The following is a 57,671-nucleotide window of genomic DNA, read 5'->3' on the forward strand; positions in this document are numbered from 1 at the left end:
TGGCGCGACTGGCGCACGCCGCGCATCGCCCTGCCCGTGCTGTTCACGGGCATCGGCCTCGCGGTGCTGCAAGTGTCCGCGACCTCGCGCCAGCTCTACATCCTGCCGTTCTTCGCGCCGCTCGCGCTGGTCGCCGCACAGGCGATCGAGCGGCTGCCGCGCGGTCTGCATCTCGCGTGGGATTACCTGAGCCGCCTGCTGTTCGGCATCGTCGTCGCACTCGCGTGGGTGATCTGGGCGGTGATGGCCGATCCGGGCGCATCGCACGCAAACCTCGCACTGCTCGGCCGCTGGCTGCCGCTCGACTGGACGATGCCGATCGTGCCCGGGTTCGTGATCGGCGCGCTCGTGCTGACGGTCGGCTGGCTGTGGCTGCTGCCGAAGCTGCGCACGACGGGCCGGTGGCGCGGCGCGCTGTCGTGGGGCGCGGGCGCGCTGGTCGCGTGGGGGCTGGTGTACACGCTGCTGCTGCCGTGGCTCGACGTCGCGAAGAGCTACCGGTCGGTATTCGAAGACCTGAACGCGCATCTCGCGCTCGAATGGAACGACGGCGACTGCATGGCAAGCCTGCACGGGCTCGGCGAGTCGGAAGCGCCGATGCTGTACTACTTCTCGGGCATCCAGCACACGCCGATCAACGACGCGAAGGCGACGCGCTGCACGTGGATGATCGTCCAGGGCGTGCGGGCAGTCGATCCCGCACCCGGCAGCGAATGGAAACTGTTCTGGACCGGCGCGCGGCCGGGCGACGACGAGGAACTGCTGCGCGTGTACTTGCGCACGCCTGAAGAACCCGCGACACCGTAACGCGAGACGGCGCCCCACGGGCGCCGTCGTCATTTTCGGCAGAAGCCCCGCATTCGCCGAGCGAACGCGGTTTCATGCCTGCCCCGCCGCTGCCCCGCTCGTCAGAACGACGAACCGGGCTCGCGCAGAAATGCCGTTTCCTCATCGGTCGACGCACGGCCGAGAATCGCGTTGCGGTGCGGAAATCGCCCGAAGCGCTCGACCACGGCCGCGTGCCGCAACGCGAAGTCGTGATAGCTCTCGCACCCCGCTTCGTCACGAATGCCCGCACACAGACGCACGGCCTCGCGCTGGCTCTCGTGCGACTCGTCATGTTCGAACGGCAGATACGCGAACGCGCGGTGATGGCCGCTCGGCAATTGCGCATCCCATCCTGCCGCGACGACGCGGCGCGCGAGCGCCAGCGCCTTCGGGTCGGCAGCGAACGCACGTGGCGTACCGCGATGAACGTTGCGGGAAAACTGGTCGAGAACCACGATCAGCGCGAGTGCGCCCGATGGCGAGCCGGCCCAGCGGTCGCAGGCACCGTTGCATGCGGCGTCGAGCAGTGCGCCGTAGCGCACGCGCAGCACGTCGTCGAACGCCGCGCCGCCGTTGAACCATATCTTGCGTGCGTGCCCGAACTCGGCCGAATCCGGTACACCGAACCAGAAATCGAGAATCTCGCGCGCGTGCGGATCGAGCGCCGCGGCGCCATCCGTCAGGGTGTCGCTCGTCATGCAAACTCCAGTACGAGGCGTCGTGTCCGCGCGCTCTTCTTTTCAAGTTTGGCGACCCGCAGGTCGCCGATCTCCGACGTATTGCGCACGTGCGTGCCGCCGCACGGCTGCAAGTCGACGCCGGCGATGCGCAGCAGCCGCACGCGGCCCAGCCCCATCGGCGGCTTCACGCTCATCGTGCGCACCAGTTCGGGCCGCTCGGCCATCTCCGCGTCGGTGATCCATTCGGTCGTGACCGGATGCGCGCCGTGGACCAGCGCCGCGAGGCGGCGTTCGACGTCCTGCCGGTCGATCGCTTCGGACGTCGCGAAATCGAGCCGCACGTAGTCGGCCGTCACGCTGCAGCCGTCGACCGGATACGGCAGCACCGCACACATCAGGTGTGCGGCCGTATGCAGCCGCATGTGCCGGTAACGGCGCAGCCAGTCGATGTCCGCGACCACGCGCGCGCCGGGCGCAAACGCCGCCAGATGCGCCTCCTGTCCTGCTGCGGGCACGTGTACGGCGTCGTCGGGCGTCGCGCCGTCGAACTTCGCCTTGCGCGTGTCGGCGATCGCGATCGTGCTGCCGTCGGACAGCGTCAGCGTGCCGCTGTCGCCGGCCTGCCCGCCGCCGAGCGGATAGAACACGGTGCGGTCGAGCCGGATGCCGTCATCACCGACGGCCGCGACGACGGCGTCGCATTGCGTAAGGTAGGCGTCTTCGCGAAACAGTGCCTGGGTCGTCATCGGGCGAGCCTCGTATCGATGGGGAAACGGTCAGTGTCGCGCCGCACCGGACGGACGCCAAGACCAAATCGTCCGGCGCCCGGACAGCAGCGTACCGGTCGATCAACCGGGCCGGTTGCGCATCCAGTCGGCCGTGTCGTAAAACGAATGCATGAGGCGCTCGCGCAGCGGCTCGGGCAACCCGACGTCCTCCATCGCCCACGCCATGCAGCGCAGCCACTGGTCGCGCTCGACCGACGCGATCGGGAACGGCAGGTGCCGTGCGCGCAACCGCGGATGGCCGAACCGGCTGATGTAGTGGTCGGGGCCGCCGAGCCAGCCGCACAGGAACCAGAACAGCTTGTCGCGCGAGCCATCGAGCGACGCCGGATGCAGCGCGCGAATCTCCGCGAACTCGGGCTCGAGGTCCATCAGGTCGTAGAAACGGTCCACCATTTCGCGCACACGGGCTTCGCCACCCACGAGCTCGAACGCCGTCGGCTGCGACGGCGCATCATCATTCACATCGGTCATACGGATAATCGGAAACGGGATATTCGGGGCCGCCGGCGACGCTCAGGCGTCGCGCAGCGACTGCAGCGCGGGGCGCCGCAACACATTATGCAGGCTCAGCCAGCCGGCCGCAGCGGCGCACGCGACGCCGGCAGCAATGCCGGCCGGCACGAGCCACGGATCGACCGCGAGCCGGAAATCGAACACGCGCGACGCAAGCACCCAGCCGACCGCGATGGCGCCCGCCGATGCCAGCACACCTGCCAGCGCGCCGACGACGATGAATTCCGCGCGCTGCACCGCATTGACCTGCGCGCGCGACGCACCGAGCGCACGCAGCAGCGCGGCCTCGCGCACGCGCTCGTCGCGCGAGCCGGCAAGCGCCGTGTACAGCACGAGCACGCCGGCTGCGAGCGTGAACGCGAACAGGAACTGCACTGCGCCCACCACCTGCAGCATCATCCGCTGCAGTTGCGCGAGGATCGGCGCGACGTCGATCGCGGTCAGGTTCGGGTAGCGCGCAATCAGCGGGTCGAGCAGCGCCGCCCGATCGGCCGTCAGATGGAAGCTCGTCAGGTAGACGGCCGGGAAATCCTTCAACACCGGCGGCGGCATCAGCACGAAGAAGTTGACGCGGAACGTGCCCCAGTCGAGCTTGCGCACGCTGGTGATCGGCGCATCGACCGTCAGCCCGGTCACGTCGAAGCGCAGCACGTCGCCCGGCTTTACCTTCAGTGTCTTCGCGAGCCCGGCCTCGATCGAGATCTGCGGCGTGGCCGACGTGCCGAACCAGTCGCCGGCGACGATCCGGTTGTCGGACGGCAACTCGGTCGTGTACGACAGGTTGAATTCGCGATCGACGAGCCGGCGCGCTTCGTCGGACGGATACGCGTCCGGGTTCACGGGCTTGCCATTGATCGCGACGAGCCGGCCGCGCACCATCGGCGCGGGCACCGCATCGCGCACGCCGTGTGCGAGCAGCCACGCCGCGACGTCGTCGCGCTGGTCGGGCTGAATGTCGATCAGGAACTGATTCGGCGCGTCGGGCGGCGTCGACTCCCGCCATCCGGCGACGAGGTCGTTGCGCGTGATCGCGATCAGCAGCAGGCACATCAGGCCCAGCGCGAGCGCCGTGATCTGCAGCGCGCTGGCCGTGCCGCGCCGGTGCAGCGACGCGAGCGCATAACGCCAGCCAATGCCCGCGGCCACGCGCGCGTTGCGCACCGCACGCGCCGCCGCGTACAGCACGAGCCGGGCGATCAGCGCGAAACCGACCAGCGCGCCGGCGAAGCCGCCCGCGACGATCAGCCCGAGCTTCAGGTTGCCCGCGGCGACGATCAGCAGCCCGGCGAACAGCACGACGCCGATCGCATAAGCGGCCCACGCGGTGCGCGACGCGTCGCCCCAGTCGCGCCGCAGCACGCGCACCGGCGGCACGCGCGTAAGCGGCGCGAGCGGCGGCAGCGCGAAGCCGAGCAGCAGCACGAGCGCGGCGCCGATGCCGACGAGCGCCGGCCACAGCGTCGGCGGCGGCAGCACGACGTCGATCAGGCCGCCGAGCGCCGTCAGCAGCGCCCAGTGACCGCCATAACCGAGCAGCGCGCCGGCGACACCCGAGACGACACCGATGCCGACGAATTCGAGCGCGAAAAGCGCGCCGAGCGTACGGCGGCTCACGCCGAGGCAGCGCATCGTCGCGCAGCCGTCGAGATGGCGCCGCATGTAGCGCTGCGCGGCCATCGCGATAGCGACCGCCGCGAGCAGCGCGGTCAAAAGCGCAACGAGCGTCAGGAAATGGCGCGCGCGATCGAGCGTCTGCCGCACCTGCGGCTGCCCTTCCTGCAGCGATTCGAGTCCGACGCCGCGCAGCTTGCCGCCGTCGACGCGACCGTGCGCATACGCCTCGAAGCGTGCGACGGCCTGCGAATCGCCGGCAACCAGCAGCCGGTACGTGACGCGGCTGCCATAGCCGACGAGCCCGGTCGCGGCGAGTTCGTCCGCGCGCATCATCAGCCGCGGCGAGAAATTGACGAACGAGAAGCCGCGATCGAGCTCGCGGGAAATCGACGCGGCGACCGTGAACGTGCGCAGCCCGACGCGCACGGTGTCGCCTGCTCGCAGATGCAGCGCATCGAGCAGCGCGGGATCGGCCCACACGGTGCCGGGGGCCGGAATCGCGGTCGCCTTGTGCGCGGCGGCGGCACCGGCCGGCACGATCTCGACCGCACCGCGCAGCGGATACCCGGGCGATACGGCCTTCACGGCCGCGAGGCGCGTGGGCGCGGCACCGCTCGCCTGCCCGCCCGCGGCCGCTGCGATCATGCTCGGGAAAATCGCGGTTGTCGCGGTACGCAGGCCGAGTGCGCGCGCGTCGCGGTCGAACGACGGATCGACGGGATGATCGGCGCGCACGACGAAATCGGCACCGAGCATCTGGCGCGCATCGCGCTCGAGCCCCTGACGCAGCCGGTCGGCGAGAAAACCGACGCTCGTCAGCGCCGCGACCGCGAGCACCAGCGCCAGCACGAGCAGCGTCAACTCGCCGGCGCGCCAGTCGCGCGCGGTCATCCGCGCGGCCTGGCGGATCAGGTCGTGCCAGCCGAAGCGGCCGGCGTGGCCGCGCGGCCCGGGTGCGGACGAATCAGCGTGCTGCCGCTCGACGGACGACTGCGCCTTCAATCGCGCTTGCCCCCGATCGAGTTGAGCCGCGACACCATATGGTTCGCCATCCCGCGGAATCCGCCCGACACGCCACGCCACAGACGCGGCAGCGCCCACGCCGACGCGACGATGAACGCGGCGAGCAGCACGAGGAAAGCCAGCGGGACGAAAAACGCGAGCGCAAGGCCGCCGAACACGAGACCGTCCTCGGTCGACGATGCGATCCAGTTCGAGATCGGTTCGGGAGACAGGTTGATCAGTGCGCGCGTGCCGGCCTTCGTGATGTGCGCGGCACCGGCGAGCGAACCGCCGGCCAGCCCGGCGACCGCGAGCACGGTCGGGTCGGCATGGCCGAGTGCACCGGCGGCCAGCACCGCGCCGGCCGGAATGCGGATGAACGTATGCACGGCGTCCCACAGCGAATCGAACGCGGGAATCTTGTCGGCAAGGAATTCGGTAACGGCGAGCACGGCTGCGGCGCCGATGACCCACGGCGACGTGAGGACGGCGAGCGTATCGGGCAGATGAAGCCAGCCGGCCCGCGCGAGCACGCCGGCGATCAGCACCGTCAGGTACAGGCGCAGCCCGCTCGCCCACGCGAGCCCCGCGCCGAGCGAAATGGCTTCGATCATGGCCCTCTCCTTGCACTTTGCGTGCGCTTTTGCCGATTGATCGGATCGGGTCGCATGACCGGCCGCGCGGCGCGTGGCGACCGGCGCCGCCCGCCGGGGACGGCGAAACGGCATTCAGGTCCGAATGCGTTCCATTATAGACAGGCTATCAGGATGGCCGGCGCAATTCCGCAGTGCGTCACGGCCGGGCGACCGGGCGCAAGCGCACCCGGCATGCCGGCCTCAGGCGGCCGACGACAGTTTCAGGCCGATCAGCCCGAGCACGATCAGAGATGCGCTCGCGACACGGGCGACGGTCAGCGCCTCGCCCATCATCACGATGCCGAACACGAACGCGCCGACCGCGCCGATGCCCGTCCACACCGCATACGCCGTGCCGAGCGGCAACTGGCGCATCGCGACCGCGAGCAGCCCGAAGCTGGCCAGCGCCGTCACGATCGTAAACACCGACGGTCCGAGCCGCGTGAAACCCTCGGACGATTTCATGCCGGCCGCCCAGGCCACTTCCAGCAAACCGGCGATAAACAACAATACCCACGCCATCTCGACGTACTCCGTATCGGATGGGGCCGTCCCCGTTGAAGCGAATGACCCGGGGTCGTCCCCGGGCGGCGCCGAGTATAACAAGATGCTTACGGACGCGCCGGATGTTGCCCGCCACGCTCGAACGGGGAATCCGGCCGCGGCATGGCCCGGCGGGCACCGGTCCGCCTGCCGCGAGCGGCGGTTCGGCAGTTCAACCGCTCAGTTCGACACGCGCTTGGCTGCGCCGCCGCCGACGCAGCGGTCGTCGCGATACAGCGCCCATTCGTCGCATACGCGGCCGTCCTTGAACACGCACATCCCGACCTGCCCGCGGGGCAGGTTGCGGATCACGTGGCGGCCGCCGAGTTTCTCGCAGTTGACCGACGCCGGACTGGCGAGCGCGGACTGCGGCGACGAAGGCTGCTGACCGGGAGGAAGCGGCTGCGCGAACGCGCCGGGCGCAGCGAGCGCCAGCGCACAGATGACGACCAGACGGACGGACATTGCACGCTCCTCGATTTCGTTCTCGGAACGGTCAGCATAGCGGGGAATCCGCAACCAGTGTGCGCGGCCGGCTCGCGCGCCGGCAATGTCGCGCCGATGCAACTTTCACATTGAGCGCGCTTGCTTTCCGGCCGCGAACGTCACGCGGCGCCGACGAGCCGATAGCCGACGCCCGTCTCGGTCACGATGTGCTCGGGCTGCGCGGGATCGCGTTCGAGCTTCTGGCGCAGATGCGCCATGTAGATGCGCAGATAGTGATGGCTTTCGACGTGCGACGGTCCCCATACGTCGCGCAGCAACTGGCGGTGCGTGAGCACGCGCCCCGCGTGCCGCACGAGCGTCGCGAGCAGCCGGTATTCGAGCGGCGTCAGGTGCACGATCTCGCCGTCGCGCCAGACCTGGCGCAGCGCGAGATCGACGGTCACGCTGCCGAAGTTCACCTTCGGCGACTCGCTCGCACCGCCCTGGTTGCGCCGGCGCAGTTGCGCGCGCATCCGTGCACGCAACTCGGACACGCCGAACGGTTTGGTCAGGTAGTCGTCGGCGCCGGCGTCGAGCGCGGCAACCTTCTCCTCTTCCTGCGTTCGCGCGGACAGCACGATCACCGGCACCTCGGACCAGCCGCGCAACTCGCGGATCACGTCGAGGCCGTCGGTGTCGGGCAGGCCGAGGTCGACGATCACCAGATCGGGCTTGCGCGTCGCCGCGTCGATCAGCCCCTGCTTGCCCGTCTCCGCCTCGAATACGGCGATGTCCTCCTCTTCGAGCGCGGCGCGCACGAAGCGGCGGATCTGTTTTTCGTCCTCGATCAGGACGACGGTCAGGCTCGGTTCACTCATGGTCTGGCAATGGCTCGGATGGGGACGATGCGCCGGGCGCGTCGATATCGTCATCGGGTACGGCAGGCACGGCCGGCGGCGTATCGACCGGCAGCGTGAACCAGAAGCGCGCCCCCGTCACGCGGCCGTCGGGCCCGGTACGGTTGAGCGCGCCGATTCTACCGCCGTGGGCCTCGACGATCGCGCGGCAGATCGCGAGGCCGAGCCCGATGCCCGGCGTCGCCGATTCCTTCTCGCCGCGCGTGAACTTGTCGAAGATCCGCGTCTCCATCCCGGCCGGCAGGCCCGGGCCGTGATCGTCGACGTGCACGCGCACGAACGGTTGCCCGTCGTCGGTCACGCACTCCGCGCCGATGTCGAGCGGCGCGCCGGACGGCGTGTACTTCGCCGCGTTCTCGAACAGGTTCGTGAACAGCCGCTCCATCAGCACCGCGTCCATCCGCAACAGCGGCAGGTCGGCCGGCAACGATACACGTGCGGGATGGTGCGCAAGCACGCGCTTGCATGCGGCCAGCGCCGCGCCGACGGTTTCCTCGAGCAGCGACCACTGGCGCTTGAGCTGCAGGCTGCCGGCCTGCAGCCGCGCCATGTCTAGCAGGTTCGTGACGATGCCGGTCATTCGCAGCGCTTCGTCGTGGATCGCATCGACGAGCTCGCCTTCGCGCTGCGCGCTGCGCTCGGCCGTCGCGTCGTCGGTCTGCGTGCGCGGCGCGGCCGCGCGTGCGTTCGCGAGCATCGACGAGAAGCCGACGATCGTCGTGAGCGGCGTGCGCAGGTCGTGCGAGATCGCCGACAGCAGCGAGTTGCGCAGCCGCTCGGACTCCATGCTGACGAGCGCATCGCGCGCGATCTCGACGTAGTGCACGCGCTCCAGCGCGAGCGCGATCTGCGCGGCGAACGCGTCGAGCATCCGCTGCTGCTCGGGCACCTCGAGTTCGCGCGGCTCGCGCGACGCCACCGCGAGCACGCCGCGCGTGCGCATCGGCGCCTTCAGCGGCAGGTACAGCGCGGCGGCCGCGGGCAGCGTGTCGGTGCCGCGGCCGGCCGGCTTCTGCTGGTCGTACACCCACTGGCCGACGTCGCAGTCGAGTTCCGTGCCCGTCAGCGTGACGGCCGCGTCGGGATCCTCGAGCTTCTGCCGTACCTGGTCCGCGCTGTCGGGCAGCAGGAACGCGACGCGCGCGCGAAACACCTCGCCGACGTGGCGGCTGCCGATCTCGACGATCTGCTCGATCGTCAGCGCGGCGCCCAGTTCGCGCGCCATCGCATAGATCGCGCCGGTGCGGCGTTCGCGGCGCTGCGCGATGCTCGCCTGGCGCGTGAGCGTCGACGTCAGGTGGCTGATCACGAGCGACGTCAGCAGCATTCCGAAGAAGGTCAGCAGGTATTGCGTATCGCTGACCGAGAACGACATGCGCGGCGGCACGAAGAAGAAGTCGAACGCGGCGACCGACAGGAACGATTGCAGCACGCCCGGGCCGCGCCCGAGCCGCACGGCCGAGAACACGACGCCGAGCAGGTACAGCATCACGAGGTTCGTGAGGTCGAGCCGCTCCGCCACGACACTCGCTATGACCGTGATCGCCGCGCAGATCGCGGCCGCGTACGCGTAGTGCCGGGGCGGCGAACGGTGCGTGCCGAACTGCGCGAACGCATTGCGCCAGTCGCGCACGCGCGGGTCGATCGGCGCTGAGCGCGCGTCGTCGCCCGCCGACGCGCGGATCAGCATCAGGTCGACGTCGCCCGCGCGTTCGGCCAGCTTCTCGCCGAACGGCCGCGCGAAACGGCGCGCGAGCCCGACCTTCGGCGAGCCGCCCGCGACGACCTTCGACACGTTGCGCACCTTCGCATAGCCGATCAGCGCGGCGACCGCATCGTCGCCGGCAAGCGTGGCCGTCTCCGCACCGAGCTCGGCCGCGAGCTTCAGCGCGTCGAGCGTGCGTTGCCGCTGCGCGTCGGGCAGCCGCTGCAGCCGCGGCGTCTCGACATACACGGCGATCCAGTCAGCCTTCACGCTCGCGGCGAGCCGTGCGGCCGCGCGCACGAGCGTCGGCGCCTCGGGCCCTGGCCCGACGCACACCAGCAGCCGCTCGCGCGCCTGCCAGATGCGCTGGATCGAGCGATCCGCGCGGTACTCGCGCATCTGCGCGTCGACACGATCGGCCGTGCGCCGCAACGCCAGTTCGCGCAGTGCGATTAGGTTGCCCTTGCGGAAAAAGTTGCGCACCGCGCGTTCGGCCTGCTGCGCGAGATAGACCTTGCCGTCGCGCATCCGCTCGAGCAGTTCCTCGGCCGGCAGGTCGACCAGCGTAACCTCGTCGGCCGCGTCGAACACGCGGTCGGGCACGGTCTCCCACACGCGAATGCCGGTGATCGCGCCGACCACGTCGTTCAGGCTTTCGAGATGCTGGACGTTGACGGTCGTATACACGTCGATGCCCGCGTCGAGCAGTTCGTAAACGTCCTGCCAGCGCTTCAGGTGCCGCGCGCCCTGCACGTTCGAATGCGCGAGTTCGTCGACGAGGATCAATTGCGGCGCACGCGCGAGCGCGCCATCGAGATCGAACTCGGCGAGCGTGCGGCCGCGATAGTCGATGCGCGCGAGCGGCAGCACGTCCAGCCCGTCGAGCAGCGCGGCGGTTTCGCTGCGGCCGTGGGTTTCGACGATACCGACGACGACGTCGACGCCGTCCTGCAGGCGCTGGCGCGCGGCCTGCAGCATCGCGTAGGTCTTGCCGACGCCTGCGGACGCACCGAAGAAGATCTTGAGCTGGCCGCGCCGCTGCTTTTCTTCGTCTCGCTGCAGCTTGTCGAGGAGTTGGTCTGGATCGGGGCGGTTCATGCGTCGGGAGGGCGGAGCGCCGGGTTACGCGCGAGTACTGGCATTGTTGTTCCAAATCGCCGCAAAGGCAAAGACGGCGCATGCGCCGTCGGTCACGAATCGGACCCGGCGCGCAGCAAGCCGCGCCGGGCTGCCCCTGCATTCAGTGCGCGGCCGGCGCCGCGTCGAGTGCGAGATTCAGCTTCAGCACGTTCACGCGCGGCTCGCCGAGCATGCCGAACTGGCGGCCCGTCGTGTTCGCGGCGACGAGCTGCGCGACCGCGTCCGGCGTCAGGTTGCGCGCCTTCGCGACGCGCTCGACCTGATACGCGGCGGCGGCCGGCGTGATCTCCGGATCGAGACCGCTGGCGGACGCCGTCACGAGATCGACCGGCACCGGCTTCGACAGGTCGGTGCCCGCGTCGCGCAGCGCGGCGATGCGCCCCTTCACCTGGTCGGCGAGCGACGGGTTCAGCGGGCCGAGGTTCGAGCCGCCCGAGCCGGCCGCGTTGTACGGCATCGGCGACGTGGCCGACAGCCGGCCCCAGAAATACTTCGGCGCATCGAACGACTGGCCGATCAGCGCGGAGCCGACCACCTTGCCGTCCTTCTCGATCAGGCTGCCGTTGGCCTGCGACGGAAACACGGCCTGGCCGAACACGGTCATCACGGCGGGGTAAGCGAGCCCCGTCACGGCGGTCAGCACGACAAAGATCACGACGAGCGGGCGAATCAACGTTTTCATGATGGGTCTTCCTTCAAATGCGGCGCATCAGGCCCAGCCGAGCGCCGCGAGCGTCATGTCGATCAGCTTGATGAACGGGAACGGCAACAGCACGCCACCCAGGCCGTACACCAGCAGGTTGCGGCGCAACAGCGAAGCGGCGCCGAGCGGCCGGTACGTGACGCCCTTCAGCGCGAGCGGGATCAGTGCGACGATGATCAGCGCGTTGAAGATCACCGCCGACAGGATCGCCGACGCCGGCGACGTGAGGTGCATGATGTCGAGCACGCGCAACTGCGGGTATGTCGTCACGAACGCGGCCGGGATGATCGCGAAGTACTTCGCGATGTCGTTCGCGATCGAGAAGGTCGTCAGCGAGCCGCGCGTCATCAGCATCTGCTTGCCGATCTCGACGATCTCGATCAGCTTGGTCGGATTCGAGTCGAGGTCGACCATGTTGCCGGCTTCCTTCGCCGCCTGCGTGCCGGTATTCATCGCGACCGCCACGTCGGCCTGCGCGAGCGCCGGCGCGTCGTTGGTGCCGTCGCCCGTCATCGCGACGAGCCGGCCGGCCGCCTGGTGCTCGCGGATCGTCGCGAGCTTGGTTTCCGGCGTCGCTTCCGCGAGGAAATCGTCGACGCCCGCTTCCGCCGCGATCGCCGCGGCCGTCAGCCGGTTGTCGCCCGTCACCATCACGGTCTTGATGCCCATCTTGCGCAGCTCCGCGAAGCGCTCTTTGATGCCGCCCTTCACGATGTCCTTCAGCTCGATCACGCCGAGCACGCGTGCCGCGCCGTCATGCAGGTCGGCCACGACGAGCGGCGTGCTGCCGCGCCGCGCGACCTCGTCGACCGCGCGACGCACCTCTTCCGGGAAGCGGCTGCCGTGCGTCTCGACATAGCGGCGGATCGCATCGGCCGCGCCCTTGCGGATCTCGCGCTCCGGCGCCCCGGAGGAAGTCCCCTTGGGGGACAGATCGACGCCGCTCATCCGCGTCTGCGCGGAAAAGCCGAGGAACGTCGCGTGCAGTTGCGCCATGTCGCGCTGGCGAATATTGAAACGTTCCTTGGCCAGCACCACGATGCTGCGGCCTTCCGGTGTTTCGTCGGCGAGCGACGACAGTTGCGCGGCATCGGCCAGCGCTTCCTCGGTCACGCCCGGCGCGGGCACGAACGCCGACGCCTGGCGGTTGCCGAGCGTGATCGTGCCGGTCTTGTCGAGCAGCAGCACGTCGACGTCGCCCGCCGCTTCCACCGCGCGGCCCGACGTCGCGATCACGTTCGCCTGCATCATCCGGCTCATCCCCGCCACGCCGATCGCCGACAGCAGACCGCCGATCGTCGTCGGGATCAGGCATACGAGCAGCGCGACGAGCGCCGTGATCGTCACCACGTGGCCGGCCTTCATCGCCTCGACCGAGAACATCGAGAACGGCAGCAGCGTGGCGGTCGCGAGCAGCATCACGATCGTCAGCGCGACCAGCAGGATCGTCAGCGCGATTTCGTTCGGCGTCTTCTTGCGCTTCGCGCCTTCGACCATCGCGATCATCCGGTCGAGGAACGCCTCGCCGGGGTTGGCGGTGACTTTCACGACGATCCAGTCGGACAGCACGCGCGTGCCGCCCGTCACCGACGAGAAGTCGCCGCCCGATTCGCGGATCACCGGCGCGGATTCGCCCGTGATTGCCGACTCGTCGACCGATGCGACACCGTCGACGACTTCGCCGTCGGCCGGGATCACGTCGCCGGCCTCGACCAGCACGACATCCCCCTTGCGCAGGTCGGACGCGGTCATGATGCGGATCGGCGACTTCGGATGCGGCTCGTTGAGCTTCTTCGCCATCACGTCCTTCTTCGCGCTGCGCAGCGATGCGGCCTGCGCCTTCGAGCGTCCTTCCGCGAGCGCTTCGGCGAAGTTCGCGAACAGCACCGTGAACCACAGCCACAGCGCGATGGCGAGGATGAAACCCGCGGGCGCCTCGGCCTGGCCAACGAGTGCCGCAATCCACAGGATCGTGGTGAGGATGCTGCCCACGTACACGCAGAACATCACGGGGTTGCGGAACTGCGTGCGCGGCGTGAGTTTCTTGAACGAATCCACGATCGCCGGACGCAGCAGCGCCGGATCGAACATGGACCGTGTTGCGGAATGTTGAGTCATTGCGATCTCTTCAATCTCTTCAGTCTTTTTCAAGGTGTCGCCATGCGGGCGCGCGTTCACGCGCCCAGCCACATCATCAGATGCTCGACGCCGGGGCCGAGCGCCAGCGCCGGCACGTAGGTCAGCGCGCCCACCAGCATCACGGTGCCGAGCAGCAGCACGACGAACAGCGGACCGTGCGTCGGCAGCGTGCCGCTCGTCGCGGCGATGCGCTTTTTCGCGGCGAGCGAGCCGGCGATCGCCAGCACCGGCACGATCGTGCCGAAACGACCGAACCACATCGCGATCGCGGTCATCGAGTTGTAGAACGGCGTGCCGACCGTCAGGCCCGCGAACGCGCTGCCGTTGTTGTTCGCGGCCGAGCTGAACGCGTACAGGATTTCCGAGAAGCCGTGCGGGCCCGGGTTCGCGATGCCGGCACGGCCCGCATCGGCGAGCACCGCGATCGACGTGCCGACCAGCACGAGCAACGGCGTGAGCAGGACGACGATGGACACCATCTTCATCTCGTACGACTCGATCTTCTTGCCGACGTATTCGGGCGTGCGGCCGATCATCAGGCCCGCGACGAACACCGCGAGCAGTGCGAACACGAGCATCCCGTAAAGGCCGGAGCCGACGCCGCCGAAGATCACCTCGCCAAGCTGCATCAGCAGCATCGGCACGAGGCCGCCGAGCGGGGTCAGCGAATCGTGCATCGTGTCGACCGCGCCGCACGACGCGGCCGTGGTCGCGACCGTGAAGATGCCGGTCTGCGCGATCCCGAAGCGCGTTTCCTTGCCTTCCATGTTGCCGCCCGGCTGCAGCGCGCTCGCCGACTGGTCGACGTGCAGCGCGGCGAACGTCGGGTTGCCGGCCTGCTCGGCGCTCACCTCGACGCCGATCGCGACCGCGAACGCGACCGTCATCGCCGCGAGCACCGCGACGCCCTGCCGGCGGTCGCCGATCATTCGGCCGAACACCAGGCACAGCGAGGCCGGGATGATCAGGATCGCGAAGATCTGGATGAAGTTCGAGAACGGCGTCGGGTTCTCGTACGGATGCGCGGAGTTCGCGTTGAAAAAGCCGCCGCCGTTGGTGCCGAGCATCTTGATCGCTTCCTGGGATGCCACCGGCCCCATCGCGAGCGTCTGCTTCGTGAGCGGAGTCGGCACCGTCACCGGGTTGCCCTTGTCGTCCTTTACCGGGTTGCCCTGCGCGTCGAGCTTCGGCGCCGCGTAGGTGCTCGACTGCAGCACCGGCACGTCCTGGTACGCCTTCATGTTCTGGATCACGCCCTGGCTCATCAGCAGCGCGGCGATCACCACCGCCATCGGCACGAGCACGTACATTGTCACGCGTGTGAGGTCGACCCAGAAGTTGCCGATCGTCTGCGCGGTGTGGCGCGCGAAGCCACGAATCAGCGCGATCACGACGACGACGCCGGTGGCCGCCGACAGGAAGTTCTGCACGGTCAGGCCGAGCATCTGCGTCAGATAGCTGACCGTCTGTTCGGGCGTGTAGTCCTGCCAGTTCGTGTTGGTGACGAAGCTCACCGCCGTGTTGAACGCGCCGTCGGCCGTCATCGCACCGAATTGCTGCGGATTCCCCGGCAGCAAGCCCTGCAGGCGCAGCAGGCCGTACAGGAACAGCGCGCCGAGCGCGTTGAATGCGATCGTCGCGATCGCGTACTGCTTCCAGTTCATTTCGGTGCCGGCATCGACGCCGGCGATGCGGTACAGCGCGCGCTCGAGCGGCCCGAACACGCGCACCACGCGCGAGCTGCCGTCCATCACGTTCGTCAGGTAGCGCGCGCACGGCACGGCGGCCGCAAGCAGCACGACGATGAACAGCAGCGTCTGCAACAGATTGTTCGCGTTCATTCGATGTCCTCCGCGCGCAACAGCGCAAAGACGAGATACGCGAACAGCAGGGCCGTCGAGGCGCCCGCCAGCCAAAGCATCCAGGTCATGCGCGTCCCCCGCGGCCGTATTGCGCAAGCTTCTCGCAACCGGCAAGCAAACCGAGGATCAGCGCGGTGAAGAGCACCAGTGCGCCGATGAAAACCCCATCCATTTTTGTGTTCTCCGTCGTCGAAATCAGACAACTAGAACCTTATGGGAACGCGTGTAAAGGGCGGGTCAAAGCTGTCGGGGCGGGTGTAAAAAACGCGTAAACGCGTGCGGCGGAAAACGACGCGCCGAACGTGCGGCGGGACTTCGGGCGGGTCGGGAGACAAGACGGGCGGCACGCCGGCGCCGCCCGCAACGGGACGTGCCGGCGTGGCGCCGGCACGAATGGGATGCGTCAGGGAACGAGGATCGTCGAGCCGGTGGTCTTGCGCGCTTCGAGATCGGTATGCGCGCGGCCGACTTCCGCGAGCGGATAGCGCTGGTTGATGCTCGTCTTCACCTTGCCCGACAGGATCACGTCGAACAGCTCGGCGGCCGCGGCTTCGAGATCGGCGCGCTTCGCGATGTACGAGAACAGCGTCGGACGCGTGAAGAACAGCGAGCCGCGCGACGAGAATTCCTTCGAGTCGATCGGCGGCAGCGGACCCGACGCGTTGCCGAAGCTGACGAAGTAGCCGAGCGGCGCGAGGCTGTCGAGCGAACCGATGTAGGTGTCCTTGCCGATCGAATCATAGACGACCGGCACGCCCGCACCGTTCGTGATTTCCTTCACGCGCTGCGTGAAGTTCTCGCGCGTGTAGACGATCGGGTGGTCGCAGCCGTGCGTCTTCGCGAGTTCGGCCTTTTCGTCGGAGCCGACGGTACCGATCACGGTCGCGCCGAGCGCCTTCGCCCACTGGCACACGAGCAGCCCGACACCGCCGGCCGCCGCGTGGATCAGGATCGTGTCGCCGACCTTCACCGGGTACGTGCGGCGCAGGAGGTAATGCGCGGTGAGGCCTTGCAGCATCACCGACGCCGCGTCGTCGTAGCCGATGCCGTCCGGCAGCTTCACGACGCGCTCGGCCGGCATCACGCGCTCCTGCGCGTATGCGCCGGGCGGCTGGCCGACATAGGCGACGCGGTCGCCGGTCTTGAACGCGGTCACGCCGTCGCCGACGGCCGTCACCTCGCCCGCCGCCTCCATCCCGAGGCCGCCCGGCAGCGGCTGCGGATACAGGCCCGTGCGGAAATACACGTCGATGTAGTTGAGCCCGACCGCGTGTTGCCGGATGCGGACTTCGCCCGCCTTCGGCGCGCCGACCTCGACATCGACCCACTTCATCACGTCCGGGCCGCCCGGCTGGTCGTATCGGATTGCTTTCGGCATCGTTTGCTCCTCTTCTGTCTGGAATCTGGAAATCCGGTTCGGCGAATGCATCGACATTACCGCTGCGGCGATGCGTGTGGACGCGGGCCGCAGCGGACGATTCTCGCGCGTCGTGCGCGGTCGTGCAGTGCGTCGATGCAATCCCTTTACATCGGTAGGGTTTTCGCTGAAAACGGATTGCATGAACCCAGCGTGCGAGGGACGGCGTGGTATGAGACCGATCGCTGCCGTTCGTTCCCCAGCCGGCTGGCGTCAATGATGTTCGGCACACTTTGTCCCGTTTTACGTCATGCCGCGCTCTCCGCGATGGCCGAACCAGCCGATCCGTCATTTCTCGCCGCGCACCCGGCGCAATCCGCCGATCGGATACGGAATCCTTTCCGACAGAATACGGCCGTTAAAGCGAAGCGCTCCAGAACACCGCGCCTAGCAGACGTCCTGCATGTTCCGCGCCAGATCGTCGAGCAGCATCCGCGCGGTCGCCACGTTGGTTGCCACCGGCACGTCGTGCACGTCGCATGCGCGCACCAGTGCGGTGATGTCCGGATCGTGCGGCTGCGCCGTCATCGGGTCGCGCAGGAACACGACGATGTCGACGCGGCCGTCGGCCAGTTCCGCACCGATCTGCAAGTCGCCGCCGAGCGGCCCCGACAGCTTACGCTCGACCTCGAGCCCGTGCGCGGCGGCGATGCGCCCGCCGGTCGTGCCCGTCGCGACCAGCCGGCATTGCGCGAGCGTCGAGCGATACTGGCCTGCGAGTGCGACGATCTCGTCCTTCTTCGCGTCGTGCGCAATCAATGCGATGCGGGGTTTGCTCATCTCCGGTTCCTTCGTGTTTCGATTGATGTCGTGGGGTAAATGGCGGGCGCGCGCGTCAGAACGTGCCCGGATACGCGCCGCCGTCGAGCAGCCAGTTCTGCCCGGTGATGTAGCCGGCATGCACGCTGCAGAGGAACGCGCACGCCGCGCCGAATTCGGCGCGCGTGCCGAGGCGCCCGACCGGGATCTCCTTCGCGCGCCGCGCGCGCATTTCATCCACCGTCACGCCCTGTGCTTTCGCCGACGACGCGAGCGTCGTCGCGATCCGGTCGGTGTCGAACAGCCCCGGCAGCAGGTTGTTGATCGTCACGCCCTGCCCGGCCACCTTGCGCGACAGCCCGGCGACGAAGCCGGTCAGCCCCGAGCGCGCGCCGTTCGACAGCGCGAGCACGTCGATCGGCGCCTTCACGGCCGAACTCGTGATGTTGACGATCCGCCCGAAGCCGCGCGCGGTCATCCCGTCGACGGTCGCGCGGATCAGCTCGATCGGCGTGAGCATGTTCGCCTCGAGCGCGCGGATCCAGTCGTCGTGCGAGAAATCGCGGAAGTCGCCGGGCGGCGGGCCGCCGGCATTCGTCACGAGAATGTCGGGCTGCGGGCACGCGGCGAGCGCGGCCGCCCGCCCTTCCGGCGTCGTGATGTCGCATGCGACCGCGGCAACCGACACGTTCGACTCGGCGCGGATCTCCTCGGCGGTTTCCTCGAGCGTATCGCGCGTGCGCGCGACGATCACGATATTCACGCCCTCGGCGGCCAGCGCCTCCGCACAGCCGCGCCCGAGTCCCTTACTCGCCGCGCACACGAGCGCGGTCTTTCCTTCGATGCCGAGATCCATCGTCGATTCCTTTATGGCGACGCGCGCCGGCGCGGCCCGACCGTGCCGCCGGACGGGCGGCAACGGGCATGCGCGGCGCGCGGATTGTCGTGAGACGTCGATAATATCCGGATCGCGCGGCGCGCCTTGGTAAAATTGCGGCCATAAGCGGCAGGCGGCCCCGCGCCCGTCGCCGCTCCCCGATCCCCTTTTGCCGCCAAGGCACCCCGTCATGAAACAGGACAGCCGTTTCCCGAATCTCTTCATCACCGATCACCCGCTGATCCAGCACAAGCTCACGCACATGCGCGACAAGGACACGTCGACGCGCACGTTCCGCGAGTTGCTGCGCGAGATCACGCTGCTGATGGGCTACGAGATCACCCGCAACCTGCCGATCACGACCAAACGGGTCGAAACCCCGCTAGTGGCGGTCGACGCGCCGGTGATCGCGGGCAAGAAGCTCGCGATCGTGCCCGTGCTGCGCGCCGGCATCGGGATGTCGGACGGCCTGCTCGACCTGGTGCCGTCCGCACGCGTCGGCCACATCGGCGTATACCGCGCCGACGACCACCGCCCGGTCGAATACCTGGTGCGCCTGCCCGATCTCGAGGATCGCATCTTCATCCTGTGCGATCCGATGGTCGCGACCGGCTATTCGGCCGTGCACGCGGTCGACGTGCTCAAGCGCCGCAACGTGCCGGCCGCGAACATCATGTTCGTCGCGCTGGTCGCCGCGCCCGAAGGCGTGCAGGTGTTCCAGGACGCGCACCCGGACGTGAAGCTGTTCGTCGCGTCGCTCGACTCGCACCTGAACGAGCACGCGTACATCGTGCCGGGCCTGGGCGACGCGGGCGACCGCCTGTTCGGCACCAAGAACTGACGCACCGGCACGGCCGGGCCGTACGGGCCCGGCAAGCCGCGACGGCCGCCCGGCCGTTCGGCCATGCGCGGCGGCCCCGAAGCGACGGTCGCCGCGTGATAAAATCCTGTTCCACTCGACACGCGCGGCCCCGCGGCATCACGCCCGCCAACCCGGCCGCCGATTCAACGACACATTGGCACAATCGCCCGCGCAGCGCGCCCGGGCACGGAGAAAGGTATGGCTGGTCATTCGAAATGGGCCAACATCAAGCACAAGAAGGCAGCGGCTGACGCGAAGCGCGGCAAGATCTGGACCCGTCTGATCAAGGAAATCCAGGTCGCGGCCCGCCTCGGCGGCGGCGACGCGAGCTCGAACCCGCGCCTGCGCCTGGCAGTCGACAAGGCAGCCGACGCCAACATGCCGAAGGACAACGTCAAGCGCGCAATCGATCGCGGCGTCGGCGGCGCGGACGGCGCGAACTACGAAGAAATCCGTTACGAAGGCTACGGCATCAGCGGCGCGGCGATCATCGTCGACACGCTGACCGACAACCGCACGCGCACGGTCGCCGAAGTCCGTCACGCGTTCTCGAAGTTCGGCGGCAACATGGGCACCGACGGTTCGGTCGCGTTCATGTTCGATCACGTCGGCCAGTTCCTGTTCGCGCCCGGCACGTCGGAAGACGCGCTGATGGAAGCCGCGCTCGAAGCCGGCGCGGACGACGTCAGCACGAACGACGACGGCTCGATCGAAGTGCTGTGCGACTGGCAGGCCTTCTCGGCAGTGAAGGACGCGCTCGAAGCCGCGGGCTTCAAGGCCGAACTCGCCGAAGTGACGATGAAGCCGCAGAACGAAGTCGAATTCACCGGCGACGATGCGGCGAAGATGCAGAAGCTCCTGGACGCGCTCGAGAACCTCGACGACGTGCAGGAGGTGTATACGAACGCCGTCATCGTCGAGGAATGACATGCGGGCCGCCGTGCGCAGCGTTGCGACGGCGGCCCGACCGAATTCGCGGCCGGCGCGCCTGAGCGTGCCGGCCGCCCTGTTTTCTAGTCTGCGGGGAATCCCATGAAACTACTCGTCGTCGGTTCCGGCGGCCGCGAACATGCGCTGGCGTGGAAGCTCGCGCAGTCGCCGCGCGTCCAGATGGTCTACGTCGCGCCGGGCAATGGCGGCACGGCGCAGGACGAGCGTCTGAAGAACGTCGACATCACGTCGCTCGACGCGCTCGCCGATTTCGCGGAAAGCGAAGGCGTCGCATTCACGCTCGTCGGGCCGGAAGCGCCGCTCGCGGCCGGCATCGTCAACCTGTTCCGCGCGCGCGGCCTGAAGGTGTTCGGCCCGACCCGCGAAGCCGCGCAGCTTGAAAGCTCGAAGGATTTCGCGAAGGCGTTCATGAAGCGCCACGGCATTCCGACCGCCGACTACGAAACCTTCTCCGATGCGGCCGCGGCACACGCGTACATCGACGCGAAGGGCGCGCCGATCGTCGTGAAAGCCGACGGCCTCGCGGCCGGCAAGGGCGTCGTCGTCGCGATGACGCTGGAAGAGGCGCATGCCGCGGTCGACATGATGCTGTCGGGCAACAAGCTCGGCGACGCCGGCGCGCGTGTCGTGATCGAGGAATTCCTCGACGGCGAGGAAGCGAGCTTCATCGTGATGGTCGACGGCAAGCACGCGCTGGCGCTGGCTTCGAGCCAGGACCACAAGCGCCTGCTCGACGAGGACCGCGGCCCGAACACGGGCGGCATGGGCGCCTACTCGCCCGCGCCGATCGTCACGCCGCAGATGCACGCACGCGTGATGCGCGAAATCATCATGCCGACGGTACGCGGGATGGAGAAGGATGGCATCCGCTTCACCGGCTTCCTGTACGCCGGCCTGATGATCGACAAGGAAGGCAATCCGCGCACGCTGGAGTTCAACTGCCGGATGGGCGACCCCGAGACGCAACCGATCATGGCGCGCCTGAAGAGCGATTTCTCGAAGGTCGTCGAACAGGCGATCGCGGGCACGCTCGACACGGTCGAGCTCGACTGGGACCGCCGCACCGCGCTCGGCGTCGTGCTGGCCGCGCACGGCTATCCGGACGCGCCGCGCAAGGGCGACCGCATCAACGGGATCCCGGCCGAGACCGAGCAGGCGGTGACGTTCCATGCGGGCACGACGCTCGCCGACGGCGACAAGCTGGTCACCTCGGGCGGCCGTGTGCTGTGCGTGGTCGGCCTCGCCGATTCGGTGCGCGAAGCGCAGCAGCATGCGTACGACACGATCAACCAGATCAACTTCGAAGGCATGCAGTACCGCCGCGACATCGGCTTCCGCGCACTGAACCGCAAGAGCGCCTGAGGCCCCGGTCGCTGCCCTGACCGCCGCCCTGCCTGCGCAGGCGGCGGCCTGCTCTGCCGGGTTCGATAGAATGCCCGGCGGATGCCTTTTTTACGGCCCCCGCTTCGCGCGGGGGCACCCAGTCCAGACATGACCGATTCGACCTACGACGTGGCACGCGTGCGCACGTACCTCCAGGACCTGCAGACACGCATCGCCGACGCGCTCGGCGCGCTCGACGGCACGCCGCTGGCGACCGATGCATGGCAGCGCGGGCCCGAAGAGCGCCTGCGCGGCGGCGGCTGCACACGGATTCTCGAAGGCGGACGCGTGTTCGAGCGGGCGGGGATCGGCTTTTCCGACGTCGCGGGCGATGCGCTGCCGCCGTCGGCGAGCGCGGCACGCCCGCAGCTCGCGGGCCGCGGCTTCGAGGCGCTCGGCGTGTCGCTCGTGCTGCACCCGCGCAATCCGTACTGCCCGACCGTGCACATGAACGTGCGGATGCTGATCGCGACGAAGCCGGGCGAAGCGCCGATCTTCTGGTTCGGCGGAGGAATGGATCTGACACCGGTTTATCCGTTCGAGGACGACGCGCGGCATTTCCACCAGACCTGCAAGGACGCGCTCGAGCCGTTCGGCGCCGAGCTCTACCCACGTTTCAAGACGTGGTGCGACGAGTATTTCTTCCTGAAGCACCGCAACGAGACGCGCGGCATCGGCGGGATCTTCTTCGACGATTTCTCCGAGCCCGGTTTCGAACGCTCGTTTGAGATGATGCAAAGCGTCGGCGACGCGTTCCTGAACGCGTACCTGCCGATCGTCGAGCGCCGTGTCGCGCTGCCGTACGGCGAGCGCGAACGCGACTTCCAGACTTACCGGCGCGGCCGCTACGTCGAATTCAACCTGGTATTCGACCGCGGCACGCTGTTCGGCCTGCAAAGCGGCGGCCGGACCGAGTCGATCCTGATGTCGATGCCGCCGGTCGCAAACTGGCGCTACAACTGGCAGCCCGAGCCGGGCTCGCCGGAAGCGCGCCTGACCGACTTCCTCGTGCCGCGCGACTGGGTCTGAGCCCGCCGCGCACCGCCGTCTCAAGAACAGGACACGTTTTTCTGGACACCACCGCCCGCCCCGCCCCGCTGCCGCGCCCGCTGTTACGTCGTATCGGCCTGCTGGGCGGCACGTTCGACCCGATCCACGACGGCCACCTCGCACTCGCGCGCCGTTTCGCCGACGTGCTCGGCCTGACCGAACTCGCGCTGCTGCCCGCCGGGCAGCCGTACCAGAAGCGCGACGTGTCGGCTGCCGAGCATCGGCTCGCGATGACGCGCGCCGCCGCCGGCGCTCTGGCCCTGCCGGGCGTGACGGTCACCGTCGCGACCGACGAGATCGAGCACGAGGGCCCGACCTATACGGTCGAGACGCTCGCGCGCTGGCGCGAGCGCATCGGCCCCGACGCATCGCTGTCGCTGCTGATCGGCGCGGACCAGCTGGTACGCCTCGACACGTGGCGCGACTGGCGCAAGCTGTTCGACTACGCGCACATCTGCGCGTCGACGCGCCCGGGCTTCGAGCTCGACGCGGCGCCGCCCGACGTCACGCAGGAAATCGCGCGGCGGCAGGCCGGTGCCGACGTGCTGCAAGCCACGCCGAGCGGCCATCTGCTGATCGACAGGACGCTGGCGTTCGATATCGCCGCAACCGACATCCGTGCGCACCTGCGCGAATGCATCGCGCGTCATGCGCAAATGCCCGATGCGTCGGCCGAGCATGTGCCGGCCGCCGTCTGGGCCTATATTCTTCAACATCGTCTCTACCATTCCTGATTCCATGGATATCCGCAAACTGCAGCGCGTGATCGTCGACGCTCTCGAAGACATCAAGGCGCAAGACATCAAGGTGTTCAACACCAGCCACCTGACCGAACTGTTCGACCGCGTGATCGTCGCGTCGGGCACGTCGAACCGCCAGACCAAGGCGCTCGCATCGAGCGTGCGCGACAAGGTCAAGGAAGCCGGCGGCGACATCGTCAGCTCCGAGGGCGAAGACACCGGCGAATGGGTGCTGGTCGACTGCGGCGACGCGGTCGTGCACATCCTGCAGCCGGCCCTGCGCCAGTATTACAACCTCGAGGAAATCTGGGGCGACAAGCCGGTGCGGATGAAACTCGGCGGCGGCAAGGGCCCGAACGGCTTCGCGACGGCCAGCGAAGAAGAGGACGACGAGGAAGAAGCGCCCGCACGCCCGGCTCGCAAGACGGCGGCCCGCCGCCGCTGACGCGTCGCGACGTCCCGATGAAACTTTTCATCCTCGCGGTCGGCCACAAGATGCCCGGCTGGATCGCCTCCGGCTTCGACGAATACACGAAGCGGATGCCGCCCGAGCTGCGCATCGAGCTGCGCGAGATCAAGCCCGAATTGCGTTCGGGCGGCCGTAGCGCGGAAAGCGTGATGGCCGCCGAGCGGCAGAAGATCGAGGCCGCGCTGCCGAAGGGCGCGCGCATCGTCGCGCTCGACGAGCGCGGCCGCGACTGGACCACGATGCAGCTCGCACAGGCGCTGCCCGGCTGGCAGCAGGACGGCCGCGACGTCGCGTTCGTGATCGGCGGCGCCGACGGCCTCGATCCGGAACTCAAGGCGCGCGCCGACCTGCTGCTGCGCATCTCGAGCATGACGCTGCCCCACGGAATGGTGCGCGTGCTGCTCGCCGAACAGCTTTACCGGGCGTGGAGCATCACGCAGAATCATCCTTACCACCGCGCATGACGCGTCGTCCTCGTGACGCGCGCCGCGCGCGCTCAACGAGATAACGACACCATGCCGTCCAGCACGCCCTCCCGACTTTTTCCGACCCTTTACCTCGCTTCGCAAAGCCCGCGCCGCCAGGAGCTGCTGCTGCAGATCGGCGTGCGCTTCGAACTGCTGCTGCCGCGCCCCGACGAAGACGCCGAAGCGCTCGAAGCCGAACTGCCCGGCGAAGCCGCCGATGCGTACGTGCAGCGCGTGACCGTCGCGAAGGCGCAAGCCGCGCGTGCGCGTCTCGTCGCGAGCGGCAAGCCCGCCGCGCCCGTGCTGGTGGCGGACACCACCGTGACGATCGACGGCGCGATCCTCGGCAAGCCGGCCGACGCCGACGACGCGCTCGCGATGCTGACCCGGCTCGCCGGTCGCGAACACGAAGTGCTGACCGCCGTCGCCGTGATCGGCGCCGACGGCGAATTGCTGCCGCCCGCGCTGTCGCGCTCGTCGGTGCGCTTCGCCGCCGCGCCGCGCGACGCATTCGAGCGTTACGTCGAAACCCGCGAGCCGTTCGGCAAGGCGGGCGCGTACGCGATCCAGGGGCGCGCGGCCGAATTCATCGAGCGAATCGATGGTTCCCATTCGGGTATCATGGGTCTGCCCCTTTTTGAGACTGCCGCGCTGCTGCGCGCTGCGCGCGTCGCCTTCTGAATCCCACCATGAACGAAGAAATCCTGATCAACCTCACGCCGCAGGAAACGCGCGTCGCACTCGTGCAGCAAGGCGCGGTGCAGGAGCTTCACGTCGAGCGCACGCTGTCGCGCGGACGGGTCGGCAACATCTATCTCGGCAAGGTCGTGCGCGTGCTGCCCGGCATGCAGTCGGCGTTCATCGACATCGGCCTTGAGCGCGCGGCGTTCCTGCACGTCGCCGACATCTGGCATCCGCGCCTCGCGGGCGAGCCGCAGTCGGGCGCACCGCACCAGCCGATCGAGAAGACCGTGTTCGAAGGCCAGACGCTGATGGTCCAGGTGATCAAGGACCCGATCGGCACGAAGGGCGCGCGGCTGTCGACGCAAGTCAGCATCGCGGGCCGAACGCTCGTCTACCTGCCGCAGGAGCCGCACATCGGCATCTCGCAGAAGATCGAGAGCGAGGCCGAGCGCGAGGCCGTGCGTGCGCGCCTGACCGCCGTGATCCCGCCGGACGAGAAAGGCGGCTACATCGTGCGCACGATCGCCGAGGACGCGACCTCCGAAGAACTGGCCGGCGACGTCACCTACCTGCGCAAGACCTGGGCGACGATCGTGGCTCAGGCACAGCGGCTGCCGGCAACGAGCCTGCTGTACCAGGATCTCGACCTCGCGCAACGCGTGCTGCGCGACTTCGCGAACGACGACACGACGCGCATCCAGGTCGACTCGCGCGAGACGTACCAGCGTCTCGCGGAATTCGCCGGCGAGTTCACGCCCGCAGTGAGCCCGAAGCTGCACCACTACACCGGCGAGCGGCCGCTGTTCGACCTGTACAACATCGAGACGGAGATCCAGCGCGCGCTGTCGCGCCGCGTCGACCTGAAGTCGGGCGGCTACCTGATGATCGACCAGACCGAAGCGATGACCACCATCGACGTGAACACCGGCGGCTACGTCGGTGCGCGCAACTTCGACGACACGATCTTCAAGACCAACCTCGAAGCCGCGCATACGATCGCGCGGCAGTTGCGGCTGCGCAACCTCGGCGGGATCATCATCATCGACTTCATCGACATGGAGAACGCCGAGCATCGCGACGCGGTGCTGTCCGAGCTGAAGAAGGCGCTGTCGCGCGATCGTACGCGCGTGACGGTCAACGGCTTCTCGCAACTCGGGCTCGTCGAGATGACGCGCAAGCGCACGCGCGAGTCGCTCGCGCACGTGCTGTGCGAGCCGTGCCCGACGTGCCAGGGCAAGGGCCAGGTGAAGACCTCGCGCACGGTGTGCTACGACATTCTGCGCGAGATCCTGCGCGAGTCGCGTCAGTTCAACCCGCGCGAATTCCGCGTGATCGCCGCGCAGCAGGTGATCGACCTGTTCCTCGACGAGGAATCGCAGCATCTCGCGATGCTGATCGACTTCATCGGCAAGCCGGTGTCGCTGCAGGTCGAGTCGAACCTGAGTCAGGAACAGTACGACATCGTGCTGATGTAACGTTTCGTTCGACTGCAGTTGCGCGAATGCCGTCGCGTACGGCGGGAATTTCGCGCAACCGGCACGCATCGGCGAGCGGCTATTCCCGATGCGCGGCCTGGTCCCGGGCAACGGGTTCGATCGCGTCCGTAGCCCATCGGCCGATGCGCATCGCTTCCCCCGGCATGCGGAGCGTAAGCGGCACGAGTTCCGGACGACGATACTCATGCGAAAACATGCCCGGGAACGTTCGAATCCTGCACGGCGCTCGTCGTCGTTCGAATAGCCGCCGATACTGGCAAAGCCGAAGAGATTCGCCATCCCTGTATCATTCGGTCATGCGTGCAATCAGCCGCCGGGCCAGGCCACACCGCGAAAACCAGATCGACCCCATGTTTGACAATGGTTTCCAGAGCAGTCGCGCAACAGCTCGATATCGCGACGGCGCGACGCTCGCGCGTTCAGCCACACGGCCCGGACCGCGCGGCACGTCGAAATAGTGCCCGCCGCCGCCGCACTCTCCTTTCCCACCTCTCATTCACTCGTCACACACCATGAGCCAACGCCACAACCGCCGCCAGCGCAAGAAACTCCACATCGCCGAATTCCAGGAACTCGCGTTCAACGCGACCGCGCAATACCGCAACGAGCTGTCCGACCTCGAACGCGGCCAGCTGATCGACGCGTTCATCGATTTCGTCGAGGCGAACGGCCTGCTGACCGTCGCGTCCGCCGACGAAGGGATCGGCGCGTACGTGATCTCCGGCGCACCGCGCGGCACGACGACCGACGCCGACCGCGAGAACGTGCGCGCATGGCTGGCCGCACGTCCGGAGCTGACCGACGTCCAGGTCAGCGAATTCAGCGACGCGTGGTATCCGGACGCCTGAGCGCCCAGCCTCTGCGCACCTCGAGCCGTACTCGCGCCGGCCCGCCATGATGGCGGGCCGGCCGCTTCTCCCCCTGCACGCCCCCACCCTTCCGGCCCGTCCTGGGCACTCGCGCGCGCCGCGCCACCCATACGATTCGCATCGCGTCGACCGTGATTACCCCGATTTCGGCAGTGAATCGGACGCTTACTTCAATTTAACGATCGTTAAAAGAAGTCTCCGGTCGGCACGCCTACTCTGATCGCAAGGAATCCGGCGAGGACGGCATGATCCGCACGCAGGGCGAAAGAATGCAAATCGCTCGCCCTGCAGGCAATCCGGGTTCCGGTACAGGCGAAAACGCGACACGGCGACAGGTCAATCAGGGAGACAACAACGACGCGCCCGACGCGTTACTTCCACGGCAACGACACATCGGCGCACACGAAGGCCGCCTGCCCCATTTCCGGAACAGAGACGAGGACGACATGAACACGCCCATCAATCAAGCAGGACTCCGAATTATCATGATCGCGGCCGGCGTCGCTGCGCTGATGTCGCTGTCCGCCTGCGGCGGCTCCGGCACGCTGAGCCAGGGTACCGGCGGCTCCGGATCGGGATCGGGCGACACGACGGCATCGACCGGCGGCACCGGCAGCGGTTCCGGCGGCACGGCGGCCAACGGCGTCGGCCAGACGGCCGACGCGTCGAGCAACATCGTGACGGCCGCAGGCGGCGCCGTATCGGGCGTCGGCACGACGATCGCGGCCCAGTCGCTGCCCGGCACGAACGCAGCGACAACGCAAGGGCTCAGCACGGTCGTGCAGGATGCGGGCGCAGCGGTCTCGACGCTCGGCACCGGCATCGGCTCGGGCCTCGGCCAGTTGGGCGCATCGTCAAATCCGGTCGGCGCGACGGTCGCGAGCACGGGCGGCGTGGTCACGAATCTCGGCGATGCGGTCGCCGCCACGGGCGGTGCCGTCTCGAGCCTCGGCGCGAGCGGTTCGGCGCTGGCACCGCTCGCGCCCGTCACGTCGCCGGTCGGCGGCGCCGTCACCACGCTCGGCAACACGATCGCAGGCGGCGGCGCGACGCTCGGCACGCAACTGTCGAGCGGCCCGGTCGCGCAGGTCACCGGCGCGGCCAGCTCGGCGATCACGCCGATCACGTCGACGGTCGGCTCGGTCACGCAGACGGTCGCGGCAAGCACGCCGCTCGGCGCGCCGGCAACGAACCTCGTGACGACCGTCGGCAACGGCGTCGCGAATGCCGGCACGACGATCGCGAAAACGGGCAACAATCCGGTCACGACCGGCGTCGGCAATGTCGTGACGGCCACCGGCAACACGGTGGCGACCGCGGGCACGGCGCTGCTCGGCGGCGGCGCGGCCACGACGAACCCGCTCTCGCCGGTGACGGGGCTCCTGTCGACAGGCGCGCTCGGCGGTGCGACCGGCGGCAGCAACCCGATCGGCACACTGACGTCGGCGGTCGGCACCGTGACGAACGCCACCGGCAGCACGCCGGCAGGCAGTCTGACGGGCGGCAGCGGCACCAGCGCACTGTCGAAAACGGGCGGCGGCCTGCTCGCGCCAGTCACGACGACGCTCGGCGCACTGGTCAAGTAACGGAACATCGACCGCCCGCGCGCGGCGCCCGTACCGTCGTCGACGGTCGGGTGCCGCTGCCGTCGCGGCGCCCCGGTTGCCTGTCACGCTCCCGGTCGCGCCCCCTTCCACCCCGGCGCCCTCCCCGCCATCCCGCTCCCCGCACTGCTGCAAAACGCCGCAGAAATCGGTCCTGAAAGGAAGACACGTTAAACTCTCACCTCGCGTGGTGCGCCGCCCGCACCCGCCATCCATCGCCAGCCGCGTGCCTGCGTGCGCGCCCCCGACCCATGGAGTGAGTGTCAATGAGCGGCGGACCTCCGTTTCCCGCATCCCGCATGTCGTCCCCGTCTTCGACGGTCTTGCTGATTCTCGCCGCCGCCGCGCTGCTGTCCGGCTGCGGGCTGCTGTCAACGCAGAATCCGCCCGCGCCGATCAGCGAGGCGCTCGTCGAGCCCGTCGAGGAAGCCGCCGGCGAGCCGCTCACGATGCCGCCCGTGCCGCCGCCCATGCAGCCGGAAGAACCGGAAGCGCCGAAAAAGCCGCACCGCGAGGTGACGCGCCCGAAGCCGGTGCAGCGTCCCGAAACGCCGACACCGCCGCCTCCGCCGCCGGCCCCGCTCGTCGCGACACGCACGCTCGACCGCACCCAGATCCATGCGCTGCTCGACAGCGAAGTCGCGCGCCGCAACGGTAAAGTGATCGGCCGCGCGGTCGACATGGTGACCGACGCGAGCGGCAAGCCGCGCGAGATGATCGTCAACCTGCAGGGGTTCATGGGCGTCGGCGATCGCAAGGTCAGCTTCCCGTGGAATGTGTTCCGCTTCACACCGGGCGGCAAACAGGAACCGATCGTGCTCGACGTGCCGTCGGGCGACCTGCCCCCTGCCGCGCGGCCCAAGGCCGTGCCGCTGTCGGGTTCGGCCGCGGCGTCGCCCGCGACGCGACTGCCGATACTCGACAGCGACGTCGAGCGACCGAACGGCACGAAGATCGGCCGCGTTGTCGACGTCCTGATCGACCGCGCCGCGCAGCCGCAGGCCGTCGTGCTCGACCTCGGCGGACTCGTCAATACCGACCGCCGCTCGATCGCCGCGAGCTGGGGCGCGCTGCGCTTCGTCACGCGCGACAAGGCGCTGCATCCGCAGCTCGACCTGAACGACGCACAGATCAAGGCGTCGCCGCCCTACGCGGCCGACAAGCCGATCGTCGCGGTCTTCCCGCCCGTTGCCCCGGCGCCGGCTTCGTCTGCGAGTGCGACCCGATGACGATCAAGCATTCCGTCACCGTTCGCAGTCTGCGGTCCCTCGACTGGCTCAACTTCTTCGTTGCAAACGTTCAAACCGGGTTCGGTCCGTTCATCGCGTCCTACCTCGCGTCGCACAAGTGGACGCAGGGCGAGATCGGCATGGTGCTGTCGATCGGCACGATCAGCGCGATGGTCAGCCAGGTGCCCGGCGGCGCCGCCGTCGATGCGCTGAAAAACAAGAAAGGCGCGGCCGCGTGGGCGATCGCGGCGATCATCCTGTCCGCGGTGCTGCTCGCGTCGAGCCCGACGATCGTGCCGGTGATCGCAGCCGAAGTGTTCCACGGCTTCGCGAGCTGCATGCTCGTGCCGGCGATGGCCGCGATCTCGTTCTCGCTGGTCGGCCGAGCGGATCTCGGCGACCGGCTCGGCCGCAACGCGCGCTGGGCGTCGATCGGCAGCGCGGTCGCCGCGGGTCTGATGGGGCTCACCGGCGAGTATTTCTCCGCGCGCGCGGTGTTTTGGCTGACCGCCGTGCTCGCGTTGCCGGCGCTGTTCGCGCTCGCGATGATCCAGCCGACCCACGAAGTGATCCCGCAGTCGTCGAAACCCGACGATCACGACCATCGCGACGAAGGCGAGCAACGCGAAACGCTGCTCGAGCTGCTGCGCGATCGCCGGATGCTGATCTTCGCGGCGTGCGTGGTGCTGTTCCACCTGTCGAACGCGGCAATGCTCAACCTCGCGGCCGGCGAAGTGACGGCCGGGATGGGCGAGAACGTGCAGCTCGTGATCGCCGCCTGCATCATCGTGCCGCAGGCGATCGTCGCGATGCTGTCGCCCTGGGTCGGCCGCTCCGCGCAACGCTGGGGGCGCCGGCCGATCCTGCTGCTCGGCTTCTCGGCGCTGCCGGTACGCGCATTGCTCTTCGCCGGCGTGAGCAGCCCGTACCTGCTGGTGCCAGTGCAGATGCTAGACGGCATCAGCGCGGCGGTGTTCGGCGTGATGCTGCCGCTGATCGCGGCCGACGTCGCGGGCGGCAAGGGCCGCTACAACCTGTGCATCGGGCTGTTCGGGCTCGCGGCCGGGATCGGCGCAACGCTCAGCACGGCCGTGGCCGGCTATGTCGCCGATCACTTCGGCAATGCGACCAGCTTCTTCGGGCTAGCCGGCGCCGGCGCGCTCGCGGTGCTGCTGGTCTGGCTCGTGATGCCGGAAACGCGCGTCGAGAACGGCGATGCGACCACGGGCGAGCCGGCCGCAACGTCTCCCGAACAGGTGCGCTGACGCTGTCGCCCCGACAACCGATTCTCGACCGACGAACGATGGATACGATCAGGACCCTCAACGAAGCGCGCCAGCAGATCCAGCAGTCGATCTTCGATCTGTTCAAGGGGCTCTCGTTCAGCGAACGGTTCGTGCAAGGCGCGCTGATGGCGGTGCAGGCCGTCTGCGGCGCGTGCCTCGCGTATGCGATCGGCCGCGCACTGCACACCGAGCAGGCCGTGTGGGCGGCCATCACCGCGATCGCCGTCACGCAGCACAACTACTCGGACACGATGTCGCTGTCGCGCGACCAGTTCGTCGGCGCGATGATCGGCGGCTTGCTGGGCTTCGCCGGCGCGGCGCTCGGCGGCGATCGTCTGGTTGCATACGCGATTGCGGTCGCGGTCACGATCGTCAGTTGCTGGTGCCTGAACGTCGGCAGCGCGGCGCGGCTCGGCGGCGTGACCGCGACGATCGTGCTGCTGTTTCCGGGCGACGGCCCGCTGTGGGACATTCCGCTGATGCGGCTCGGCGAGGTCGCGCTCGGTACGGTGTGTGCGCTGGCCGTGTGCTGGGTGATGTCGCGAATCGAGCGACGCTGGTTCCGCCGGACGGCGGTCAAATGACGCGACGGCCGGAGCGCATGCCCGGCCGCCGGATGAACGGTCGAATGGCGCGTTACGGGCCGACCCGCAACACGATGCCAGAACCGATCTGCACGAGCAGATAGTCGCCGCCGACACCAACCCAGTGATAGCCGCGCGGCGGCGCGCTCAGGTGATAGCCGCGCCAGTCGTCGACCACGTACTGGCGATCGCGGAATTCGTCGGGAAGACGGTCGCCCTTGTGCCAGTCGCGGTGCGGCTGGTCGGCCCAGCGCGGCGGGACGTCGTCGCGATGCATCGCCTGGCCGGGCGGCATGTGCTGCGGGCCGTGGCCATGCTGCATGCCGGGGCCGCCGTGCTTGTCGTAGTTGCCGTGATCCTGCGCCATCGCGACCGGCGCTGCGAAACCCGCGGCGATCAGTGCGGCCAGCATCATCCCGTGCATCTTCTTCATTGTCCTTCCCTCCGAGTTGTCACGTCGAACCAGAGACGACTGCACCTGCCCGATGAAGACTAGCACACACGCGTGAACCGACGTCACGCGGCCTGCTGCTGGTACTGGATCCGGTGCAGGTGCGCGTACAGCCCGCCGTGGCGCAACAGTTCGTCGTGGCTGCCCTCCTCGACGACCTTGCCGGCCTCGAGCACGAGGATCCGGTCCGCGCGCTCGATGGTCGACAGCCGGTGCGCGATCACGAGCGTCGTGCGGCCTTCCATCAACCGTTCGAGCGCCGCCTGCACGTGGCGCTCCGATTCCGAATCGAGCGCCGAGGTCGCCTCGTCGAGGATCAGGATCGGCGCATCCTTGTAGATCGCACGCGCAATCGCGAGCCGCTGCCGCTGGCCGCCCGACAGACGCATCCCGTTGCCGCCGACCAGCGTGTCGAGCCCGTCGGGCATCGCAGCGACCGCGTCGGCGAGGTTCGCGGCCTCGAGCGCCGCCTGCACGCGCGCGCGGTCGGGCATCTGCCCGTACGCGACGTTCGCGGCGATCGTGTCGTTGAACAGCACGACGTCCTGGCTGACCATCGCCATCTGGCCGCGCAGCGCGTGGATGTCGTAGTCGGCCACCGGCACGCCGTCGACGAGGATCGCCCCGCCCGTCGGGTCGAAAAAGCGCGGCAACAGGTTCACGAGCGTCGTCTTGCCGCTGCCGGACGGCCCCGCGAGCGCGACCATCTCGCCCGGGGCGACCTTGAACGAAATGCGGTCGAGCGTCGGCCGCTCGGCCGCGCCGTAATCGAACGTCACGTCGCGGAATTCGATCTCGCCGCGCGCGTGCGGCAACGCACGGCCGCCGCCCTGCGGCTCGGCCGGCTCGTCGATCAGCCCGAAGATCAGCTCGGCGGCCGTCATCCCGCGCTGCAGCGGCTGGTTCACGTCGATCAGGTGCTTGAGCGGCGAAATCACGAGCAACATCGACGTGACGAACGCGACGAAGCCGCCGACCGTCGTCTGGTCGTTGCTCGACTGCACGACCGCGATCGTGATCACGACCGCGAGCGCGATCGACGCGAGGAATTGCGTCAGCGGCTGCGCGAGCCCGCCCGAGATCGTCATGCGCATCGCGTAGCCGCGCAGGCGCTTGCTCATCGTCGTGAAGCGGTCCATCTCGTATGCTTCGCCGTTGTGCACCTTGACGACCTTGTAGCCGCCGACCGTCTCCTCGACGATGTACGACAGCTCGTTGGTCAGCGTCTGGTGCTCGCGGTTCAGGCGCCGCAGGCGACGGTTGATCTTGCTGACGAGCCAGCCGATGCCCGGCAGGATCACCGCGACGATCAGCGTGAGCCGCCAGTTCAGATAGAACAGGTAGCCGAGCAGGAACACCACCGTCAGCGAGTCGCGCACGAGCGTGACCATCACGCCGGTCAGCACCGACAGGATCTGGTTGACCTCGAACACGATCGCGTTGATCACGGTACTCGCGGTTTCGCGCTGGAAGAACGACGCGCCCGTATGGAGCATCCGCTGGAACATCTCGAGCCGCAGCTGCAGCAGGATGCGGTTCGAAACGTAGTTGAGCAGGTAGTTCGACGCGTACTGCGATACGCCGCGCACGAGCGCGAGGCCGATCACCGCGATCGGCACGTACCATTTCGCGCGGTCGCTGCCGTGCGCGCCGAAACCGTGGTCGAGCAGCGGCTTGAGCAGCGCCGGAATCCCGGCTTCCGTGGCCGCGACGACGCCCATCGTCACCACGGCGAGCACCACGATGCCGATGAGCGGCCGAATGTACGGCCACAGGCGCTTGAGTACCGTGACCGGCGACGTACTCGTGCCGTCCATCGGTTTGCGAAGAGTGTTCTGGGTTTCCAAGGCAATCCTTCTTGAGCCGCGACGCGGCGCCCGGAGCATGACTGTCCGGGGGTTCGCCCCCGTCCGGCGGGTGCCGAAAAAGGCCCAACATTATAGCCGTACCACCTGCGCCGGCGCGGCCGACGCCGAAGCGGCCACTGGCCGGCACGCGGGTATACTGCCGCTCACCGTTTTCTCCGCCTTTTCGACGATTTTCATGGCAGAACCCACTCTCGGCGTCGCCCTCATCGCCCTCAATGCGGCCGCGCGGCTCGGGCAGTGCCTCGATGCGCTGGCCTTCGCCGACGACGTCGTCGTGATCGACGGCGGCAGCACGGACGATACCGTCGCGATCGCCCGCGCGCACGGCGCCCGCGTAATCGTGGAGCGCGACTGGCCGGGCTTCGGCCCGCAGAAGAACCGCGCGCTCGACGCGCTCGACACCGACTGGATCCTGTCGCTCGACACCGACGAGGTGGTCAGCCCGGAACTCGCGCAATCGATCCGCGACGCGATCCGCGCGCCGGCCGCGCAGGTCTACGCGATCGACCGGCTGTCGAGCTTCTGCGGCCAGTGGATCCACCACAGCGGCTGGTATCCGGACTGGATCCCGCGCCTGTTCCGGCGCGGCACGGCCCGCTTCTCCGACGATCTGGTGCACGAACGCCTCGTGTTCGATACGCCCGCGCAGCGGCTATCCGGCAAGCTGATGCACTATTCGTACGAGGATTTCGAAACGGTCGTGCGCAAGCTCGATGCGTATTCGACGGCCGGCGCGCGCCAGCGCCGCGCGGCCGGCCAGCGCGGCGGCTTCGGCAAGGCGCTCGCGCGCGGTGCGTGGGCGTTCGTGCGGACCTACGTGCTGCGGCGCGGGTTTCTCGACGGCCGCGCGGGCTTCATGATCGCCGTGTTCAACGCGGAAACCGTCTACTACCGGTTCCTGAAGCTCGGCCACGAACCGGCCCGCTGAGCGCACCCCCGGCCTGCGGCCGGCCCGGCGTTACAATGCCGGGCTGCCCGCGCACCATCCGCGCCCGCCCGAGGCGGCGCGCCACGCGCCGCCGACACGACGACCACCGAATTCGACCGCCATGTTCTCCATCATCATCCCGACCTGGAACAACCTGCCGTACCTCAAGCTCGTCGTCGACAGCCTGCGCCGCCATTCCGCGTACGATCACCAGATCATCGTGCACGTGAACGACGGCTCGGACGGCACGCTCGACTGGGTGCGCCACGAAGGCATCGAGCACACCGCGTCGCCGGCCAACATCGGCATCTGCCACGCGGTGAACCTGGCCGCCGCGCGCGCGACGCGCGACTACGTCGTCTACATGAACGACGACATGTACTGCTGCCCCGGCTGGGACGCGGCGCTCGTGCGGCGCATCGAGCAGATGCCGACCGATCTCTTCATGCTGTCCGGCACGATGGTCGAGCCGGTCGACACGCGCAACCCGTGCGTCGTCGTCAGCAATTTCGGCCGCGATGCCGAACAGTTCGACGCGGCGGGCCTCGTCGCGGCCACGCCGAAGCTTGCGCGCGCGGACTGGCTCGGCTCGACCTGGCCGCCGACGCTCGTGCATCGCGACTGGTGGAACCGCATCGGCGGCTACAGCAGCGAGCTGTCGCCCGGGATGAGCAGCGACAACGACTTCTCGATGAAATTCTGGGATGCCGGCTGCCGGATCTTCCTCGGCGTCGGCGACAGCCTCGTCTACCACTTCCAGCAGAAGAGCACGGGCAAGATCGTCAAGAACGACGGCCGCCGCCAGTTCCTCAACAAATGGGGCATGACGCAGGCCACGTTCGACCGCTATTACCTGCATCGCGGCGAGCCGGCCGGCTCGCGCATCGTGCTCGATACACCGGCCGTCGAAGGGCGGCTCAAGCGCGCGCTGCTGCGCTCGCGGATCAAGCGCGCATTCGGCTGATCGGGCCCCGGAAACGGCGCGGAAACGCGCGCTGCTTCGCGTATACTGCGCGCTTCGCCCCGGGTGCCGTCGGGGCGAGCGGCGCGCAGCACGGTGCCCGCATGCCGCATTCGTCCATTCGACAGGTCCCGATGCTTTCGTTTTCGTCTCACGCCACGCGGCGCCTTACCGCGGCCCGCACCTTCGCCGTCATCGCGCTCTGCATGGTGCCCGTCTCGACCGCGCTGACCAACGTGTTCTGCGCGCTGTTCGCGGTCGCGCTCGTGATTTCCCCCGAGTTCTGGCGCAACCTGCGCACCTTCGTCACCGAACCGGTGTCGCTCGCGGCGCTGCTGATCCTCGCTGCGCTGGCCGCGAGCGTCGCGTACACGGTCGCACCGCATCCGAAGGCATGGAACTGGGTCGCCAAGTACGACAAGCTGCTGCTGGTGCCGTTTGCCGTCCTCGCATTCCGCCATTCGAACTGGGCGCCGATCGTGCGGCGCTGCTGGTTCGGCACGCTGTGCGTGATCCTGTTGCTGTCGACCACCAATTACCTCGGACTGACCGCGATCGGGCCCGCGCATGCGACCGAGCTGCCGCTGTCGCGTGCATGGGTGTTCAAGAACCACATCGCGGCCGGCATGTTCGGCGCGCTGCTGTTCTACCAGGCGGCCGACCTCGCGCTGTCGGCCCGCACCATGCTGTCGCGTGCCGCGTATGCCGGCGTCGCCGCGTGGTCGCTGATCAACGTGTTCGTGATGCTGCAAGGGCGCACCGGGCAGGTCATCGCGCTGCTGCTGATCCTCGTCGTCGCCGTGCGTTTCGTGCTGCTGCTGCGCCGCCAGTCCGCGCTGCGCGCGGGGCTCGCCGCCGGCGCGCTGGTGCTGGCCGGTGCCGCACTCGTCGCAGCCGCGTGCACGGTGCACAACGGCCGGCTCGTAAAGGTCGTCTCCGAAGTGCAGCAGTATCGGCAGACCGATGCGGCCACGTCGACCGGGCTGCGTCTCGAGTGGTACAAGAAGGGGCTCGAGCTGTATCGCGTGCGCCCCGTGCTCGGCTACGGTGCGGGCGGCCTCGAGTTCGAGTTCCAGAAACTCGCGGCGGGCAAGACGGCGGCGGAAGGCCAGCTCACGTCGAATCCGCATAACGAATACATGCTGATGGCCGTGCAGCTCGGCACGCTCGGCGTGCTGCTGTTCGTGAACCTGATCGTGCAGATCGCGCGCGGCAGCCGCGCGCTCGATCCGCGCTCGCGGCATCTGCTGCTCGGCTGGCTCGCGATCTTCGCGATCGGCAGTCTCGCGAATTCGCTGCTGCTCGATTTCGCCGAAGGGCACCTGCTGGTGCTGCTCGCGGGCATCCTGCTCGGCTGCGGCGAGCGCGGCGAAGCGCTGCCGCGCGAGACGTCGGCAATTCGGCGCAGCGCGTAACCCGTCCGCGCAACGCGACGCGCGGACAGGCAGCGGGCGGGAAGCTGTACGCGCGGTTACCTCCTGTCTGCCGCCGAAGCAGCTTCAGCGGTGGAGCACCCGCGCCGCCGTCAGACGAGCGGGCACGCGCCTTCGACGCGTCACGTCGCGACGTCACTCCCCTTCTTCAAATCAGGAAACCGCGACTCGCGCGCGCGTCAGTCCGGTCGCGCGCGGTGCAGCCGCGACGTGTCGACGACCGTGTCGGCCGCGCCCGGCGGATTCAGCCCGAGCATCTCGGCGGCCGCGGCCTTTACGCGCTGCGTACCGAGATTGACGAGACAGTCGCTGCGGCTCTCGACATGACGCTCGCAGCCCTCGTGCCGGCACGGCACGCAGTCACCCTCGCCCTGCAGCAGCCACACATTGCCATGCCGCCCCGAGCCGCGCAGCGACCACGGATTCTCGGTCGCCGGCCAGTGCTGCGGCCACGGCCCCCAGCGCACCGGATCGGACGGACCGAACAGCGCGATCGTATCGGTGCCGGTTGCGGCCGCGACGTGCGTCGCGCCCGTATCGGGCCCGATGAACAACTTCGCGCGCCGCACGAGTTCCGCGCTTTCGCCGAACGTGAGGCGGCCGACCAGATTCAGCACGTCGCCGCCCGCCATCGTCGCGACCTGCTCCGCGTACTCGCGCTCGCGATCGGCCGGGCCGCCCGACAGCGCGATCGCGAACCCCTGTGCGCGCAACCATTCGATCATCTCGACCCAACCTTCGAGCCGCCATTGCTTGTAGCGGAACATCGGATACGGATGCAGCACGACGAGCGGCTTGCCGTCGCGAATCGCCGGCGACTCCGCAAGCCACGCATCGAAGCGCGCGCGCCGCGCGGGATCGTCGCCGATGCCCGGCGCGACGACCTCCGACACCGGCTCGATGCCGATGACGGGCGCGAGCGCCAGCGTGCTGACGACCGTATGGGCGGATTCGTGGTGATTGATCGCGATCCCGTCGAGCATCATCCGCGTGAGCCACGTGACGCGATTCGGATCGACGAGGCCGACGCGCTTGCGGCCGGCGAACCAGCTGTAGAAGCGCGGGCGGTCGGAACTCAGCGCGGCACACGCGAGATCGTAGCGGCGCCACATCGACATCGCATCGCGCAGCCGCTCGCCGAACCCCGCGCGCTGCGCGACGACGATCACGCGCCGCACGTCGGGGTTGTGCTCCAGCACACCCTCGGTGCCGCGAAACACCAGCATGTCGATCTGCGCGTCGGGCCAGCGCGCCTTCAGCGAACGCACGAGCGGCGTCGTCAGCAGCACGTCGCCGATACGGCGCGGTGCGGCGACGAGGATGGTTCTGGGCGGGCGGGCGGAAGAAAACAGGGCCACGGCAATCGTTCCGTCTAGCTGGCTGGACAAGGCTCGCAATGTACAGGATTTTGCGGCGGCCGGCGCAGCGCGGCACGTCACGACCGGGCTTCGCCGGCCGGCGGTACGGCACCGTCAGGCGGGCCTGCCGCCCGGCCCGCCGCGCGTACGCTTGCCGTGCCGGCGCGGCCTGCGTGTCCGGCGCTACGAAGCGATCGCGCAGACTTCGCGTTCCGTGCTCGCCGCGGCCGGGAGCGGCATCGTCTCGCTCGTCGGCTCGCCCTGGTGTCCGGTCCGGTCCAGCAGGTGACGCACCGCACGCTCGAGCGCGTCGACGCCAATCGCGTCGACCGTCGCACCGGCCCGCAGGATCATGTGCGGCACGCCGAGCGGATGCCAGCGCAGGTATTTCTCGGGACGGTCCTCGAACAGCGCGGCGACCGGCACGCCGAGTGCCGACGCAAGATGCACGGGCGCGCTGTCGGCCGACACGATCGCGTCAAGCAGGCTCGCGGCCGCCGTCAGCTCGGCGACCGACGACGGCGCGACGTGCCGGGCATTCACAGCGCGCCATGCGTCGCGGTCGGCGTCGGCCGCACCGGCAGGATCGCGAAACACGATCACGTCGGCGAACGGCGCGAGCCGCCGGCCGAGCTCGCACCACCGCTCGACGGGCCAGCGCCGCTCGGCCGCCTTGTTCGACACGAACATCCCGACGCGCGGTTTGGTGCGCGGCCCGAGCAGCCGATACCACGTGTCCTGCAGAGCGCGGTCCGGGTGGACGGACAGCACGAGACCGTCGAGATCGGTACGACCGAGTTCGGGCACGAGACGAAAGCCCGACAGCGCCTCGTGACACATCGGCCGCGTTGCGACGTGCTCAGGCTTGCGATCGTCGAATTCGGAATCGGCATCGTGCCAGCGGCAATCCTTCACGCCGAGTTGCCGCGCGAACTGGATGCTGCTGCGATGCATGCCGCCGTTCGGCACGACCACGAGATCGAACCGCAGGCGGCGCAGCCGGCATACGAGCCGCAGCCGGTCGAAGAATGCGCGCATCCGTCCGGGACGGTCGTTGCGCTCGCACTGGCGGCTGTACACGTAGGTATGGACCGTGTGCACGTCCGGATTGCCGGTCAGTGCAGCCGCGTTGTAACGGTTCGCGACCACGTGCAGTTGCGCGTCGGGCCAGCGCTGTTTCAGCTCGCCGAGAAAAGCGGTCGTGCACAGCATGTCGCCCAGAAAATCAATCCGGATCACAAGGATCCGCCCCGTCGGTTTCCCGTTGGCCATCGTGTGGTGTAGCTGTCGGTTTTTATCGTCGCGTACCGACCGGCATCATGGTGTGCGGCTCGGTGCCGGCCTGGTCGCGCTTGGTCGCTTGGTCGCTTGGTCGCTTGGTCGCTTGGTCGCTTGGTCGCTTGGTCGCTTGGTCGCTTGGTCGCTTGCGGCGCGGCGTTCGCGTCGCGCGACGGATTGTATAGCGTCCGGATGACGGCCCCAAGCACCCGCGCAAATGAAAACGGCCCGTCGCACCGCACGATGGCGATGCGACGGGCCGCGTAGTGCGACACCCGTCCGGCGGGATGCGCCTAGTACGTGATTTCGACGATGCTGCCGCCGAAGGTCGCGCGCAGTTCCGCGAGCAGCGTGTCGCTCGGCTTCACGCGCCACGCGTCGCCGAGCCGCATTTCGCCCTGCGCGCGCGCGTTGCTGTAGTGAACCTGGACCGCAAGCCCGTTCGGCAGCGGCGCTTGCGGGCGACGACCGCCATCGCGGCCGCCGCCACGCGGCGCGGGCGCCTCGGCCACGTTCGCGGCCGCCGGATCGTCCTTCGACACGTGCGGCTCCAGCACGCGGCGCAGCGCCGCCGCATCGGCATTGCCGTTCATCGTCAGCCGCACCGCCTGCGCGTAGCGGCTGCGTGCGCGCTCGAGATCCATCACCGTGTCGGCCGTGAAGCGGATGCCGCCCGTGAACGCATCGTTGCGCGCCTGCCCCTGCACGATCAGCAGTTCGTCTTCCTTGAACAGCGCCTTGTTCGCCTCGAACTGTTCGTTGAAGATCGTGATCTCGCACTGGCCCGAACCGTCGTCGAGCAACGCGATCAGCATCTTGCCGCGCTGGGTCATCTGCGTGCGCAGCGACGCGATGATGCCCGCGACGAGCTTGTCGCGCCCTTCCTTCAGGTCGCCGATCTTCTGCCTCACGAACCGGCGCACCTCGTCGCGATACGCGTCGAACAGGTGGCCGGACAGGTAGAAGCCGAGCGCGCCCTTCTCTTCCTGCAGGCGCTTCTTGTCGTCCCACGCGGGTTCGTCGACGAGCGCATGCGCGTGCGGCGACTCGGCGCCCATGTCGAACAGGCCGGCCTGCATCGCGTTGGCCGCGGCCTGCTCGGCTGCTTCCATCGCGAGCGGCACCGACGCGAGCAACTGCGCGCGGTTCGCGTTCAGCGCATCGAATGCGCCGGCGCGGATCAGCGCCTCGACCGTGCGACGGTTGACGACGCGCCGGTCGATCCGCTCGCAGAAGTCGAACAGGTCGGTGAACGGCTTTTCCTCGCGCGCACGCAGGATTTCCTCGATCGCGTTCTGGCCGCTGCCCTTCACCGCACCGAGGCCATAGCGGATCGTGCGCGAGCGCTTGCCGTCGGCTTCGGCGACAGGCTCGAACCGGTAATGCGACTGGTTGATGTCCGGCGGCAGCACGGCGAGGTTGTTCACGACACAGTCGTCGAACAGGATCTTCACCTTGTCGGTGTCGTCCATCGCGAGCGTCATGTTGGCCGCCATGAATTCGGCCGGATGGTGCGCCTTCAGCCACGCGGTGTAATACGCGAGCAGCGCATAGGCCGCCGCGTGCGACTTGTTGAAGCCGTAGCCCGCGAACTTCTCCATCAAGTCGAAGATCTCGTCGGACTTCTCGCGCGTGAGGCCGTTCTTCGCCGCACCCTCGGCGAAGATCTCGCGGTGCTTGACCATCTCCTCGGGCTTTTTCTTGCCCATCGCGCGGCGCAGCAAGTCGGCGCCGCCGAGCGAGTAGCCGCCGATGATCTGCGCCATCTGCATCACCTGCTCCTGATAGACCATGATGCCGTAGGTCTCTTTCAGGACGGGTTCGACGCGCGGATCCGGATAGTCGACCTTCTCGCGCCCGTGCTTCCGTGCGCAGAAGCTCGGGATCAGGTCCATCGGGCCCGGACGGTACAACGACACGAGCGCGATGATGTCCTCGAAGCGGTCGGGCTGCGCATCCTTCAGCATGCCCTGCATCCCGCGGCTTTCCAGCTGGAACACTGCGACCGTGTTCGCCTTCTTCAGGATCTGGAACGACGCCGGATCGTCGAGCGGCACCTGCGCGAGCGACCAGTCGGCCTTCGACGGGTCGAGCCGGCGAATGTAGCGCTCGGCCCAGTCGAGGATCGTCAGGGTCGTCAGACCCAGAAAGTCGAACTTCACGAGGCCGACGGCTTCGACGTCGTCCTTGTCATACTGGCTGACGACGCCGCCGTCGTCGCCCTGCGTGTACAGCGGGCAGAAATCGGTCAGCTTGCCCGGCGCGATCAGCACGCCGCCCGCGTGCATCCCGACGTTACGCGTCAAGCCCTCGACGCGCTGCGCGAGGTCGAGCAACTGGTGCACTTCGTCCTCGTGGTCGTAGCGCTCCTGCAGTTGCGGCTCTTCCTTCATCGCGTCGGCGATCGTCACGTGCTTGCCCGGCTTGAACGGGATCAGCTTCGCGACGCCATCGGTGAACATGTAGCCGAGATCGAGCACGCGCCCGATGTCGCGCACGGCCGCCTTCGCGGCCATCGTGCCGAAGGTGGCGATCTGCGACACGGCGTCCGCGCCGTATTTTTCCTTCACGTACTGGATCACGCGATCGCGGCCGTGCTGGCAGAAGTCGATGTCGAAGTCGGGCATCGACACGCGTTCCGGATTCAGGAATCGCTCGAACAGCAGGTTGTAGCGCAGCGGATCCAGATCGGTAATGCCGAGCGCGTACGCGACCAGCGAGCCGGCGCCGGAGCCCCGGCCCGGGCCGACCGGCACGCCGTTGTTCTTGGCCCAGTTGATGAAGTCGGCAACGATCAGGAAGTAGCCCGGGAAGCCCATCTTCGTGATGGTCCCGCACTCGAATTCGAGCCGCTTGTAATACGTGTCGCGCTGCGCATCGCGCTCCGCGGCGTCCGGATACAGCTGTTCGAGGCGTTTCTCGAGCCCCTCCTTCGACAGCTGCACCAGGTAGTCGTCGAGCGACATACCGTCCGGCGTCGGGAACAGCGGCAGCTTCGGCTTGCCGAGCTCGAGTTTCAGGTTGCAGCGCTTCGCGATCTCGACCGTGTTCGCCACCGCCGACGGCAGGTCGGCGAACAGCGCGACCATGTCGTCCTGCGTGCGGAAATACTGATCGGTCGTGAAGCGCTTCTGGCGCCGCGGATTCGCGAGCATGTCGCCTTCCGAGATGCACACGCGCGCTTCGTGCGCGGTGAAATCATCGCCGGTCATGAACTGCGTCGGATGCGTTGCCACGACCGGCAGCTTCAGCGACGCGGCGAGCGTCGCTGCCTGCTGGATATACGTCTCGGCGCCCGGCTGGCCGTAACGCTGCAGCTCGATGTAAAAGCCGCCAGGGAACACCTTGGCCCAGCGCTCGGCGTGGCGGCGCGCCGCCTCTTCGTTACCGGCGGCAAGCGCGAGCCCGATGTCGCCCTGCTGTGCACCCGACAGCGCGAGCAGCCCTTGCGACAGCTCGCCTTCGAGCCAGCTCGCGTCGAGCTCCGCGCGACCGCGGTACTGGTTCGTGAGCCACGCCTTCGACAGCAGCTCGCACAGGTTCAGGTAGCCGACCTTGTCCTTCACCAGCAGCAGCAGGCGCGACGGTTTGTCGCGATCGTCCGGATTGGTGATCCAGACGTCGCAGCCGGCGATCGGCTTGATGCCCTTGCCGCGGGCTTCCTGGTAGAAACGGACGAGGCCGAATGCATTGCCGAGATCGGTGAGGGCGAGCGCGCCCTGGCCGTCCGCGGCCGCCGCCTTGACGATGTCGTCGAGACGCACGATGCCGTCGGCAATCGAGAATTCGGAGTGAACGCGAAGATGGACGAAGCGAGGATCTGACATGGGCGTTATTGTAGCCGCGTCGTCGCGCAGGCTGCCCAAAAAATCCCCCCGCCCGGCCGTCCGGCCGATGCGCGCGACCTCGGCCGAACGGCCGGGTGCCGGTGCGGGCCCGGTTTGCGGGATAATACGGGTTTTCGAATCTTCGCCCCGGCTTCGCACCCTTTTTTGCGGGGCCGCCGTGCGCCTCGCCGCACGGCCGCGGCCGTTTTCCCGTCGGACCATCATGACCATCGTCAACCTCGCCGCCTACCACTTCGTGTCGCTCGACGCGACCGAGCAATGGCGTCCGCTCGTCACCGCCCGCTGCAACGAACTCGGCCTGCGCGGCACGATCCTGCTCGCGCCGGAAGGCATCAACCTGTTCATCGCCGGCCCGCGCGAAGCGGCCGACGCGTTCATCGACTACCTCCGCCACGATCCACTGTTCGAAGGCAAGTTTGCGACGCTGCAGTTCAAGGAAAGCCTGTCCGACTCGCAGCCGTTTCGCCGGATGCTCGTGCGCCTGAAGCGCGAGATCATCACGATGAAGAAGCCGGCGATCAAGCCCGAGCTCGGCCGCGCGCCGTCGGTCGACGCGCGCACGCTGAAGGCGTGGCTCGACCGCGGCCACGACGATGCGGGCCGCCCGGTCGTGATGCTCGACACGCGCAACGCGTTCGAGATCGACGTCGGCACGTTCGACGACGCGCTCGACTACCGGATCGAGAAGTTCAGCGAGTTCCCGGAGGTGATCGACGCGAACCGCGCCGATCTCGAGGGCAAGACAGTCGTGTCGTTCTGCACCGGCGGCATCCGCTGCGAGAAGGCCGCGATCCACATGAAGGAAATCGGCATCGAGAACGTGTACCAGCTCGAAGGCGGGATCCTGAAGTATTTCGAGGAAGTCGGCGGCGCGCACTATCACGGCGACTGCTTCGTGTTCGACTATCGCACCGCGCTGAACCCGCAACTGCAGCCGACCGAGAACGTCACGTGCTTCGCGTGCCGCGCGGTCGTCACGCCGCAAGCGCAGCAATCGCCGAGCTACGTGCCCGGCAAGTCGTGCCCGGCCTGCGCACAGGCGGCCAGCGCCGCGTAAGCGTGCGCCGCCCCACGCTTCGATGAACGGCTACCGCGGCCGCTTCGCGCCGTCGCCCACCGGCCCGCTGCATTTCGGCTCGCTGGTCGGCGCGCTCGCGAGCTGGCTCGATGCGCGCGCACACGGCGGCGCGTGGCTCGTGCGCATCGAGGATATCGACGGCCCGCGCACGGTGCCGGGCGCCGCCGACGACATCCTCGCGACGCTCGCGCATTTCGGCATGACACCCGACGAGCCGCCCGTGCGGCAAAGCACGCGCGATGCGCACTACGCGGTCGCGCTCGAGCAGCTCGTCGCCGCAGGGCTCGTGTATCCATGCGGCTGCACGCGCAAGGAAATCGCCGACTCGCTGCGCGCGGCACACGAGCGCCATACGACGCTCGCCTATCCTGGCACCTGTCGCACCGGCCTGCACGGCAAGCCTGCGCGTGCATGGCGGCTGCGCGTGCCGGACGGCGCAGACGCCATCGTCACGTTCGACGACCGCTGGCAGCACACGCAATCGCAGAACCTCGCAACCGAAGTCGGCGATTTCGTGCTGAAGCGCGCGGACGGCCAGTGGGCCTATCAGCTCGCGGTCGTGGTCGACGACGCCGACGCAGGCATCACGCACGTCGTGCGCGGGGCCGACCTGCTCGATTCGACCGCACGCCAGATCTATCTGCAACGCTGTCTCGGCGTGCCGACACCCGAATATCTGCACGTTCCCGTCGTCGTCGACGCCAACGGCGAAAAGCTCAGCAAGCAGACGGGTGCGACCGCGCTCGAGCGCGACGATCCGCTGCCGGCCCTTCGGGCCGCTGCCACACATCTCGGCCTGGCGGCCGATGGCGATCTATCGGGCAATACGCTGGATGCGTTCTATGCGGCCGCCACCGACGCGTGGGCACGCCGCTTCGGGCTGCGGGCCGGTTGAGCGGCTCGCCGGGCACCGGTTTGGTCTGCGGCAGCCGCCTCGCGATGCGGCCCGCGGTGCTAAACCCGGTCGCATGAAAGCGTGACAGAGCCGGAACGCCACGCTCGATGACGACGGTGCCGCAACACGTCGAAATCCTCGCTGCCGGCAATCAGAGTCCCCTTCAAATCGTCTCGCCCAATGAAAAACGGGCACATGCTCACCGCATGCACCCGTTTCTTCGGCGGCACTTGCGCGCCGCCCCACAGCGTATTCCGCCGCTTATGCAGACGGCTTGCGCGGCATCCCGAACCCACCGAGCAGTGCGGCGACCTGACGCTTCGGCCCCTTCTTCTCCGGGTGGTGCTCGGACTGCACTTCTTCCGGCTGTTTCGCCGACGCCGACGGTTCGTACGGCTTCAGGAAGAAATCGTCGACCGGCGGTTCATGGCGGCGGTGATGGCCGCGCTCGGAACCGCCCGGGCGCCGACCCGACGCACCGCGATGCTCTTCACGCTCGCGGCGGCCGCCGCGCTCGCCACGTTCACCACGCTCACCGCCGCGTTCGTCCTGACGATGACGCGCCGGCTTGGTCAGCGCGAGCGCCTGCACGTCGAGCGGACGCTTGATCAGCTTTTCGATATCGGCGAGTTGCTTGCGCTCGTTCGGGCTGCACAGCGACAGCGCATCGCCCGTCGCACCCGCGCGGCCCGTGCGGCCGATCCGGTGCACGTAGTCTTCCGCGCTGAACGGCAGGTCGAAGTTGATCACGGCCGGCAGTTCGGCGATGTCGAGGCCACGCGCGGCCACGTCGGTCGCGACCAGCGCCTCGATCTCGCCGCGCTTGAACGCGTCGAGCGCCTGCATCCGCTCGATCTGCGTCTTGTCGCCGTGGATCGCCGACGCGACCACGCCGTCGCGCTCGAGGTTGCGGGCGAGCCGGCTCGCGCCGATCTTGCTGTTGCAGAACACGATCACCTGCTTGAGCCCGCGCTCGCGCATCAGTTGCACGACGGCCGCCTGCTTGTCGCCTTCGGCGACGTCGTAGACGATCTGCGTGACGTTCGCATTGGTCGAGTTGCTGCGCGCGACCTCGATCGTCTGCGGGTTGCGCAGGTAGGTCGAGGCGAGTTTCTTGATTTCGCCCGAGAACGTGGCCGAGAACAGCAACGTCTGACGCTCCTTCGGCAGCAGGTTCAGGATGCGCTGCAGGTCGGGCAGGAAGCCCATGTCGAGCATCCGGTCGGCTTCGTCGAGCACGAGGATCTGAACCTGGCCGAGATTCGCCGTCTTTTGCTGCACATGGTCGAGCAGGCGGCCCGGCGTCGCGATCAGGATCTCGACGCCGCGGCGCAATTCGGCCATCTGCGGGTTCATGTCGACGCCGCCGAACACCACCGCGCTGCGCAGCGGCGTGTGCTTCGCATATGCGTGCACGTTCGCGGCAACCTGGTCGGCGAGTTCGCGGGTCGGCGTGAGAATCAGCGCCCGCACCGGGTGGCGCGCCGGAGACGCGCTCGTATTGGCCTGCGGCAGCAGCCGCTGGATGATCGGCAGCGAGAAACTCGCGGTCTTGCCGGTACCCGTTTGCGCGGCGCCCATGACGTCGCGGCCGGCGAGCACGACCGGAATGGCCTGCGCCTGGATCGGCGTCGGCGTCGTATAACCCTGCTCCGCAATGGCTTTCAGGATATCGGCGGCAAGGCCGAATTGATCGAAGGTTGCGTCGACGGGCTTGGCGACAGAATCGGACATGGTGGCGTTTCGCTCAAAAGGCGCGGCGGGGACATCGTGCGTCAGGCCGGCCGGGCCTGCGCTCATCACATTTCGGAAGTAGACGGAGCCGCGGCGCGCCGCGCGGCGCCGCTCTGGCGCTCGGAACCGGTTCAATTCGAACGTCGGCTCCCACAAGGCCGTGCGGACTCCGTTCGGCGCGAATGCCGGCGGAAAGGGCCGTATTGTAGCACTGCGCAGCCATCTGTCCGTGACAACGCCGCGAACGGCCCTGGTGGCGGTTCGCGGCGTACGCCGGCAGGCCGGGCGCGGGTCGATCCGGGATGCGATCGGGCCAGTCCGATCGGCAGGTTGGCGAAATTCGGGGTCGAATCTCGATCATTCCTGCCGACCTGCCGGGCGAGCCGGATCATCGCCCCGCCCTCCAACTCAACACCGAACCGGCCGACGCACCGCTTCCCGCACATCCGCATGCGCGTTCGACCGCGCGGCGATCAGCCCTTCTTCTTTTTCTTCTCGACCTGCACGCAGTCGCCGAGCAACGGCGGCGACTTCGGGTCGGCGATCTCGTCGCGCAGCGTCCCTTCCTTGCCCTTCGTCCACCACGTATAGCGTCCGGCCTGGTAGCGCACGCCCGATGCCGACACGGTGTCGACGAACAGCAACTGCTGGCCGTTGACCGGCACCAGCGCGAAACTCTGGGCGTTGCCCGCGTGCCAGTACGACACACGCACCGGCTGCTTCTGGTTCGCGCACTGGTACACGGCAATCTGGCGAGAATCGGCGTCGATTTCCTCGACGGTCAGTTGCGCGGCATGCGCGACGGAAACGGCGGTGCCGGCCAGCGCGAGCGCGGCGAAGGTTTGGCGAATCATGCAGGTCCTCTCACGAGACGGGGGGAAACGCGCCCTCGCGGGGCGCACGGTTATCGTTGGTTGTCGGTTATTCGTCCATGGTTCTTCGACGAGACTTCGCTCAGGGATCGATGACGTCGGCGCACGCATCGGTCGGTGCGGCCGCGACGTGGCCGACGAGCGGCACGATCTTCAGCCCGGCCGACGCGACCCGGCACGGCGCGGCCGCGAGACCGCAACCCGCGAGGCTCGCGACGAGCGCCAGCGCGGCACCCAGTCTGCCGATCCGTCGAATCGTTCCGATTTGCAACCACGTCGACGCCATCGCTTTCTCCTGGTTTTGCCGGTCAGCGCGTCGACACGGGCCGCACGGCCGCCGCCGCGCGCTTCGCGCGTTCGCGGGCTTCGTCGACGTTCGCACCGGTCGCGAGCGCGACGCCCATGCGCCGCTTCGCGAAGCTCTCCGGCTTGCCGAACAGGCGCAGGTCGGCGCCCGGCACCGCCAGCGCGTCGCGTACGCCTTCGAACGCAATGCCGCGCTCGTCGAGCCCGCCATAGATCACCGCCGACGCGGCCGGCGAGCCGAGCGCCGGATCGACCGGCAGCCCGAGAATCGCGCGCGCGTGCAGTTCGAATTCCGACTGGCGTTGCGACGCGAGCGTGACGAGACCGGTGTCGTGCGGCCGCGGGCTCACCTCGGAGAACCAGACTTCGTCGCCGCGCACGAACAGCTCGACGCCGAACATCCCGCGCCCGCCGAGCGCCTCGGTCACCTTGTGCGCGATCTCGCGCGACTTCTCCAGCGCGGCCGCGCTCATCGGCTGCGGCTGCCACGATTCGACGTAGTCGCCTGCCACCTGCACGTGGCCGACCGGCTCGCAGAAGTAGGTGCGCGTCTCGAGCGTCGCCGGATCGATCGCGCGCACGGTCAGTTGCGTGATCTCGTACTCGAAATCGATGAAGCCCTCGACGATCACGCGGCCGTGGTTCACGCGGCCGCCGGCCATCGCGTAGTCCCATGCGGGCTTGATGTCGGCTTCGGTCCGCACGACCGACTGCCCCTTGCCCGACGAAGACATCACCGGCTTCACGACGCACGGCATGCCGATCTTCGCGACGGCGGCGCTGAACGCGTCGAACGACTCCGCGAACGCATACGGCGACGTCGCCAGCCCGAGTTCCTCGGCCGCGAGCCGGCGGATGCCTTCGCGGTTCATCGTGAGCTGCGTCGCGCGCGCGGTCGGGATCACCTCGGCGAGGCCGGCGGCCTCGATCGCCGCGAGCGCGTCGGTCGCGATCGCCTCGATCTCCGGCACGATCAGGTGCGGACGCTCCGCCTCGACGATCGCGCGCAGCGCGGCGGCGTCCGTCATGTCGATCACGTGCGCACGATGCGCGACCTGATGGCCCGGCGCGTCCGGGTAGCGGTCGACCGCGACGACTTCGACACCGAGCCGCTGCAACGCGATGATGACTTCCTTGCCGAGTTCGCCGGCGCCGAGCAGCATGACGCGCGTGGCCGACGGAGAAAGCGGCGTACCGAGCCGCTGACCGATCTGCATGTGATTTCCCGCTGGTTCTGTTGGAGGACGAAAACGGCTTCGATGTTAACACGCGCATCCGCGCCGGCTTGGGCGGTTTCGTCGCGCAGCCGCCACGCCGCGCGAGGCTCGCGGGCGGGCTGCGAACGTTTTCACGCGTGAAGTGTCGGCTCGCCTCGCGCGGGGCGGGTGCGTTACTCTTACGCCTTGATCAGAATCCGATGAGGAACGAGGCTCATGTCCCACCTGTCCGCAGCCGCACACGCACGCACCGGCCTGCTTCGCCCGTTGCGCGCGCCGCTCTGCGCGTTGACGCTTGCCACGCTTCTCGCCGCCTGCGCGATGCCGACTCACCCCGATTCCGCCGCACCCGCACCCGACCCTTACAACCCCGCCGCCGTGCAACTGCTCGACGATACGAGCTGGGAACTCACGAGCTGGCTGAACGCCGACGGCACGCCGCGCACGATTCCGCACGGTGATAACGGCGAGCCGATCAAGCTCGCGCTGTCCGCCCAGTCGGGCATCCGGCAAGCAAGCGGTTTTTCGGGCTGCAATCGCTATATGGGAACCTATGCGCTGAAGAACGGCCTGCTGAGCTTCGGCCCGCTCGCCGGCACGCGCATGGCATGCCCGAACACGCTCGGCGGCGAACTCGAACACGCGTACCTCGACGCGCTCGCACACGTCCAGAAGACCGGCGTGCAGATGCGCGACCCGCAGCAGTTGCAGATCGTGACCGAAGCCGGTGCAACGCTGACCTTCACGCGCCGGAGCCCCTGATGCAACGCGCGGGTAAAGGCCGACCGGCCGCCTTTGCCGCGCGCGTACACCGGACGCATGCGTCCCGCGGCCGGAACGCGCGTCCGCGCGTCGATGCCGCCTTAGAGTCTTGTTCATCGGCCGGTTAAACTCGGCGGGTCGCGCACCGCGCTCCCCGCCCTCTTCCTGTTTCATCACAGCATGCATACGGTTGTCTTCGGCTGGTTCGGCATCTCCGCCGTCTGGTTCCTTCTTCTCTTCTGGCGTCTCGTTCAGGCGATGCTGCCCGGCGGCGGCGGACTCGCCGGCCGCGGCTCGATTCGCCTGTGGCTCGGCTTCGCGGCCGTGTTCGTCGCGAGCTGCACGCTGACGAGCCCATTGTCGGGCCCCGACACGAACGGGCTCGGCCATGCGTTCTCGACCGGCTTCGCGCACGTGCTCGGCCCGATCGGCACACCGGTCGCGATGGTCGTGCTGCTGCTCGCGGGGCTGCCCTGGCTGACCGGTATCGGCTGGCGGCAGTTCGCCGCGTGGGTCGACACGTCGTTCGGCGTCAAACTTGCGCGCGATGTCGACGACGACGATGCGCGCGGCGTCGCCGATCTGCCGCGCAGTGCGCTGCACCGCGACGACGACGTCGTGCAGCCGACCACCGCGCACACGGTCAACTCGATGGCGCCCCGGCAGAACGGCCGGTATTCGCGCCCGACGCTATGGAAGCCCGATCCGCAGGCGCGGCCGAAACCGCGCAGCAAGTCAGCGCCGCGTCCGCTCACGGAACCCGTCGCGCCGTCCGGCTGGCTGAAGCCGACGCCGGTCAATCGCGTGCCGACTCCACCCGTGCCCTCCACGACCAGCCCACTGCCGCCGCCGACGACCGGCAGCACCGCGAGCCTCGCGCGCGCCGCGGCGAACGCACAAGTGCCGCGCCCGGATCCCGCACCGCTTCCGGCCGGGTTCGAACCGGTACGGCCGCGACCGACCGCCGTCCGGCCTGCGGCTGCCGCGCTGAAACAACCGGCAGCACCCCGTACTTCGGTCACACCGCGGCCTGTCAGCGCGACGCCGCCGCGCACGCCCGCACGCCCGGCGACGGGAACGGGTGCGGCCGGCAAGTCGGCCGATGCCGCACGACGCCGCCCCGCGCCGCCGACGCCCGCACGCGCGCCGCTCTACGCGTGGGTGCAACAACCGGCGGAGCCGATTACGCCGTCGCCGAGCGTTCATGACACGCTGCGCTCGATCGAGGCCAGCACCGCGCAGTGGGCGATGCTGGACAACACCCGCTCGACGAATGGATCGAACGCGACGGCAACCGCCGCGACCGCAGCCGGAGCGATCGCGGCGGCAAGCAGTGTCGCCGCGTCCGCATCGACTGCAGTGCCGGGCGGGTTCGTTCCGGCTACGCCGCAGATCGCACCGCACGACACGGATCGCCCGGACGAACACGCGGCTGTGCCGGCATACGACGACAATGCCCCGATCGTGCTCGATGCGTTCATGCCCGCCGAGCCGAGCGTGCAAGCGCATGCTGCCGCTTCGGGTGCCATGCTGTCCGGCCATACCGCGCAACCCGAGGTGTCGGACCTCCACGCCGGCACCGAAGCGCCGGCACAGCACGCGAACGACGAGAGTCGGCATGTCGCGGATGCGCCTGTCGCGCCGGCATTCCATACCTCCATCGACTTTGCACCGTGGGAAGACATCGTCAGCCCGCCGTTTGCCGCTATCGATGCGTCACGGAAACGCCCGATTGCCGCTTCGCCGGCGGTCAGCGCTGAACCGGTCGCGGCCGGCCAGTCTTCGATGGCCATCCCGTCCGCAGCAAGCGATACGGCTCGCAACTTCGATGCGAACGAAGCAGCAACCACCACCGGCATCGGCGCCCCGTTCGAATCGCAACCCGCGCTCTCTGCCGATACCACCATATCGGCAGATTCGGGACACAACACGCGTGACGTCCTGAGCGGCACGAATGGCATGAATGGTGCGAAGGCCGTCGAGCAAGTCGCGACGCCCTCTCATCCTCCAGTTTCGCCTGTTGCGGAAACACCGGCGCGCACACTTGCCGACGTGATGCCGGTTGCGGCGGCCACGCCCGCGCTCGCCGCGTCGAGCGCGGCACCGGCCCACGCCGTGACGGGAACCGTATGGAAAAATGATGCAGCCGTGAAAAACGTTGCAGCGGCTGCGCCGCTGTCCGTGAGCACGCAACGCCCCATGACACCGGCAATGGACGCCTCGCCCGCACCGTCGACTTCCGCGATCGCCGAACCTACCTCGTCTAACGCCGCGACATCTACGCCGTGGTCGAGCCCGCTGTCGGCCCGCCCCTTCGCCGCTGCGCCGACTTCCTCGACTTCCTCGACTTCCTCGACTTCCTCGACCGCCGGCACATCGTCGCCCGTCGCCACGCCTGTCGTCGCGCCCGTTTCGGCTACGCCCGCACCGGCCATTACGCCGAACCGCACGCCTGCTGCCGTAGCGCCTTCATTTGGCGGCGTGACCAACACGGCATCGGGTTCGCCGTCGCAACCGGCCGCACCGGCCGTCGCATCGGTTGCACCGTCGGCGCTGGCTAGCGTGACGAGCACCGTGGATGGTTCCGGCAATCGCGCGTCGTTCGCGGCGCCGGCCATCGCGCCCGCAGCATCGTCGACGCTCAGCGCCGCTGCCGGTCCGGTATCCGGCTCGATTACGCGCTCATCCGCACCGGCGGCAGCAGCCGCGCCTGCCCCGACGCCGGCGGCAAACACCGCTGGCGTGTCCACGGCGCAGCCTTCGACGCCCGCACCGTCCGCATCGATCGGCACGTCGTTCAGGGCAACCGCGTCGCAACCGATCGCAAGCACCCCGACAGCCGCGGCCACCGCGACGCCTTCCGCATCGCCGGGCGCCACGCTTGCCGCCATGTCGACCGCGTCGGCCACCGGTTCGATGGCATCGTGGACCGGCGCCGTCGATGCCGCCGCGATCAACGCAGCGACCGGAGCAACGCAGCCGGCAGCCATGACGCCGCCGGCTGCCGCAATCGTGACGGCACCGTCGACCGGCGCACCGGCCCCGACCGGCACGACCGCAACCGCTACGCCCGCCACGTTCGGCAGCACGCCCGTCGCACCTGCCAGCACGCTTGCGGCGGTTGCCGCGTCCGCTGCGCCGACGACCTCGCAGTCGCCCGTCACCCCGGCGGTGTCGGCATTGCCGGGCGCCCTCGCCCCGAGCGCAACCCTCGGCGCCGCAATGCCCGTGCCGGTGCAGTCCTACACGCCGCCGCCCGCCCCTGCTACAACGCCGGCGAGCTGGTCCGTGTCCAGCACCGGTACCACGCCCGCCTCGGCAGGCATCGCCGCACCGGTCATCGCCGCCGCACCGCTCGCAGCCGCAACGATCGCCGATGCGAGCCTGCCGCCGGCTACCGACGACGCCGCAGAACCGGCCACCCCGGCCGCCGACGCATCGGCGCCGACGGCACGCCAGCCGCGACCGAATGCGTTCGAATTCCACGCGCCCGCGTCGTTCAACGTCGAACTGCCGACGCTCGACCTGCTCGAGCCCGCATCGGACGACGTCCAGACGATCTCCGAAGAGCACCTTGCGCAGACGGGCCAGGTGATCGAACAGCGGCTGCAGGAATTCAAGGTGCCGGTGACGGTCGTCGGCGCATCGGCCGGCCCGGTGATCACGCGCTTCGAGATCGAACCCGCGCTCGGCGTGCGCGGCAGCCAGATCGTCGGCCTGATGAAGGATCTGTCGCGCGGCCTCGGCCTCACGTCGATCCGCGTCGTCGAGACGATCCCCGGCAAGACCTGCATGGGCCTCGAACTGCCGAACGCGAAACGCCAGATGATCCGCCTGTCGGAGATCCTCGAATCGCGCCAGTACCAGCACTCGACGTCGCAACTGACGATCGCGATGGGCAAGGACATCACCGGTCACCCGGTCGTCACCGATCTCGCGAAGGCGCCGCACATGCTGGTCGCGGGTACGACGGGTTCGGGCAAGTCGGTCGCGATCAACGCGATGATCCTGTCGCTGCTGTACAAGGCAACGCCCGAGGACGTGCGGCTCATCATGATCGACCCGAAGATGCTCGAGCTGTCGGTCTACGAAGGGATCCCCCACCTGCTCGCGCCGGTCGTCACCGACATGAAGCTCGCCGCGAACGCACTGAACTGGTGCGTCGGCGAAATGGAGAAGCGCTACCGGCTGATGTCGGCCGTCGGCGTGCGCAACCTCGCGGGCTTCAACCAGAAGATCCGCGATGCGCAGGCGAAGGAAAAGAAGATCGGCAACCCGTTCTCGCTGACGCCCGACGATCCCGAACCGCTGTCGACGCTGCCGCTGATCGTCGTGGTGATCGACGAACTGGCCGACCTGATGATGGTCGCCGGCAAGAAGATCGAGGAACTGATCGCGCGCCTCGCGCAGAAGGCGCGCGCAGCCGGCATCCATCTGATCCTCGCGACCCAGCGTCCGTCCGTCGACGTGATCACGGGCCTGATCAAGGCGAACATCCCGACGCGCGTCGCGTTCCAGGTGTCGTCGAAGATCGATTCGCGCACGATTCTCGACCAGATGGGCGCCGAATCGCTGCTCGGCCAGGGCGACATGCTGTTCCTGCCGCCGGGCACCGGCTATCCGCAGCGGGTGCACGGCGCGTTCGTCGCCGACGAGGAAGTGCACCGGGTCGTCGAATACCTGAAGCAGTTCGGCGAGCCGCAGTACGAAGAAGGGATCCTGGACGGCCCGGCCACCGATGGCGCGGCGCAGGACCTGTTCGGCGAAGCGCCTGATGCGGAAGCCGATCCGCTGTACGACGAAGCCGTCGCGTTTGTCGTGCGCACGCGGCGCGCATCGATCTCGTCGGTGCAGCGGCAGTTGCGCATCGGCTACAACCGCGCCGCGCGTCTCGTCGAGCAGATGGAAGCAGCCGGACTCGTGTCGCCGATGGGCATCAACGGCAGCCGCGAGGTACTCGTGCCGGCCGCGGCCGACTGAGTGCGGCGACCGTCCGGCCGCCGCCGGGACGGGCGAGCCGCGCAAGCGGCCGCCCGACATGCGAAGGGCGCTGCATCCGCGGCGCCTTTTTTACATCTATTGCGCCACCGGCACCAGCTTGAAATCGACCGGGCTGCCGACCGCGACCTTCCGCGGATTCGGGCCGAGCTGTCCGGTTTCGACATCGCGGCTGAACACGTAGAACGTGTCGCTGTCCTGGTTGCCGACGATCAGCCATTTGCCGGTCGGGTCGATCAGGAACTCGCGCGGCGTCTTGCCGAGGCTCGACTGGCGGCTGACCGTCTTCAACCGGCCATCGGCCTTGTTCACCGCGTAGATCACGATGTCGTTGACGTCGCCGCGATTGCTCACGTACAGGAAGCGGCCGTCCGGCGACAGGTGGATCGCGCCGCCGCCGACCTTGCCCTTGAAGCCGGGCGCCGTCATCGGCAGGATCTCGACCGGCGTCAGCTTGCCGTCGTGGTAGCCGAATACCTCGACCGACGCGCTGAGCTCGCTCGTCACGTACGCGAACCGGCCGTCGGCGCTGAACACCATGTGACGCGGGCCGGAGCCGGCCTTCACGGGCGTGTAGCGCGTATCGGTCGGGCTGATCAGCCCGCGGCTGCCGTCCACCGTGTAGCGATAGCCGTAGATCTTGTCCGTGCCGAGATCCTGCACGAACAGGTAATGGCCATCCGGCGAGAACACGGTCGAATGCACGTGCGCGCCGTCCTGGCGCCCCTTCACGGGCCCGGTGCCTTCATGATGCACCGTCAGCACGGCCTGACCCACCGCGCCGCCGTCGCGGATCGGGAACACCGCGAAGCTGCCGCCCGGATCCGCCGCGACCGAGTAGTTGGCCGTGACGAGGTACTTGCCGTCCGGCGACAGTGCCAGGTAGCAAGGATCGTTCCCTTCCGACGACACGCGGTCGATGAACGTGAGCGCGCCCGTCTTCGCATCGAAATTGAACGCGCTGACGCCGCCGCGCTCGGTGGCCGGTCCGTTGTCGCCGGGCAACTCGTTGACCGCGTAGACGGTGCGACCGTCGCGGCTCGGCAACAGATAGGACGGATTCACGGTCTTCGCCGACGACACGGGCGCGACGCTGCCCGTTTTGGTATCGAAGTGATAGACGTAGATTCCGTCGCTGCCGTGGCCCGTATAGGTGCCGACCAGCAGGTTGTAGACGCCGTCGGCCGGTGCCGGCGATTGCTGCGCAAAGGCGTGGGTCGCGGACAGGGAGAGCACGATCGCGAAACCTTTCATCCAGTGAGCGAGCCTAAGCGGGAACCCTCGTGTCGAAGCGCGTGCGTCATGCTCGCGTAAACGGTTGGGCATTGAATCCTCCTTGCATCGAGTCGCTTCAAGTGTTGAGATAGGACGAAACGCCGGCCGACCATGCGCTCCGCCGCCCGGCCGAGTATACGGGGCGCGACGCCGGCACGTGAAGCGCGGGCGCCGCAGCCTGCATTGT

48 protein-coding genes (1 of these 48 running past the window's edge) are annotated in these 57,671 nt (G+C 68.4%); 22 read left to right on the forward strand and 26 right to left on the reverse strand.

Going from position 1 to position 57,671, the window contains the following annotated elements; translation table 11 throughout:
* Window positions 1–807: the end of an ArnT family glycosyltransferase gene (locus tag DIE13_RS12990; protein ID WP_124827589.1), read on the forward strand. The gene continues 1,095 nt to the left of window position 1, outside the view; the window shows 807 of its 1,902 coding nt (coding positions 1,096–1,902); its start codon lies beyond the left edge, outside the window; the stop codon is at window positions 805–807.
* Window positions 808–908: 101 nt separating this feature from the next.
* Here the strand turns inward: DIE13_RS12990 and DIE13_RS12995 are convergent, their stop codons facing one another.
* The 16 genes from DIE13_RS12995 to DIE13_RS13070 all read right to left on the reverse strand — a co-directional run bounded on the left by DIE13_RS12995 (window position 909) and on the right by DIE13_RS13070 (window position 18,527).
* Window positions 909–1,526: a DUF924 family protein gene (locus tag DIE13_RS12995; RefSeq protein ID WP_124827590.1), complete on the reverse strand. Its 618-nt coding sequence runs from the start codon at window positions 1,524–1,526 to the stop codon at window positions 909–911.
* Entirely contained in the window at window positions 1,523–2,254 is a 732-nt protein-coding gene (locus DIE13_RS13000; RefSeq protein WP_124827591.1) for an alanyl-tRNA editing protein, read from the reverse strand. The genes DIE13_RS12995 and DIE13_RS13000 overlap by 4 nt, the downstream gene beginning before the upstream one ends.
* 102 nt (window positions 2,255–2,356) lie before the next feature.
* Entirely contained in the window at window positions 2,357–2,767 is a 411-nt protein-coding gene (locus tag DIE13_RS13005; RefSeq protein ID WP_124827592.1) for a group II truncated hemoglobin, read from the reverse strand.
* Window positions 2,768–2,809: 42 nt separating this feature from the next.
* Window positions 2,810–5,314 carry an ABC transporter permease gene (locus tag DIE13_RS13010; RefSeq protein WP_124827726.1) on the reverse strand — a complete coding sequence of 835 codons (2,505 nt, stop codon included), beginning with the start codon at window positions 5,312–5,314 and terminating at the stop codon, window positions 2,810–2,812.
* 107 nt (window positions 5,315–5,421) lie between these two features.
* Window positions 5,422–6,039, reverse strand: coding sequence for a DUF4126 domain-containing protein (locus DIE13_RS13015; RefSeq protein WP_096507648.1), 618 nt, complete (start codon window positions 6,037–6,039; stop codon window positions 5,422–5,424).
* Window positions 6,040–6,261: 222 nt separating this feature from the next.
* Window positions 6,262–6,582, reverse strand: coding sequence for a quaternary ammonium compound efflux SMR transporter SugE (gene sugE / locus DIE13_RS13020; protein WP_098551031.1), 321 nt, complete (start codon window positions 6,580–6,582; stop codon window positions 6,262–6,264).
* A 201-nt stretch (window positions 6,583–6,783) separates the two neighbouring features.
* Window positions 6,784–7,068 (reverse strand): DUF333 domain-containing protein, encoded by a 285-nt coding sequence (locus DIE13_RS13025; RefSeq protein WP_124827593.1) that lies wholly within the window; start codon window positions 7,066–7,068, stop codon window positions 6,784–6,786.
* A gap of 140 nt (window positions 7,069–7,208) precedes the next feature.
* Window positions 7,209–7,907 (reverse strand): two-component system response regulator KdpE, encoded by a 699-nt coding sequence (kdpE, locus tag DIE13_RS13030; protein WP_124827594.1) that lies wholly within the window; start codon window positions 7,905–7,907, stop codon window positions 7,209–7,211.
* The gene (locus tag DIE13_RS13035; RefSeq protein ID WP_124827595.1) at window positions 7,900–10,749 is read right to left on the reverse strand and encodes a sensor histidine kinase KdpD; all 2,850 of its coding nucleotides are present in this window, start codon (window positions 10,747–10,749) and stop codon (window positions 7,900–7,902) included. The genes kdpE and DIE13_RS13035 overlap by 8 nt, the downstream gene beginning before the upstream one ends.
* 142 nt (window positions 10,750–10,891) lie before the next feature.
* The gene (gene kdpC, locus DIE13_RS13040) at window positions 10,892–11,473 is read right to left on the reverse strand and encodes a potassium-transporting ATPase subunit KdpC (RefSeq protein ID WP_124827596.1); all 582 of its coding nucleotides are present in this window, start codon (window positions 11,471–11,473) and stop codon (window positions 10,892–10,894) included.
* Window positions 11,474–11,500: 27 nt separating this feature from the next.
* Window positions 11,501–13,612, reverse strand: coding sequence for a potassium-transporting ATPase subunit KdpB (gene kdpB / locus DIE13_RS13045; RefSeq protein ID WP_124827597.1), 2,112 nt, complete (start codon window positions 13,610–13,612; stop codon window positions 11,501–11,503).
* 56 nt (window positions 13,613–13,668) lie between these two features.
* Window positions 13,669–15,474 (reverse strand): potassium-transporting ATPase subunit KdpA, encoded by a 1,806-nt coding sequence (gene kdpA, locus DIE13_RS13050; protein WP_124827598.1) that lies wholly within the window; start codon window positions 15,472–15,474, stop codon window positions 13,669–13,671.
* Window positions 15,471–15,563 (reverse strand): K(+)-transporting ATPase subunit F, encoded by a 93-nt coding sequence (gene kdpF, locus DIE13_RS13055; RefSeq protein ID WP_006752209.1) that lies wholly within the window; start codon window positions 15,561–15,563, stop codon window positions 15,471–15,473. Before kdpF ends, kdpA begins: the two co-directional genes overlap by 4 nt.
* A gap of 335 nt (window positions 15,564–15,898) precedes the next feature.
* The gene (locus tag DIE13_RS13060) at window positions 15,899–16,873 is read right to left on the reverse strand and encodes a quinone oxidoreductase family protein (RefSeq protein WP_124827599.1); all 975 of its coding nucleotides are present in this window, start codon (window positions 16,871–16,873) and stop codon (window positions 15,899–15,901) included.
* Between the two features lie 426 nt (window positions 16,874–17,299).
* Window positions 17,300–17,692 (reverse strand): methylglyoxal synthase, encoded by a 393-nt coding sequence (locus DIE13_RS13065; protein ID WP_124827600.1) that lies wholly within the window; start codon window positions 17,690–17,692, stop codon window positions 17,300–17,302.
* A gap of 55 nt (window positions 17,693–17,747) precedes the next feature.
* Window positions 17,748–18,527 (reverse strand): SDR family oxidoreductase, encoded by a 780-nt coding sequence (locus DIE13_RS13070; protein ID WP_124827601.1) that lies wholly within the window; start codon window positions 18,525–18,527, stop codon window positions 17,748–17,750.
* Window positions 18,528–18,738: 211 nt separating this feature from the next.
* Here DIE13_RS13070 and upp point away from each other — a divergent pair, with 211 nt between their 5' ends.
* The 14 genes from upp (at window position 18,739) to DIE13_RS13140 (ending at window position 32,222) form a co-directional block, all read left to right on the forward strand.
* Window positions 18,739–19,389: a uracil phosphoribosyltransferase gene (gene upp, locus DIE13_RS13075; RefSeq protein WP_006481871.1), complete on the forward strand. Its 651-nt coding sequence runs from the start codon at window positions 18,739–18,741 to the stop codon at window positions 19,387–19,389.
* A gap of 219 nt (window positions 19,390–19,608) precedes the next feature.
* On the forward strand, window positions 19,609–20,337 hold the full coding sequence (locus tag DIE13_RS13080; protein ID WP_044844700.1) for a YebC/PmpR family DNA-binding transcriptional regulator: 729 nt from the start codon (window positions 19,609–19,611) through the stop codon (window positions 20,335–20,337).
* 105 nt (window positions 20,338–20,442) lie between these two features.
* Window positions 20,443–21,723 carry a phosphoribosylamine--glycine ligase gene (purD, locus tag DIE13_RS13085; RefSeq protein ID WP_124827602.1) on the forward strand — a complete coding sequence of 427 codons (1,281 nt, stop codon included), beginning with the start codon at window positions 20,443–20,445 and terminating at the stop codon, window positions 21,721–21,723.
* 129 nt (window positions 21,724–21,852) lie between these two features.
* Window positions 21,853–22,773, forward strand: coding sequence for an oxygen-dependent coproporphyrinogen oxidase (gene hemF, locus DIE13_RS13090; protein WP_124827603.1), 921 nt, complete (start codon window positions 21,853–21,855; stop codon window positions 22,771–22,773).
* Window positions 22,770–23,528: a nicotinate-nucleotide adenylyltransferase gene (locus DIE13_RS13095; protein ID WP_390679664.1), complete on the forward strand. Its 759-nt coding sequence runs from the start codon at window positions 22,770–22,772 to the stop codon at window positions 23,526–23,528. Before hemF ends, DIE13_RS13095 begins: the two co-directional genes overlap by 4 nt.
* A gap of 4 nt (window positions 23,529–23,532) precedes the next feature.
* A complete protein-coding gene (rsfS, locus tag DIE13_RS13100; protein WP_124827605.1) occupies window positions 23,533–23,979 on the forward strand; it encodes a ribosome silencing factor in 447 nt (148 codons plus the stop codon).
* 17 nt (window positions 23,980–23,996) lie between these two features.
* Window positions 23,997–24,467: a 23S rRNA (pseudouridine(1915)-N(3))-methyltransferase RlmH gene (rlmH, locus tag DIE13_RS13105; protein ID WP_044844705.1), complete on the forward strand. Its 471-nt coding sequence runs from the start codon at window positions 23,997–23,999 to the stop codon at window positions 24,465–24,467.
* Between the two features lie 51 nt (window positions 24,468–24,518).
* On the forward strand, window positions 24,519–25,151 hold the full coding sequence (locus DIE13_RS13110; RefSeq protein ID WP_124827606.1) for a nucleoside triphosphate pyrophosphatase: 633 nt from the start codon (window positions 24,519–24,521) through the stop codon (window positions 25,149–25,151).
* Between the two features lie 8 nt (window positions 25,152–25,159).
* Entirely contained in the window at window positions 25,160–26,629 is a 1,470-nt protein-coding gene (gene rng, locus DIE13_RS13115; protein ID WP_124827607.1) for a ribonuclease G, read from the forward strand.
* Between the two features lie 533 nt (window positions 26,630–27,162).
* The gene (locus DIE13_RS13120; protein ID WP_124827608.1) at window positions 27,163–27,498 is read left to right on the forward strand and encodes a YggL family protein; all 336 of its coding nucleotides are present in this window, start codon (window positions 27,163–27,165) and stop codon (window positions 27,496–27,498) included.
* A 467-nt stretch (window positions 27,499–27,965) separates the two neighbouring features.
* Window positions 27,966–29,105 (forward strand): collagen-like triple helix repeat-containing protein, encoded by a 1,140-nt coding sequence (locus DIE13_RS13125; RefSeq protein WP_124827609.1) that lies wholly within the window; start codon window positions 27,966–27,968, stop codon window positions 29,103–29,105.
* A 284-nt stretch (window positions 29,106–29,389) separates the two neighbouring features.
* Window positions 29,390–30,352: a PRC-barrel domain-containing protein gene (locus DIE13_RS13130; protein WP_124827610.1), complete on the forward strand. Its 963-nt coding sequence runs from the start codon at window positions 29,390–29,392 to the stop codon at window positions 30,350–30,352.
* Window positions 30,349–31,617 (forward strand): MFS transporter, encoded by a 1,269-nt coding sequence (locus tag DIE13_RS13135; RefSeq protein WP_124827611.1) that lies wholly within the window; start codon window positions 30,349–30,351, stop codon window positions 31,615–31,617. The genes DIE13_RS13130 and DIE13_RS13135 overlap by 4 nt, the downstream gene beginning before the upstream one ends.
* Window positions 31,618–31,655: 38 nt before the next feature.
* On the forward strand, window positions 31,656–32,222 hold the full coding sequence (locus tag DIE13_RS13140; protein WP_124827612.1) for an aromatic acid exporter family protein: 567 nt from the start codon (window positions 31,656–31,658) through the stop codon (window positions 32,220–32,222).
* Between the two features lie 52 nt (window positions 32,223–32,274).
* Here DIE13_RS13140 and DIE13_RS13145 read toward each other — a convergent pair whose 3' ends face one another.
* Both DIE13_RS13145 and msbA read right to left on the reverse strand, forming a co-directional pair.
* Window positions 32,275–32,655: an RcnB family protein gene (locus DIE13_RS13145; protein WP_124827613.1), complete on the reverse strand. Its 381-nt coding sequence runs from the start codon at window positions 32,653–32,655 to the stop codon at window positions 32,275–32,277.
* A gap of 83 nt (window positions 32,656–32,738) precedes the next feature.
* Entirely contained in the window at window positions 32,739–34,490 is a 1,752-nt protein-coding gene (msbA, locus tag DIE13_RS13150; protein ID WP_233409916.1) for a lipid A export permease/ATP-binding protein MsbA, read from the reverse strand.
* A 226-nt stretch (window positions 34,491–34,716) separates the two neighbouring features.
* On the opposite strand from msbA, the gene DIE13_RS13155 reads away from it, so the two are divergent.
* The 3 genes from DIE13_RS13155 to DIE13_RS13165 all read left to right on the forward strand — a co-directional run bounded on the left by DIE13_RS13155 (window position 34,717) and on the right by DIE13_RS13165 (window position 37,845).
* Window positions 34,717–35,469 carry a glycosyltransferase family 2 protein gene (locus tag DIE13_RS13155; protein WP_124827615.1) on the forward strand — a complete coding sequence of 251 codons (753 nt, stop codon included), beginning with the start codon at window positions 34,717–34,719 and terminating at the stop codon, window positions 35,467–35,469.
* 121 nt (window positions 35,470–35,590) lie between these two features.
* Window positions 35,591–36,433 carry a glycosyltransferase family 2 protein gene (locus DIE13_RS13160; RefSeq protein WP_124827616.1) on the forward strand — a complete coding sequence of 281 codons (843 nt, stop codon included), beginning with the start codon at window positions 35,591–35,593 and terminating at the stop codon, window positions 36,431–36,433.
* Between the two features lie 131 nt (window positions 36,434–36,564).
* Window positions 36,565–37,845 carry an O-antigen ligase family protein gene (locus DIE13_RS13165; protein WP_124827617.1) on the forward strand — a complete coding sequence of 427 codons (1,281 nt, stop codon included), beginning with the start codon at window positions 36,565–36,567 and terminating at the stop codon, window positions 37,843–37,845.
* Between the two features lie 197 nt (window positions 37,846–38,042).
* On the opposite strand, the gene DIE13_RS13170 is transcribed toward DIE13_RS13165, so the two are convergent.
* The 3 genes from DIE13_RS13170 to dnaE all read right to left on the reverse strand — a co-directional run bounded on the left by DIE13_RS13170 (window position 38,043) and on the right by dnaE (window position 44,326).
* On the reverse strand, window positions 38,043–39,221 hold the full coding sequence (locus tag DIE13_RS13170) for a glycosyltransferase family 9 protein (protein WP_124827618.1): 1,179 nt from the start codon (window positions 39,219–39,221) through the stop codon (window positions 38,043–38,045).
* A gap of 183 nt (window positions 39,222–39,404) precedes the next feature.
* Complete coding sequence (locus DIE13_RS13175) at window positions 39,405–40,493, reverse strand: glycosyltransferase family 9 protein (protein WP_124827619.1); 1,089 nt, start codon at window positions 40,491–40,493, stop codon at window positions 39,405–39,407.
* A 299-nt stretch (window positions 40,494–40,792) separates the two neighbouring features.
* A complete protein-coding gene (gene dnaE / locus DIE13_RS13180; RefSeq protein ID WP_124827620.1) occupies window positions 40,793–44,326 on the reverse strand; it encodes a DNA polymerase III subunit alpha in 3,534 nt (1,177 codons plus the stop codon).
* A 223-nt stretch (window positions 44,327–44,549) separates the two neighbouring features.
* On the opposite strand from dnaE, the gene DIE13_RS13185 reads away from it, so the two are divergent.
* Both DIE13_RS13185 and gluQRS read left to right on the forward strand, forming a co-directional pair.
* The gene (locus DIE13_RS13185; protein ID WP_124827621.1) at window positions 44,550–45,404 is read left to right on the forward strand and encodes a sulfurtransferase; all 855 of its coding nucleotides are present in this window, start codon (window positions 44,550–44,552) and stop codon (window positions 45,402–45,404) included.
* A 22-nt stretch (window positions 45,405–45,426) separates the two neighbouring features.
* Entirely contained in the window at window positions 45,427–46,320 is an 894-nt protein-coding gene (gluQRS, locus tag DIE13_RS13190; RefSeq protein WP_124827622.1) for a tRNA glutamyl-Q(34) synthetase GluQRS, read from the forward strand.
* Window positions 46,321–46,581: 261 nt separating this feature from the next.
* Here gluQRS and DIE13_RS13195 read toward each other — a convergent pair whose 3' ends face one another.
* The 4 genes from DIE13_RS13195 to purT all read right to left on the reverse strand — a co-directional run bounded on the left by DIE13_RS13195 (window position 46,582) and on the right by purT (window position 50,449).
* Window positions 46,582–48,120 (reverse strand): DEAD/DEAH box helicase, encoded by a 1,539-nt coding sequence (locus DIE13_RS13195; protein WP_124827623.1) that lies wholly within the window; start codon window positions 48,118–48,120, stop codon window positions 46,582–46,584.
* Window positions 48,121–48,527: 407 nt separating this feature from the next.
* A complete protein-coding gene (locus tag DIE13_RS13205) occupies window positions 48,528–48,908 on the reverse strand; it encodes an MliC family protein (RefSeq protein ID WP_096507682.1) in 381 nt (126 codons plus the stop codon).
* Window positions 48,909–49,008: 100 nt separating this feature from the next.
* The gene (locus tag DIE13_RS13210) at window positions 49,009–49,212 is read right to left on the reverse strand and encodes a DUF6726 family protein (protein ID WP_124827624.1); all 204 of its coding nucleotides are present in this window, start codon (window positions 49,210–49,212) and stop codon (window positions 49,009–49,011) included.
* 22 nt (window positions 49,213–49,234) lie between these two features.
* Window positions 49,235–50,449, reverse strand: a complete 1,215-nt coding sequence (purT, locus tag DIE13_RS13215; protein ID WP_124827625.1) for a formate-dependent phosphoribosylglycinamide formyltransferase — start codon at window positions 50,447–50,449, stop codon at window positions 49,235–49,237.
* A 216-nt stretch (window positions 50,450–50,665) separates the two neighbouring features.
* Between purT and DIE13_RS13220 the strand changes: the two genes are divergently transcribed.
* Window positions 50,666–51,211 carry an META domain-containing protein gene (locus tag DIE13_RS13220; RefSeq protein ID WP_124827626.1) on the forward strand — a complete coding sequence of 182 codons (546 nt, stop codon included), beginning with the start codon at window positions 50,666–50,668 and terminating at the stop codon, window positions 51,209–51,211.
* Window positions 51,212–51,391: 180 nt separating this feature from the next.
* Window positions 51,392–56,191: an FtsK/SpoIIIE family DNA translocase gene (locus DIE13_RS13225; protein WP_124827627.1), complete on the forward strand. Its 4,800-nt coding sequence runs from the start codon at window positions 51,392–51,394 to the stop codon at window positions 56,189–56,191.
* 96 nt (window positions 56,192–56,287) lie between these two features.
* On the opposite strand, the gene DIE13_RS13230 is transcribed toward DIE13_RS13225, so the two are convergent.
* Entirely contained in the window at window positions 56,288–57,535 is a 1,248-nt protein-coding gene (locus tag DIE13_RS13230; protein ID WP_124827628.1) for a lactonase family protein, read from the reverse strand.
* Between the last annotated feature and the right edge of the window lie 136 nt (window positions 57,536–57,671).

This window comes from Burkholderia sp. Bp9016 (assembly GCF_003857765.1).
GTDB lineage: Bacteria > Pseudomonadota > Gammaproteobacteria > Burkholderiales > Burkholderiaceae > Burkholderia.

What these genes read in the sequence shown, in the direction of transcription:
- DIE13_RS13060 (WP_124827599.1), bottom strand. Translation starts at nt 16,873, where the DNA reads ATGCCGAAAGCAATCCGATACGACCAGCCGGGCGGCCCGGACGTGATG.
- DIE13_RS13065 (WP_124827600.1), bottom strand. Translation starts at nt 17,692, where the DNA reads ATGAGCAAACCCCGCATCGCATTGATTGCGCACGACGCGAAGAAGGAC.
- rlmH (WP_044844705.1), top strand. Translation starts at nt 23,997, where the DNA reads ATGAAACTTTTCATCCTCGCGGTCGGCCACAAGATGCCCGGCTGGATC.
- DIE13_RS13225 (WP_124827627.1), top strand. Translation starts at nt 51,392, where the DNA reads ATGCATACGGTTGTCTTCGGCTGGTTCGGCATCTCCGCCGTCTGGTTC.
- DIE13_RS13165 (WP_124827617.1), top strand. Translation starts at nt 36,565, where the DNA reads ATGCTTTCGTTTTCGTCTCACGCCACGCGGCGCCTTACCGCGGCCCGC.
- DIE13_RS13145 (WP_124827613.1), bottom strand. Translation starts at nt 32,655, where the DNA reads ATGAAGAAGATGCACGGGATGATGCTGGCCGCACTGATCGCCGCGGGT.
- DIE13_RS13010 (WP_124827726.1), bottom strand. Translation starts at nt 5,314, where the DNA reads ATGACCGCGCGCGACTGGCGCGCCGGCGAGTTGACGCTGCTCGTGCTG.
- DIE13_RS13130 (WP_124827610.1), top strand. Translation starts at nt 29,390, where the DNA reads ATGAGCGGCGGACCTCCGTTTCCCGCATCCCGCATGTCGTCCCCGTCT.
- kdpA (WP_124827598.1), bottom strand. Translation starts at nt 15,474, where the DNA reads ATGAACGCGAACAATCTGTTGCAGACGCTGCTGTTCATCGTCGTGCTG.
- DIE13_RS13140 (WP_124827612.1), top strand. Translation starts at nt 31,656, where the DNA reads ATGGATACGATCAGGACCCTCAACGAAGCGCGCCAGCAGATCCAGCAG.
- DIE13_RS13110 (WP_124827606.1), top strand. Translation starts at nt 24,519, where the DNA reads ATGCCGTCCAGCACGCCCTCCCGACTTTTTCCGACCCTTTACCTCGCT.
- DIE13_RS13175 (WP_124827619.1), bottom strand. Translation starts at nt 40,493, where the DNA reads ATGGCCAACGGGAAACCGACGGGGCGGATCCTTGTGATCCGGATTGAT.
- DIE13_RS13195 (WP_124827623.1), bottom strand. Translation starts at nt 48,120, where the DNA reads ATGAGCGCAGGCCCGGCCGGCCTGACGCACGATGTCCCCGCCGCGCCT.
- DIE13_RS13220 (WP_124827626.1), top strand. Translation starts at nt 50,666, where the DNA reads ATGTCCCACCTGTCCGCAGCCGCACACGCACGCACCGGCCTGCTTCGC.
- DIE13_RS13230 (WP_124827628.1), bottom strand. Translation starts at nt 57,535, where the DNA reads ATGCCCAACCGTTTACGCGAGCATGACGCACGCGCTTCGACACGAGGG.
- kdpF (WP_006752209.1), bottom strand. Translation starts at nt 15,563, where the DNA reads ATGACCTGGATGCTTTGGCTGGCGGGCGCCTCGACGGCCCTGCTGTTC.
- DIE13_RS13205 (WP_096507682.1), bottom strand. Translation starts at nt 48,908, where the DNA reads ATGATTCGCCAAACCTTCGCCGCGCTCGCGCTGGCCGGCACCGCCGTT.
- rng (WP_124827607.1), top strand. Translation starts at nt 25,160, where the DNA reads ATGAACGAAGAAATCCTGATCAACCTCACGCCGCAGGAAACGCGCGTC.
- DIE13_RS13120 (WP_124827608.1), top strand. Translation starts at nt 27,163, where the DNA reads ATGAGCCAACGCCACAACCGCCGCCAGCGCAAGAAACTCCACATCGCC.
- upp (WP_006481871.1), top strand. Translation starts at nt 18,739, where the DNA reads ATGAAACAGGACAGCCGTTTCCCGAATCTCTTCATCACCGATCACCCG.
- hemF (WP_124827603.1), top strand. Translation starts at nt 21,853, where the DNA reads ATGACCGATTCGACCTACGACGTGGCACGCGTGCGCACGTACCTCCAG.
- DIE13_RS13135 (WP_124827611.1), top strand. Translation starts at nt 30,349, where the DNA reads ATGACGATCAAGCATTCCGTCACCGTTCGCAGTCTGCGGTCCCTCGAC.
- DIE13_RS13185 (WP_124827621.1), top strand. Translation starts at nt 44,550, where the DNA reads ATGACCATCGTCAACCTCGCCGCCTACCACTTCGTGTCGCTCGACGCG.
- msbA (WP_233409916.1), bottom strand. Translation starts at nt 34,490, where the DNA reads ATGGACGGCACGAGTACGTCGCCGGTCACGGTACTCAAGCGCCTGTGG.
- kdpE (WP_124827594.1), bottom strand. Translation starts at nt 7,907, where the DNA reads ATGAGTGAACCGAGCCTGACCGTCGTCCTGATCGAGGACGAAAAACAG.
- DIE13_RS12995 (WP_124827590.1), bottom strand. Translation starts at nt 1,526, where the DNA reads ATGACGAGCGACACCCTGACGGATGGCGCCGCGGCGCTCGATCCGCAC.
- sugE (WP_098551031.1), bottom strand. Translation starts at nt 6,582, where the DNA reads ATGGCGTGGGTATTGTTGTTTATCGCCGGTTTGCTGGAAGTGGCCTGG.
- DIE13_RS13025 (WP_124827593.1), bottom strand. Translation starts at nt 7,068, where the DNA reads ATGTCCGTCCGTCTGGTCGTCATCTGTGCGCTGGCGCTCGCTGCGCCC.
- rsfS (WP_124827605.1), top strand. Translation starts at nt 23,533, where the DNA reads ATGGATATCCGCAAACTGCAGCGCGTGATCGTCGACGCTCTCGAAGAC.
- DIE13_RS13005 (WP_124827592.1), bottom strand. Translation starts at nt 2,767, where the DNA reads ATGACCGATGTGAATGATGATGCGCCGTCGCAGCCGACGGCGTTCGAG.
- DIE13_RS13080 (WP_044844700.1), top strand. Translation starts at nt 19,609, where the DNA reads ATGGCTGGTCATTCGAAATGGGCCAACATCAAGCACAAGAAGGCAGCG.
- DIE13_RS13210 (WP_124827624.1), bottom strand. Translation starts at nt 49,212, where the DNA reads ATGGCGTCGACGTGGTTGCAAATCGGAACGATTCGACGGATCGGCAGA.
- DIE13_RS13155 (WP_124827615.1), top strand. Translation starts at nt 34,717, where the DNA reads ATGGCAGAACCCACTCTCGGCGTCGCCCTCATCGCCCTCAATGCGGCC.
- DIE13_RS13035 (WP_124827595.1), bottom strand. Translation starts at nt 10,749, where the DNA reads ATGAACCGCCCCGATCCAGACCAACTCCTCGACAAGCTGCAGCGAGAC.
- kdpB (WP_124827597.1), bottom strand. Translation starts at nt 13,612, where the DNA reads ATGACTCAACATTCCGCAACACGGTCCATGTTCGATCCGGCGCTGCTG.
- DIE13_RS13000 (WP_124827591.1), bottom strand. Translation starts at nt 2,254, where the DNA reads ATGACGACCCAGGCACTGTTTCGCGAAGACGCCTACCTTACGCAATGC.
- purD (WP_124827602.1), top strand. Translation starts at nt 20,443, where the DNA reads ATGAAACTACTCGTCGTCGGTTCCGGCGGCCGCGAACATGCGCTGGCG.
- kdpC (WP_124827596.1), bottom strand. Translation starts at nt 11,473, where the DNA reads ATGAAAACGTTGATTCGCCCGCTCGTCGTGATCTTTGTCGTGCTGACC.
- purT (WP_124827625.1), bottom strand. Translation starts at nt 50,449, where the DNA reads ATGCAGATCGGTCAGCGGCTCGGTACGCCGCTTTCTCCGTCGGCCACG.
- DIE13_RS13015 (WP_096507648.1), bottom strand. Translation starts at nt 6,039, where the DNA reads ATGATCGAAGCCATTTCGCTCGGCGCGGGGCTCGCGTGGGCGAGCGGG.
- dnaE (WP_124827620.1), bottom strand. Translation starts at nt 44,326, where the DNA reads ATGTCAGATCCTCGCTTCGTCCATCTTCGCGTTCACTCCGAATTCTCG.
- DIE13_RS13125 (WP_124827609.1), top strand. Translation starts at nt 27,966, where the DNA reads ATGAACACGCCCATCAATCAAGCAGGACTCCGAATTATCATGATCGCG.
- gluQRS (WP_124827622.1), top strand. Translation starts at nt 45,427, where the DNA reads ATGAACGGCTACCGCGGCCGCTTCGCGCCGTCGCCCACCGGCCCGCTG.
- DIE13_RS13160 (WP_124827616.1), top strand. Translation starts at nt 35,591, where the DNA reads ATGTTCTCCATCATCATCCCGACCTGGAACAACCTGCCGTACCTCAAG.
- DIE13_RS13070 (WP_124827601.1), bottom strand. Translation starts at nt 18,527, where the DNA reads ATGGATCTCGGCATCGAAGGAAAGACCGCGCTCGTGTGCGCGGCGAGT.